The 56,865-nt window shown below is 62.2% G+C and carries 51 protein-coding genes and 1 pseudogene (1 of these 52 only partly in view); 28 read left to right on the top strand and 24 right to left on the bottom strand.

What is annotated here, in order from left to right; translation table 11 throughout:
- The 6 genes from VLK31_RS20815 to VLK31_RS20790 all read right to left on the bottom strand — a co-directional run.
- A protein-coding gene (locus VLK31_RS20815; RefSeq protein ID WP_409170336.1) for a YqaJ viral recombinase family protein crosses the window boundary here: on the bottom strand, positions 1-431 show its 5' portion. It extends 274 nt beyond the left edge of the window; only the first 431 of its 705 coding nucleotides appear in the window; the start codon lies at positions 429-431; its stop codon lies off the left edge, out of view.
- Between the two features lie 134 nt (positions 432-565).
- A complete protein-coding gene (locus tag VLK31_RS20810; protein ID WP_409170335.1) occupies positions 566-1,528 on the bottom strand; it encodes a DUF932 domain-containing protein in 963 nt (320 codons plus the stop codon).
- Positions 1,529-1,788: 260 nt separating this feature from the next.
- Positions 1,789-1,947: a hypothetical protein gene (locus tag VLK31_RS20805; protein WP_409170334.1), complete on the bottom strand. Its 159-nt coding sequence runs from the start codon at positions 1,945-1,947 to the stop codon at positions 1,789-1,791.
- Positions 1,948-2,136: 189 nt separating this feature from the next.
- On the bottom strand, positions 2,137-2,340 hold the full coding sequence (locus VLK31_RS20800) for a hypothetical protein (protein WP_409170333.1): 204 nt from the start codon (positions 2,338-2,340) through the stop codon (positions 2,137-2,139).
- A gap of 19 nt (positions 2,341-2,359) precedes the next feature.
- Positions 2,360-2,686: a hypothetical protein gene (locus tag VLK31_RS20795; RefSeq protein WP_409170332.1), complete on the bottom strand. Its 327-nt coding sequence runs from the start codon at positions 2,684-2,686 to the stop codon at positions 2,360-2,362.
- A gap of 631 nt (positions 2,687-3,317) precedes the next feature.
- The gene (locus VLK31_RS20790) at positions 3,318-4,301 is read right to left on the bottom strand and encodes a LysR substrate-binding domain-containing protein (RefSeq protein ID WP_409170331.1); all 984 of its coding nucleotides are present in this window, start codon (positions 4,299-4,301) and stop codon (positions 3,318-3,320) included.
- A 68-nt stretch (positions 4,302-4,369) separates the two neighbouring features.
- Between VLK31_RS20790 and VLK31_RS20785 the strand changes: the two genes are divergently transcribed.
- Genes VLK31_RS20785 through VLK31_RS20750 form a run of 8 tightly spaced genes read left to right on the top strand, consistent with a single transcriptional unit; the run spans position 4,370 to position 11,840 of the window.
- Positions 4,370-4,936, top strand: coding sequence for a GAF domain-containing protein (locus VLK31_RS20785; RefSeq protein ID WP_409170330.1), 567 nt, complete (start codon positions 4,370-4,372; stop codon positions 4,934-4,936).
- Positions 4,937-4,968: 32 nt separating this feature from the next.
- Positions 4,969-6,603, top strand: coding sequence for an FAD-dependent monooxygenase (locus VLK31_RS20780; protein WP_409170329.1), 1,635 nt, complete (start codon positions 4,969-4,971; stop codon positions 6,601-6,603).
- 15 nt (positions 6,604-6,618) lie between these two features.
- On the top strand, positions 6,619-7,044 hold the full coding sequence (locus VLK31_RS20775; protein ID WP_409170328.1) for a VOC family protein: 426 nt from the start codon (positions 6,619-6,621) through the stop codon (positions 7,042-7,044).
- The gene (locus VLK31_RS20770) at positions 7,041-7,826 is read left to right on the top strand and encodes an alpha/beta fold hydrolase (protein WP_409170327.1); all 786 of its coding nucleotides are present in this window, start codon (positions 7,041-7,043) and stop codon (positions 7,824-7,826) included. Before VLK31_RS20775 ends, VLK31_RS20770 begins: the two co-directional genes overlap by 4 nt.
- Entirely contained in the window at positions 7,823-8,593 is a 771-nt protein-coding gene (locus VLK31_RS20765) for an ABC transporter ATP-binding protein (protein WP_409170326.1), read from the top strand. The genes VLK31_RS20770 and VLK31_RS20765 overlap by 4 nt, the downstream gene beginning before the upstream one ends.
- 27 nt (positions 8,594-8,620) lie before the next feature.
- Positions 8,621-9,505 carry an ABC transporter permease gene (locus VLK31_RS20760; RefSeq protein WP_409170325.1) on the top strand — a complete coding sequence of 295 codons (885 nt, stop codon included), beginning with the start codon at positions 8,621-8,623 and terminating at the stop codon, positions 9,503-9,505.
- 45 nt (positions 9,506-9,550) lie between these two features.
- Positions 9,551-10,663 (top strand): ABC transporter substrate-binding protein, encoded by a 1,113-nt coding sequence (locus VLK31_RS20755; protein WP_409170324.1) that lies wholly within the window; start codon positions 9,551-9,553, stop codon positions 10,661-10,663.
- 1 nt (position 10,664) lies between these two features.
- On the top strand, positions 10,665-11,840 hold the full coding sequence (locus tag VLK31_RS20750; protein ID WP_409170323.1) for a PLP-dependent aminotransferase family protein: 1,176 nt from the start codon (positions 10,665-10,667) through the stop codon (positions 11,838-11,840).
- On the opposite strand, the gene VLK31_RS20745 is transcribed toward VLK31_RS20750, so the two are convergent.
- Positions 11,841-12,311, bottom strand: a complete 471-nt coding sequence (locus VLK31_RS20745) for an Lrp/AsnC family transcriptional regulator (protein ID WP_409170322.1) — start codon at positions 12,309-12,311, stop codon at positions 11,841-11,843. It abuts the gene before it with no gap.
- A 132-nt stretch (positions 12,312-12,443) separates the two neighbouring features.
- On the opposite strand from VLK31_RS20745, the gene VLK31_RS20740 reads away from it, so the two are divergent.
- From VLK31_RS20740 to VLK31_RS20725, 4 genes are read left to right on the top strand one after another with little or no spacing between them, the layout of a single operon-like run.
- Complete coding sequence (locus VLK31_RS20740; RefSeq protein WP_409170321.1) at positions 12,444-15,950, top strand: indolepyruvate ferredoxin oxidoreductase family protein; 3,507 nt, start codon at positions 12,444-12,446, stop codon at positions 15,948-15,950.
- A gap of 40 nt (positions 15,951-15,990) precedes the next feature.
- Positions 15,991-16,749 (top strand): 3-hydroxyacyl-CoA dehydrogenase, encoded by a 759-nt coding sequence (locus tag VLK31_RS20735; RefSeq protein ID WP_409170320.1) that lies wholly within the window; start codon positions 15,991-15,993, stop codon positions 16,747-16,749.
- 23 nt (positions 16,750-16,772) lie between these two features.
- Complete coding sequence (locus tag VLK31_RS20730; protein WP_409170319.1) at positions 16,773-17,957, top strand: acetyl-CoA C-acyltransferase; 1,185 nt, start codon at positions 16,773-16,775, stop codon at positions 17,955-17,957.
- A 10-nt stretch (positions 17,958-17,967) separates the two neighbouring features.
- Positions 17,968-19,098, top strand: coding sequence for an acyl-CoA dehydrogenase family protein (locus tag VLK31_RS20725; RefSeq protein ID WP_409170318.1), 1,131 nt, complete (start codon positions 17,968-17,970; stop codon positions 19,096-19,098).
- A 141-nt stretch (positions 19,099-19,239) separates the two neighbouring features.
- Here the strand turns inward: VLK31_RS20725 and VLK31_RS20720 are convergent, their stop codons facing one another.
- The 3 genes from VLK31_RS20720 to VLK31_RS20710 are packed head-to-tail and all read right to left on the bottom strand — an operon-like array spanning position 19,240 to position 25,095.
- Positions 19,240-20,172: an ornithine cyclodeaminase family protein gene (locus VLK31_RS20720; RefSeq protein ID WP_409170317.1), complete on the bottom strand. Its 933-nt coding sequence runs from the start codon at positions 20,170-20,172 to the stop codon at positions 19,240-19,242.
- Positions 20,173-20,207: 35 nt separating this feature from the next.
- Entirely contained in the window at positions 20,208-23,669 is a 3,462-nt protein-coding gene (locus VLK31_RS20715; RefSeq protein WP_409170316.1) for a molybdopterin-dependent oxidoreductase, read from the bottom strand.
- Between the two features lie 25 nt (positions 23,670-23,694).
- The gene (locus VLK31_RS20710) at positions 23,695-25,095 is read right to left on the bottom strand and encodes a short-chain fatty acid transporter (RefSeq protein WP_409170528.1); all 1,401 of its coding nucleotides are present in this window, start codon (positions 25,093-25,095) and stop codon (positions 23,695-23,697) included.
- Positions 25,096-25,312: 217 nt separating this feature from the next.
- Here VLK31_RS20710 and VLK31_RS20705 point away from each other — a divergent pair, with 217 nt between their 5' ends.
- Positions 25,313-26,254 carry a LysR family transcriptional regulator gene (locus VLK31_RS20705; RefSeq protein WP_409170315.1) on the top strand — a complete coding sequence of 314 codons (942 nt, stop codon included), beginning with the start codon at positions 25,313-25,315 and terminating at the stop codon, positions 26,252-26,254.
- Positions 26,255-26,430: 176 nt separating this feature from the next.
- On the opposite strand, the gene VLK31_RS20700 is transcribed toward VLK31_RS20705, so the two are convergent.
- The 3 genes from VLK31_RS20700 to VLK31_RS20690 form a co-directional block, all read right to left on the bottom strand.
- Complete coding sequence (locus VLK31_RS20700) at positions 26,431-27,198, bottom strand: class II aldolase/adducin family protein (protein ID WP_409170314.1); 768 nt, start codon at positions 27,196-27,198, stop codon at positions 26,431-26,433.
- Between the two features lie 198 nt (positions 27,199-27,396).
- Positions 27,397-29,061: a long-chain fatty acid--CoA ligase gene (locus VLK31_RS20695; RefSeq protein WP_409170313.1), complete on the bottom strand. Its 1,665-nt coding sequence runs from the start codon at positions 29,059-29,061 to the stop codon at positions 27,397-27,399.
- Between the two features lie 44 nt (positions 29,062-29,105).
- The gene (locus VLK31_RS20690; RefSeq protein ID WP_409170527.1) at positions 29,106-30,074 is read right to left on the bottom strand and encodes a 2-dehydropantoate 2-reductase; all 969 of its coding nucleotides are present in this window, start codon (positions 30,072-30,074) and stop codon (positions 29,106-29,108) included.
- Here VLK31_RS20690 and VLK31_RS20685 point away from each other — a divergent pair.
- Entirely contained in the window at positions 30,006-30,299 is a 294-nt protein-coding gene (locus tag VLK31_RS20685; protein WP_409170535.1) for a hypothetical protein, read from the top strand. The two genes, VLK31_RS20690 and VLK31_RS20685, sit on opposite strands and share 69 nt — an antisense overlap.
- Positions 30,300-30,364: 65 nt before the next feature.
- Complete coding sequence (locus VLK31_RS20680) at positions 30,365-31,549, top strand: aminotransferase class V-fold PLP-dependent enzyme (RefSeq protein WP_409170312.1); 1,185 nt, start codon at positions 30,365-30,367, stop codon at positions 31,547-31,549.
- A 9-nt stretch (positions 31,550-31,558) separates the two neighbouring features.
- Here the strand turns inward: VLK31_RS20680 and VLK31_RS20675 are convergent, their stop codons facing one another.
- Complete coding sequence (locus tag VLK31_RS20675) at positions 31,559-32,479, bottom strand: AraC family transcriptional regulator (RefSeq protein ID WP_409170311.1); 921 nt, start codon at positions 32,477-32,479, stop codon at positions 31,559-31,561.
- An 80-nt stretch (positions 32,480-32,559) separates the two neighbouring features.
- Between VLK31_RS20675 and VLK31_RS20670 the strand changes: the two genes are divergently transcribed.
- The 3 genes and pseudogenes from VLK31_RS20670 (at position 32,560) to VLK31_RS20660 (ending at position 35,592) form a co-directional block, all read left to right on the top strand.
- Entirely contained in the window at positions 32,560-33,396 is an 837-nt protein-coding gene (locus tag VLK31_RS20670; RefSeq protein WP_409170310.1) for a transporter substrate-binding domain-containing protein, read from the top strand.
- 3 nt (positions 33,397-33,399) lie between these two features.
- Positions 33,400-34,533: pseudogene (locus VLK31_RS20665) on the top strand (acyl-CoA dehydrogenase family protein); the annotation flags it as partial.
- Between the two features lie 51 nt (positions 34,534-34,584).
- Positions 34,585-35,592 carry an MDR family oxidoreductase gene (locus VLK31_RS20660; protein WP_409170526.1) on the top strand — a complete coding sequence of 336 codons (1,008 nt, stop codon included), beginning with the start codon at positions 34,585-34,587 and terminating at the stop codon, positions 35,590-35,592.
- 37 nt (positions 35,593-35,629) lie between these two features.
- On the opposite strand, the gene VLK31_RS20655 is transcribed toward VLK31_RS20660, so the two are convergent.
- The 6 genes from VLK31_RS20655 to VLK31_RS20630 form a co-directional block, all read right to left on the bottom strand.
- The gene (locus VLK31_RS20655) at positions 35,630-37,075 is read right to left on the bottom strand and encodes an NAD-dependent succinate-semialdehyde dehydrogenase (RefSeq protein WP_409170309.1); all 1,446 of its coding nucleotides are present in this window, start codon (positions 37,073-37,075) and stop codon (positions 35,630-35,632) included.
- Between the two features lie 17 nt (positions 37,076-37,092).
- Positions 37,093-38,214, bottom strand: coding sequence for a DSD1 family PLP-dependent enzyme (locus tag VLK31_RS20650; RefSeq protein ID WP_409170308.1), 1,122 nt, complete (start codon positions 38,212-38,214; stop codon positions 37,093-37,095).
- A gap of 83 nt (positions 38,215-38,297) precedes the next feature.
- Complete coding sequence (locus tag VLK31_RS20645) at positions 38,298-39,134, bottom strand: transporter substrate-binding domain-containing protein (protein WP_409170307.1); 837 nt, start codon at positions 39,132-39,134, stop codon at positions 38,298-38,300.
- Between the two features lie 61 nt (positions 39,135-39,195).
- A complete protein-coding gene (locus tag VLK31_RS20640) occupies positions 39,196-39,981 on the bottom strand; it encodes an amino acid ABC transporter ATP-binding protein (protein WP_409170306.1) in 786 nt (261 codons plus the stop codon).
- Between the two features lie 16 nt (positions 39,982-39,997).
- Complete coding sequence (locus VLK31_RS20635) at positions 39,998-40,654, bottom strand: amino acid ABC transporter permease (RefSeq protein ID WP_409170305.1); 657 nt, start codon at positions 40,652-40,654, stop codon at positions 39,998-40,000.
- Positions 40,655-40,660: 6 nt separating this feature from the next.
- Positions 40,661-41,314 carry an amino acid ABC transporter permease gene (locus VLK31_RS20630; protein ID WP_409170304.1) on the bottom strand — a complete coding sequence of 218 codons (654 nt, stop codon included), beginning with the start codon at positions 41,312-41,314 and terminating at the stop codon, positions 40,661-40,663.
- 178 nt (positions 41,315-41,492) lie between these two features.
- Here VLK31_RS20630 and VLK31_RS20625 point away from each other — a divergent pair, with 178 nt between their 5' ends.
- Positions 41,493-42,149 (top strand): TetR/AcrR family transcriptional regulator, encoded by a 657-nt coding sequence (locus tag VLK31_RS20625; protein ID WP_409170303.1) that lies wholly within the window; start codon positions 41,493-41,495, stop codon positions 42,147-42,149.
- A gap of 9 nt (positions 42,150-42,158) precedes the next feature.
- On the opposite strand, the gene VLK31_RS20620 is transcribed toward VLK31_RS20625, so the two are convergent.
- Positions 42,159-43,781: a phospholipase D family protein gene (locus VLK31_RS20620; RefSeq protein ID WP_409170302.1), complete on the bottom strand. Its 1,623-nt coding sequence runs from the start codon at positions 43,779-43,781 to the stop codon at positions 42,159-42,161.
- A gap of 210 nt (positions 43,782-43,991) precedes the next feature.
- Between VLK31_RS20620 and VLK31_RS20615 the strand changes: the two genes are divergently transcribed.
- From VLK31_RS20615 to VLK31_RS20595, 5 genes are read left to right on the top strand one after another with little or no spacing between them, the layout of a single operon-like run.
- On the top strand, positions 43,992-45,131 hold the full coding sequence (locus VLK31_RS20615) for an ABC transporter substrate-binding protein (RefSeq protein WP_409170301.1): 1,140 nt from the start codon (positions 43,992-43,994) through the stop codon (positions 45,129-45,131).
- Position 45,132: 1 nt separating this feature from the next.
- Positions 45,133-46,161 (top strand): adenosine deaminase, encoded by a 1,029-nt coding sequence (locus VLK31_RS20610; protein WP_409170300.1) that lies wholly within the window; start codon positions 45,133-45,135, stop codon positions 46,159-46,161.
- Positions 46,158-46,988 (top strand): ABC transporter ATP-binding protein, encoded by an 831-nt coding sequence (locus VLK31_RS20605; RefSeq protein ID WP_409170299.1) that lies wholly within the window; start codon positions 46,158-46,160, stop codon positions 46,986-46,988. Before VLK31_RS20610 ends, VLK31_RS20605 begins: the two co-directional genes overlap by 4 nt.
- Positions 46,988-47,809: an ABC transporter permease gene (locus VLK31_RS20600; RefSeq protein WP_409170298.1), complete on the top strand. Its 822-nt coding sequence runs from the start codon at positions 46,988-46,990 to the stop codon at positions 47,807-47,809. The genes VLK31_RS20605 and VLK31_RS20600 overlap by 1 nt, the downstream gene beginning before the upstream one ends.
- A gap of 33 nt (positions 47,810-47,842) precedes the next feature.
- Positions 47,843-48,847 carry an isopenicillin N synthase family dioxygenase gene (locus VLK31_RS20595; RefSeq protein ID WP_409170297.1) on the top strand — a complete coding sequence of 335 codons (1,005 nt, stop codon included), beginning with the start codon at positions 47,843-47,845 and terminating at the stop codon, positions 48,845-48,847.
- A 24-nt stretch (positions 48,848-48,871) separates the two neighbouring features.
- Here VLK31_RS20595 and VLK31_RS20590 read toward each other — a convergent pair whose 3' ends face one another.
- Both VLK31_RS20590 and VLK31_RS20585 read right to left on the bottom strand, forming a co-directional pair.
- Positions 48,872-49,825, bottom strand: a complete 954-nt coding sequence (locus VLK31_RS20590) for a LysR family transcriptional regulator (protein WP_409170296.1) — start codon at positions 49,823-49,825, stop codon at positions 48,872-48,874.
- Positions 49,826-50,057: 232 nt separating this feature from the next.
- The gene (locus VLK31_RS20585) at positions 50,058-50,792 is read right to left on the bottom strand and encodes a response regulator (RefSeq protein ID WP_409170295.1); all 735 of its coding nucleotides are present in this window, start codon (positions 50,790-50,792) and stop codon (positions 50,058-50,060) included.
- Positions 50,793-50,948: 156 nt separating this feature from the next.
- On the opposite strand from VLK31_RS20585, the gene VLK31_RS20580 reads away from it, so the two are divergent.
- The 4 genes from VLK31_RS20580 (at position 50,949) to VLK31_RS20565 (ending at position 55,144) form a co-directional block, all read left to right on the top strand.
- Entirely contained in the window at positions 50,949-51,317 is a 369-nt protein-coding gene (locus VLK31_RS20580; RefSeq protein ID WP_409170294.1) for a hypothetical protein, read from the top strand.
- Positions 51,314-53,413: an ATP-binding protein gene (locus VLK31_RS20575; protein ID WP_409170293.1), complete on the top strand. Its 2,100-nt coding sequence runs from the start codon at positions 51,314-51,316 to the stop codon at positions 53,411-53,413. The genes VLK31_RS20580 and VLK31_RS20575 overlap by 4 nt, the downstream gene beginning before the upstream one ends.
- A gap of 431 nt (positions 53,414-53,844) precedes the next feature.
- Positions 53,845-54,303, top strand: a complete 459-nt coding sequence (locus tag VLK31_RS20570) for a DUF4148 domain-containing protein (protein WP_409170292.1) — start codon at positions 53,845-53,847, stop codon at positions 54,301-54,303.
- A 25-nt stretch (positions 54,304-54,328) separates the two neighbouring features.
- Entirely contained in the window at positions 54,329-55,144 is an 816-nt protein-coding gene (locus VLK31_RS20565; protein ID WP_409170291.1) for an alpha/beta fold hydrolase, read from the top strand.
- A 304-nt stretch (positions 55,145-55,448) separates the two neighbouring features.
- Here VLK31_RS20565 and VLK31_RS20560 read toward each other — a convergent pair whose 3' ends face one another.
- Entirely contained in the window at positions 55,449-55,727 is a 279-nt protein-coding gene (locus VLK31_RS20560; RefSeq protein WP_409170290.1) for an IS3 family transposase, read from the bottom strand.
- Between the last annotated feature and the right edge of the window lie 1,138 nt (positions 55,728-56,865).

The raw sequence follows: 56,865 nt of genomic DNA, 5'->3' as shown, positions 1-56,865 counted from the left end.
AGCAATTGGATATCGGGTGACGCCACAACCTCGCGCGTGACCGTCGCGACCATCCAAGGGTACTGCGGATGCTGCAGCGTGGTGTGCGTTCGCCGCACCTGGCGCCCGGTCTTGAGGGTGTAATGCGCGGCCACGATCGGCTCGAGCAGCTGGCTCCAGTACGCGCCCCCCTCGTGCTGAATTTGCACAGGCTGTAGGAGGTCCCGCCGGCCGGTCCTCTCCATCCAGAGGCGGATCGGAGACTTGAAGGGATCCTGACCGAGGGCGGCGGCAGCATCGACGTTTCCGATGCCCGCTTCGGGCGGGGTGGGCCAACGATCGGCGATGGGCGCCGCCTCCGACCTGCTTGGGACCGGTACCAGGTGCAAGCCAGCGCGTCCTGTCGGTGAAGGGCGCATGGTCCGCAGGCACTCTGCGCGTGTGTAAATCATGGAGTTCTCCTTGAGAGGGGGATGCCCAACAGCCAGAAGCCCTGTCCTCCTGGTGGAGAGACGGGGCTTCCGGTGAATGGGTGTGGGCGTGGTTCAGGTGGCTCGGGTCGATCTGGTGGCTTCGCCACCGGGTATCAGGCAGTGAGCTGGAGTGCGTGGTCCAAAGCACGTTGTTTCAACGAAGCGCCCTGGCCAAACCAGGCACTGTCGAGGCGGTACTCACGATTTCGGGCACGCCGCTCGTGATCGACGAACTCGGTCATCGCGTTCAGCAAGCCCCAAACCGTTCCCTTGGCGGACGTGAGCTCCGCACCGCGGCCCTGGCCTTCGTAGAGGCTTTGCACCTTCTTGAGAGCACGCGCGTGAGGGATGTCTGCGGCGTGGCTGGCCTGCGGACCACACAGCACGCGAAGGAAGTAGTCGAGGGATTCCTTGCCCTTGACCTTGCGCTCGGACAGCGTCTTCATGCGGTGCATGAAGTGGTCCCACTGCGACACCGCGATGCCCAACTGGCTTTTGATGGCATCGGCATCGAAGCTGGTGTTGTGCGGCACCCGGATGGCGTTGCTCGCCCCGTTCAGTGCGATGGCCAGGGTGTTGTTGCACACCACACGCACAGTGGTGGGGGTCACAGTGGTAGCCAGCGTGCCGTCGCAGGACGTCGCGAACAGCAGGTAGCCGGTCACGAGGTCTCCGCCCTTGAGCACGGTCTCCTTGCCGGTACGCGCCAGCGCCCAGAGCTTGCGGCCAGCCTTGAGGACGCCGGCCGTTTCCATTTCGTAGCCCGAGATCTCGGTGAGGTCCCGGTAGAACTCGAGCACGGCCCGTGGCTGAACCACCTGGTAGCGGCTGCTGACGACAGACAGGGCGGCCCTGGTGTCGCTGCGGTAGAGCACTTTCTGCTCTTCGAAGGATTTCAGAGCCTCGAAGGTGCCGGCGGGTTCGCTCATGTAGCGCACGGGCGTCTCGCAGATGGTCCAGTCCATGCCGGACTTTTGCGCCCAGACTTCGATGGGCTGCTTTGGGGGAAGCTGGGTTCCCAGCAGATGCCAGGGGGTGTCGCCGGTGTAGGCCATGGTTTCGATGAGATGAGCCATGAGGTATCGATTTCCTTTTTGGGGTTGAGAAAGCACAAACGCCCACGCCGGAATGCTGCGGAGGGCGGCATCCGGACGTGGGCGACGAAGACTGGATTTGGGGTTGAGAAAGCACAAACGCCCACGCCGGAATGCTGCGGAGGGCGGCATCCGGACGTGGGCGACGAAGACTGGAAAGTGTTGAGGGAAAGAGTTGGGAAGCGAGCGCGTGAGTGAGTGAGGAGCAGAACTGCGAGGACTGTGGGGTGCGTGGCTAAGGCTCAGTGCTGGGTCGTTCCCCGGGCGAAGAACCGATCGACGAGGCGTTGGGCCTCGGCTCGTCGATCCTTGGGATTGCAGTGGAAGTTCTCGCGGCACCAGGCACCGAAGGGCTCGCTCACCTCGTAGTCCATGACGCCGGGGAAGTCCGGCATCACCACGTCGATCAGTCGCGCGTTGAAGGTCTGGTGCAGTTCAGTGACGCAGTCGGAAAGTTCGACGGCCGCGCCGATCTGCCCGCCGTACAGGTCTGCATTCGCGTCGCCCCCCCGGCCGGGCCTCCATGAAGCCCTGCCACACGAACATCGCCAGGAGGTGCGGATTGATGAAGGGGTGGTTGGGCTGCGTCGTCATGCGGGGTACTCCCTCAGGTCGACGCCGGCGCCGGTGGTCGCCGCGTACACGCTCTTCAATTCGCCCTCGATGTCGAGGCAATAGAAATCGTCGAACCGGTCGTCTCTCTGCCGGAGGTATTCGGCACGTGCCCGCTCGGATGGGAACTCTTGCGAGGCCGTGCCCGCAGCGGTCATCGACAGCACGTAGAAGCGCGTCATGGTGTTCCTTCCAGGAAGGTCATGGATTGGTCAGCCTATTGGCGAAGATGGGGTCGAACGTGTAGCCGCAGGCCAGGCACTGGTGGTTGTCCAAGACGCTGGCATCCAGGGCTTGGCCGATGGCGACTGCCCCGGCCAGGCCTGCGAGCGCGGCGTTGGCCACGAGGCTCAGCAGGGAACCAGTTGGACCTTTCATCGTGCCGACGAAGGCACCGGCCTGGGCACCGCGCATGACGCAAGCAATGCCCCAAGCCGCGCCGGTGATGGCGCCGAGGGCGCTGCCTACCTTCTTGGCGCGGTCACGGGAGACGACGCTGTCGGATTCACATCGGGGACAGATATGCATGGGGACGAAGATCCTTTCTTGCGGAGGTGAGTGAAGGCCGACGCCCGGCGAAGCCAGACGGCATAAAGCCCAGCGCGCTCATAGGACCGGGCTGGGCTTTGTTGGCAGGGATCGACATCTAGCGTCTAACCCATGCAGTCATATAGGGCTGAAAATTTCTGGAATCGTTCAGGATCAGTTCCCATCTGAGCAATTCAAAAAGGTGATCGATGGGTGGCGTGCCTGACCGGCAACTGACGACGACCAAGTGTCGGGCGAGGCGGTGGGCACCGAGCCGGCGCGCCTCTATGCAGTGCCGGGAGATCTGGTCGGCGTGAACAGCGGGCACGTCATGGCCTTCACAACCGAAGACCGTTGCGCATGAGCCAGACCTGGTACGAGGGCGCGCAGCCGGTACCGGCAGACGAGCCAGCTGTATCTAGTGAACTGGCTGGAAGGCTCGCGGGTCTACGGCGCCGGCGGCACGCCGCAGGACGCGCTTCTTCAATGCGCTGCCGCCAGAGCAGCAGCACAGCTCCCTGCGCGGCGTGTACTTCGCCGAAACTACCTCCTGGTAGTCCACGTTTTTTATCTGCATCCCCTGCAAATCACGACTGCACAGGCGCTAACACTGATGCTTGGTTGAAAGTCGTTAGGCTCCCAAACCCTGAGCAGCGGAGCGTAGCGACGCCGCAAGCGAGCGCACCGCCGCCGACTGAGCGATGCTCGGCGCTACAAAGAAACTGATCGGCGGGAGATTCCAGGAAAGATCGTAGGGCAGTGTCGCGCACCCGCCACCCGTTGCAAGTTCGGCCGCAACGTCGCGTGCCAAGATGGTTATCGCGTTGGCCTCGCGGCGCAGCACCGTGTCAATGCTTCGCAGCGACCACGTCTCAACGATGGGCGAGGGCGGCTGCACTCCTGCACCCAGGAAAATTGCATTGAAAGTGCGCCGCATCGGCGTGTTCGGCGGCGGCATTATCCAATCGAGAGTTGCCAGCTTTTGCCAATTGAGTGGCCCTTTTGAAAGCCGAGCACGGCTTTTTGCCGGTACCAGTAGGCAGGGCACTTGTTGGTATATCGCCTCTTGCGTGATCTCGACGTCGATGCTGCCGTGGAACGAGCGCCCAATCACGCAGTCGAGTTCGTGCGCGCCCATCAGTCCCACCAATTCGTCGGTTGTGCCTTCTCTGGCCAAGACCGCCACGCGCGGGGTTTGGCCGAGCAAGTGCATGAACGTCGCGTTCAGCAAGGCCTCTGGCACATGCGGCGTAACCCCGATGCGCACGCGTCCTCCCAACCCCGTGTCTATCGCGGTCAACACTTTCGTGGTCGAGTCCATGTCTGCCAGGGAGATCGTCGCGTAGTGCAACACTGCCTCGCCTGCCGCCGTGGGGTTCAGTCCGCGGCTGGTACGTTCAAAGAGAGGGGTCATGAAGATTTCTTCCACCTCCTTCAACGCCTTGGTAATGGCCGGCTGGCTCAGGCCCATCTCGAGCGCCACACTGCTGAGCCTGCGATGCTTGTGCACGCTCTGCAAAAGCGCCAGATGGCGAAGCTTCAAACGTGAAAGCAACGTATGCCGCAACTGCTTGGCGCGGTCGTGAGGAAGGGCGGAAACCAGGGGTCGAGCCATAAGGGTTTGGTTATAGCAGCATCACGAAATAGCGCAAATTGCCTGGATGCCGATCCTAGACTTCGGTCATGTACATGTCATCTGAAGCCATCAGCCCGCTGACTACAGCACTCTGCTCGAACCTGTTCGATGCCGCTGCGCAGGCAACCGACCTGAATAGCGCAATGCGGCAGATCGACTCGTTCATGCGCCTCATGGTCGGTCCGGTCACGTTCAGCATCAATCTGAATGTAACAACCGCGGACGACCCCGCCAACGAAGTCCAGCTGCAGCGCTTCTATTCTTCAAACGCCGGGGAATTTCCGGTCGCCGGGCGCAAGCGAAAGACGCTGACGCCCTGGACGGAAACCCTGTTCGCCCGCGGCCAGGTCTTCGTCGCGGAAGGCAGCCATGAGTTGGCCGAGATTTTCGACGACTACGACCGCATGGCACCGCTCGGTCTGAACGCGGTGATCAACGTCCCGATCTTGCAGGGAAACATCTGCTTTGCGACGTTCAATGTATTCGGTGTGCGCGGCCGTTGGCTGCCCCATGAGGTGGTCACCGTGCGTTTGCTTGCGCTGCTTGTTGCCCGCTGGGTAGTACCTGCACCGGGTCTTCACTACTCGCTCGGTGCGACGAAGGCCGGTAACTAGTTTTTTTGTCCTCCTCCTTAAAGGCCACAACCATGACCGCCATCCCGAAACCGCAGTCCGCCAGCGCTTCAAAGCGGACTGCCGTCTTCATCGTCGGAGGAGGCCCTGTCGGTCTTTCCATGGCGATCCTCATGAATCGTTTTGGGATCGACTTTGTCATGGTCGAGCGGGCGTCATCCACGACTGACCACCCGAAGGCTCGGGGCTGTTGGAGCCGAACCATGGAGATCTTTCGCCAGTGGGGCATCGAGGACCGCATGCGCGCGCGCGGCTTGCCTGACAACTCCGACATGTTCGCTTTCGTCGAGTCGATGACCGGTCATGAATACGGCCGCACCCTGCCTGAGGTGAACATCGGGCTTTCGCCAGCGTGGAAGTGCATCCTCTCCCAAGATGCAGTGGAAGAAGAATTGCTGAAGCATGCCCGCGAATCCGGCAGCGGGCGCATCCTTTATTCGACCGAATTCGTCGACTACAGCGAAACTCCACAGGGCGTGAAGGTCACTGTGCGCGACCTGATGACCGGCGAAACCTCGGAGTGGGACGCCAGCTATCTCATCGCGGCAGACGGCGCGGGCAGCAGCGTGCGCCGCGTGAGCGGCCTCGAAATGCGCGGTCCTTCCACCATGGCCGTGATGGCCAATGAATACTGGAAAGCGGACCTCTCGGCCATTCGCGGCGCCGCCAACACCGCCGCATTTCGCGTAGTGCCGAAGGATCCGAATGTGCCGATGGCCTCGGTGCTCAACACCAATGGTCGCGATCGCTGGCTCAGCCTGATCAAGATCGGTGTCGATAGAGACGAGCGTGCGGGAGAGCGGACCGACGAAGAAGTAGTGCGCCTGGCGCGCATTCACACCGGGCTACCGAACCTCGACGTGCAGGTTATCAACCGCTCTATCTGGCGCTTGAGTCGCCAGGTGGCTGCCGGATTCAGAAAGAACCGCGTGTTCCTGGTCGGTGACGCTGCGCACCGCTTTCCGCCCAGCGGCGGATATGGGATGAACTCTGGCATCCAGGACGCACACAACCTCGCATGGAAACTGGCTTTCGTTCTCCAGGGACGCGCGAGCGACCGCCTGCTCGATAGCTATGACCAAGGGCGTCGCCCTGTCGCAGAGTCGAACGCGGACTTCAGCTACGGCAATACACAGCGCTTCCTCAAGACCGACGATGCGTTTCGTCGCGGAAACATCGACGAGATCAACTTCTGGATCAAGGACACCGAGAACCATGTGCATAGCGTGGGCCAAAGCCTGGGCTTTGCCTATGACGAAGGTGCGCTCATTCCCGACGGCACCGCCAAGCCTGCCATGCGTACGCGAACCTACGAGCCCAGCGACCGGCCGGGCGGGCGCTTTCCGCACATCTGGCTTGACTTGGCGCGCAACAATTCGACGCTCGACTGGTTCGATAAGAACTTCGTGCTTGTTGTCGGCTTGAAGGGGGACGCGTGGCTTGACGCTGCAAAGGAAGTCTCGGCCCGCAAGGACCTGCAGATTGAAACCCGCCAGTTTGAGGAAGACCCGGAAAAGCACGGCCTTCTCGTCGGGTTGCGCGGCGCTGTGCTGGTCCGCCCCGATGGGCATGTGGCATGGCGCATGCCCTGGCTACCGTCGGACCCGGCCACTGAGTTGGCATCGGCGCTCGAGATGCTCATCGGCTGAAAAAGGAAGACCACCATGCCCGTCATCGCGCTCCACCACTACACGCTGGGCTGCACGCCCGATGAACTCGGCACGCTGCTGGCGTTCTATACGACCCACATCGGCTTGTCCGACGGTCCGCGTCCCGTCATTCCCTTTCCCGGCAACTGGCTTTACAGCCACGGTCAGCCGATCGTCCATCTGGCCGCTTTCCTTGAAGAACCGGCGCAGGGCGGCACCGGACCGCTCGACCACATCTCGTTTCGCGCGCGGGGGCTCGAACAGACACGTGCGCACTTCAGGGCGCATGGCATCCCCTATGACGAGGCACCGGTGCCCGGCTGGCCGCTGCACCAGGTCTTCGTGCGCGACCCGAAAGGGCTGAAGGTAGAGCTCACGTTCTTCCTGGAAGAAGAGCAGCCGCAGCAGGCAGAAATGTCGAAGACAGGCGAGCAGCCATGACCAATTTCGCTCACACAGGCGATGCAAGAACCGCATACACGATCTGCGGAGACGGGCCGCCCCTGCTCCTCGTTCATGGCGCAGAGGCGAATCGCCACATGTTCGATTCGATCACGCCACTGCTGGCGAATCGCTTCACCGTCATTGCCTACGACCAGCGCGACTGCGGCGACACCGAAAGCCCCGCCCACCCCGCCACCCTGGAGCAACTTGCGCTGGACGCCAAGACGCTGGTGCGTTCGCTCGGTTTGCCGCGCGTGAACGTGTTCGGCAGTTCGTTCGGGGGCCGCGTTGCGCAGGTGTTGGCCGCGGCGCATGGCGAGGTGGTCGACAGGCTGGTGCTCGGGAGCACCTGGGCGCTGCCGCATTCGCTAGCGGCCCTCAATCCCGAAGGCAGCCGGACCATCGCCGCGCTGCGCGCCGGCCTGCCGCACACATCACCTCAGCTGGCCGCCATGTTCTTTCCGGAAAGCTGCCTCGCCCAGCGGCCGGAACTGCTGGAATTGTTCCGGCAGGTGCTGCCATCGTCCGAGCGCTCGGTACGGCGATCGCTTGCTGTTGGTTCGACATCCGAGATTCGCATGAGCGACATTGCCGCACCCACGATGCTAATGGCCGGCGACAGCGACCGTGTCGTGCCTGCGCACCTCACCTTCGACCTTGGCATGTGGATAGAGAACGCCCGTCAACTCCTGCTGGCCGGGGTTGGCCATGCCACTTGCCTGCAGGCGCCGGTGCCGGTGGCTCAGGCACTGACCCGGTTTATCGAGGAAACGCTATGAGCCATATCGAAATCCGCGGCCTGTCGAAGTCGTTTGGTGCACCTGGCGCCGGCGGTGTCCTGGCCCTGAAGAACATCAACTGCACCATCGAGAACGGCAGCTTTGTCTCGGTAGTTGGCCCCAGCGGTTGCGGCAAGAGCACGTTGCTTCGCATCGTTGCTGGTCTGCTTGACTACTCGCAAGGCTCCATCACCATGGACGGGCAGCCCATTCGCGGCACGCGCAAGGACGTGGGCGTTGTGTTCCAGAGCGCCATCCTGCTGCCCTGGCGCACTATCCTGGAGAACGTGATGCTGCCCGCGGAGGTGCTGGGGCTGGACATGAAAGCAGCCCGCGAGCGCGCCATTCAGTTGCTGCACATGGTTCGACTCGACGGCTTCGAGCAAAAACTGCCGCGCCAGTTGAGTGGCGGCATGCAGCAGCGCGCCTCCATTGCGCGGGCTCTCTTGCACGACCCCAAGATCTTGCTGATGGACGAGCCTTTTGGCGCCCTCGATGCCATGACGCGCGAGCAGATGAACCTCGAGCTGCAACGCATCTGGCAGGAGAGCGGCAAGACCGTGATCCTCATCACGCATTCGATTCCCGAGGCTATTTTTCTTGGCGACGTGGTGTTCGTCATGACCGCTCGGCCGGGATCGCTCGAGCGCGTGATTCGCGTGGACGTGCCGCGCCCACGCACCATGGACGCCATGGGCACACCGGCTTTTGCCCAAGTGGCGCACGAGATCCGCGACATCTTCGACCACACCGGTTCCTTTGACTGATCGCTCTCATCACGCCAGGAGGCTCGCATGTCCAGTACCCAAGTTTCTAATCTCGATCAGGCTACCGAAGCATTTGTTTCAGACCGTTCCGCTCAACGCCCGTCCAACTTCAAGCGCGCGCTGAGGTCCAACAAAACTGCGTCGCTTCTGCTGCTCTTAGTGCTGCTAGCCGCATGGGAGGGTGGGACACGCTTCTTCAATGTGCCCAAGTTTCTGATTCCACCGTTCAGCGACGTTGTAGTGGCGCTCTGGCGTGGCTTGGCGACTGGGTTCATGGCAAAGGACGGGTTGTGGTTTCACACGGCGATCACGCTCGCAGAGATCCTGCTTGGCTTTTTCATTGGCAGCGGAATCGGGCTGGCACTGGGCGTGGCCATCTCGCAGATGGAGCGCGTGGAGGCTGTACTGCAGCCTTACGTGGCCGCCTTCCAGAGTCTGCCCAAGGTCGCAGTTGCGCCCATCATCGTGATGTGGCTGGGCTTTGGCATCAGCTCCAAGGTAGCAATCGTGTGCATGCTGACCTTCTTCCCGGTGCTGGTCACCAGCATCGCAGGCTTCAAGGCCATCGACACCGACCGCATCGACTTGCTGCGTTCGCTGTCAGCCACACCGTGGCAGATCTTTCGCAAGGCCAAGTTCCCTAGCGCGCTGCCTTACATCTTTGCTGGACTCGACATGGCCGCAGCGTTTGCAGTGGTCGGCGCAATCGTCGGCGAGTTCGTCGGCGCGCAGGCAGGACTTGGCGTGCTCATCCTGCAGATGGACGCGCAAATGGACACAGGCGGAAGTTTCTCGGTGTTCATCGTGCTGTCGGTCATCGGCATTGCGCTGACCAGCCTGCTGCGCGCCGTGCAGCGGCGGGTGCTCAGCTGGATGCCCGTGGAGGCGCACAAGCGCACGGTCAACGCATAGCCCAACGGCTGAGCGTTCAAGTCATTCACTCAACGGAGATGTTTCATGCTCGATAGACGCAGGTTCAACATGACGCTCGGCGCGTGCGGCACCGCGCTAGGTGCGGCTCCCGGCTTGGCGCTGGCGCAGAGCGCTTCGCCCAAGGTCCTCAAAGTTGCAAACTCCGCCGGCGTCAATGACGCGCAGCAGGCGTTCATCACTGCAGGTCGACACCCGAAGCTCGCCTACTACCAGTCGGAAGGCGTGGACGTCGAGTATGTGAACATGAACAGCATGACTCAGGCGATGCAGGCGCTGATGACGGATCAGGTCGCATTTGGACCAGTCTCGCCTGGCCTTTTTCTTCCAGCTGTTGCCAAAGACCCGAACCTGGGACTCGTGGCTGCCTACAAATGGCTGCCGCGCAACGCCAACGTCATCATCGTGAAGCCTGGCAGCTCGATCAAGACGGCCGCTGACCTGAAAGGCAAGCGCATCGGCGTTCGCAGTCAGGGCGACATCGGCATCGTCGTGACCAAATCAATCCTGTTGGAGTTGGGTCTGGACGACGCGACCAACCAGTACATTGCCGTGGGCGACGGCGGCCCGGCAGGACAGGCTTTGACGCAAGACCGTGTGGACGCCATCATCACCTACGATACCTTCGCCGCGCGCATCGAGATGGTGGGCGTGCCAGTGCGCTACGTGCCATTGCCACCAAAGTACTCGGAGGTCGGATCGGGCTGGATCTGCGTGCGAAAAAAGACATTGAAAGAAGACCGCAGGAGCCTGGTGGGGCTGTTTCGCGGCATGGCGAAGTCGACGTTGTTCGCTAACACCAACCTCGAGCAAGCCATCAACATTCATTGGGCCCTCTACCCTGAGAGCAGGCCTAAAAGCAAGACGGAAGACGAAGCACGCAAGGAGCTGCAATTCATCTTGAAGGACCGCAAGGAAAACTGGATGCGCCGCGCCGACGACCCCGACAAGCGCATTGGCGCCTCCAGCGTGGCCGAGTGGAAGTCGAACGTAGACACCGCCGCCGAAACCAGCAAGAACCCCAAACTGGCCGCCGAGATCGGCGATGTAAACAACGTGTTCACCAATGAGCTGATCGACGAGGTAAACGATTTCGACAAGGCTGCGGTGATCAAGCAAGCCAGGGAATTCAGGCTCTGACATGACGAACTGGACGTTGGCCGCACGCGCGGCAAAGATGAACCCTTCCGTGATCCGCGAGATTCTGAAGGTCACCGAGAAACCCGGCATCGTGAGCTTGGCAGGTGGCCTTCCGTCCCCCAAGACCTTTCCAGTCGAAGCTTTTGCGCGTGCGTGCGAGAAAGTGCTGGCTGAAGATGCGCAAGGCGCTCTTCAGTACGCCGCCAGCGAAGGCTATGGACCACTGCGCGAGGAGATCGCGGCCATGCTTCCGTGGCAGGTCGACCCGGCACAGGTATTGGTCACCACGGGCTCGCAGCAAGGACTGGACCTGCTGGCCAAGGTGCTGATTGACCCGGGCAGCAAAGTGCTGGTGGAAACGCCCACCTACCTCGGCGCGCTGCAGGCTTTCGCGCCCATGGAGCCCGAGGTGGTGAGCGTGGTCAGTGATGAAGCGGGTGCGCGCGCAGACGACCTCAGGGCCAAAGCCGACGGCGCACGCTTTGTTTACCTGCTTCCCAACTTCCAGAACCCGACCGGCCGATCCATGACCGAGGAGCGGCGCGCCGCGGTATCCGCCATCGCAGCGCGCGCGGGACTCCCGATCATCGAGGACAACCCGTATGGCGACCTGTGGTTCGACGACGCGCCTGCGCAGGCGCTAACGGCCCGCAACCCCGAGGGATGCATCTACCTCGGGTCGTTTTCAAAAGTGCTCGCTCCGGGGTTGCGGCTGGGGTTCCTGGTCGCGCCGAAGGCGATCTTCCCCAAGCTGCTGCAGGCCAAACAGGCTGCCGACCTGCACACGCCGGGCTTCAACCAGAGGCTGGTATTCGAGGTGATGAAGGATGGGTTTCTGCAGCGCCATGTCCCCACGATTCGCGCGCTGTACCGCGAACAGCGAGACGTTATGCACGCTGCGCTCATGCGCGAAATGAGCGGTCTGGGCGTGGAGTTCAACAGGCCGACGGGCGGAATGTTCATGTGGCTGCGGCTGCCCCCGGCTTTAGACGCCGTGAAATTGCTGCCGTATGCCGTCGCGCGCAACGTGGCCTTTGTGCCGGGAGCGCCGTTCTATGCAGGGGAGGGCGATCCGCGCACCTTGCGTTTGTCGTTCGTGACGGCGAGCGCCGAGCAGATCAACACCGCGGTTGCCGCGCTTGCCGAGGCTGTACGCGAGCAGGTCGCCCGCAGCTGACTAAAGCGGAGGGGCGTTGCGCATCAGCACCGCCTTCAGCGCAAAGCTGGACTTGATATGCGCGACGCCAGGTATTCGCGTCAGCGACCGGCGAAGAAATTGATGGTAAGCCTCCAGGTCTTTAACAACTACCCGCAAGTTGTAGTCGGAATCACCGGTCATGAGAAAGCAGCTCATGACTTCGGGTGCAAGAGCAATCTCGGTTTCAAAACGCTCTATCGCCTTTTCAGACTGCTTGTCGAGCGTCACTGACACGAAGACGCTCATCGACCCCGCCAAGCGCGCCTCGTCCAACTGCGCAAGGTAGCCCCGGATGAATCCTTCGTCTTCCAGACGCTTGACGCGTCTCGTCGTTGGCGTGAGGGAAAGGCCCACGCGCTGGGCCAGATCACGCCAACTCAGTCTGCCGTCTGCAGCTAGCTCGCGAAGAATTTGGACGTCGATCCTGTCAAGCTCAGTATCTTGGTGCATATGGCATTGAATTATGCATTTTATTGGAGCAAAAACACTATCAAAAGACGAATTGGCAGCCCGTTTTGGCGCCAAAAACCAAGAGTGATTGTTGATACTTGTTCGTTCTTCCCCACCTTCTGGAGCTAACCCGTGGCTGACGATCTCCTCTTAACCGGCGCACAAGACAAGTACGCGCTCAACGAAGGTCGGACCTTCCTCACTGGCATCCAAGCGCTGGTGCAGTTGCCGATGCTGCAACGCCAGCTTGATCGCAAGCGCGGGTTGAGCACGGCGGGGCTCATTTCTGGCTACCGTGGCTCACCGCTCGGTGCCTACGACCAGCAACTCTGGAAAGCCGCGAAACAATTGGAAGCGCATGACATCGTTTTCCAGCCTGGGCTGAACGAGGATCTGGCCGCCACTGCACTGTGGGGGGCGCAGATGCACCGCGCTTACGGTCAGACGCGCGCCGACGGTGTGTTTGGCATTTGGTATGGCAAGGGGCACGGCGTGGACCGCACGGGCGACGTGTTTCGAAGCGCCAACATTCTGGGTACATCGCCCCTGGGCGGTGTGCTGGCGGTGTCGGGCGACGACCATGCGGCGCAGTCGTCGATGTACCCGCATCACACCGACGGCATCTTCCAGTCGGCCTCCATTCCGGTGCTGCAACCCGCAAGTGTGGAAGAGGTGATCTCGCTCGGCCTTGCGGGCTTTGAGCTGTCGCGCTTTTCGGGCCTTTGGGTGAGCCTGAAGACCATTGCGGAAGTGGTGGAAACTGCGGCGTCGATCAATCTCGGACCGCTGCCTGAGTTTCGGCGCCCCACCGATTTCGAAGTGCCCGCGCATGGACTGAACTGGGATCCGCGCGTGACCTGGCCAGCCCAGCGCGCGGAGTTGGAGCGCCGCCTCATCAAAGAGCGGCTGCCCGCCGCACGGGCGTGGGCGCGCGCCAATCAAATCGATCGCGTGGTGGTTGCTGCACCGCAGCGCAGACTGGGCGTGATGAGTGTGGGCAAGGCGCATCAAGACCTGATGCAAGCGTTTGCCGACCTTGAGCTGGACACGGGCGCGCTGCAGGCGCTTGGCATCTCCATCTACAAAGTTGCGATGAGCTGGCCGCTGGAGACCGAAGGTGCGCTGGCATTTGCACAGGGCCACCAAGAGATTTTCGTGGTCGAGGAGAAGCGCTCCAACGTCGAAGCGCAACTGAAGGACGCGCTCTACCATCACCCTGGTTCGCTGCGACCGCGTGTCACCGGCAAGACCGACGAACACGGTGCGCCGGTAGTGTCCGAGGTGTCGGAGTTCAGCGCGTTGATCGTCGCCCGTGCACTGGTGGCGCGCGCGCGAGCCAACGGCATCACTGCGCCGATACTGTCGCAGCGGCTGTCGATGCTCGAGGCACGTGTGCAGCCGGTGTCCCCTGCCGTGATACCGATTCGCCGTCCGTACTTTTGTGCGGGCTGCCCGCACAACACGTCCACGCGCACGCCCGACGGTTCGGTGACCGGTGGCGGCATCGGGTGCCATGTCATGGCGCTGTCCCAGCCAGAGTTGCGCACCGGCACATTCAGCCAGATGGGAGGCGAGGGCGCGCAATGGATTGGCGCGGCGCCGTTCTCTAGCGTTGGCCACGTATTCCAGAACCTGGGAGATGGCACGTACCAGCACTCAGGGCTGCTTGCAATCCGCGCGGCGGTTGCGGCCAAGACGAACATCACTTACAAGATCCTCTACAACGACGCGGTCGCGATGACCGGCGGGCAGACGGCTGAAGGCTTGATCGAGCCTGCGCGGATCACGCGGCAATTGAGCGCTGAGGGAGTCGAGCGCATCGCGCTGGTATCTGATGACCCCGAGCGATGGACCGGTGACCCGGCGCTGGCCGCGGGCGTTGAGGTGCATCACCGCGACGCGCTCGACGCGGTTCAGCGCGTGTTGCGCGAAGTGCCGGGCGTGAGCGCCATCGTCTACGAGCAGACCTGTGCATCGGAGAAGCGCCGCCGTCGCAAGCGCGGCGCATTCCCGGACCCCGACCGCCGTTTATTCATCAATCCCGGGGTGTGCGAAGGTTGTGGCGACTGCTCCGTACAGTCGAACTGTATTGCCATAGAGCCGCTGGAAACGCCGCTGGGTCGCAAGCGTGCCATCAACCAGAGCAGCTGCAACAAGGACTTCTCGTGCGTGAAGGGCTTCTGCCCCAGCTTCGTCGAAATCGATGGCGTGGCTCTGCGCAAACCCGACGACAAGCGGCTGAAGGCCATCGAGGCCGAGTTGACAGCGCAACTGCGCGAGCCGGTGCTGCCGCAGTTGGAAGGGGCCTTCAACGTGTACGTGACCGGTATCGGTGGCACTGGCGTCCTGACCATGGGAGCCCTGATTGGCGGAGCGGCGCACCTCGAAGGTAAGGGCGCGTCGGTGCTCGACTTCACCGGGCTCGCGCAAAAGAACGGTGCGGTGGTGAGCCAGGTGCGCATCGCGCCTTCGCCGGGCGATCTGCATGCAGGGCGAATCGGTCATGCAGCGGTTGACCTGCTGCTGGGCGCCGACTTGGTTGTTTCCGCTGCAGAAGATACGCTTGCGCGACTCTCTGCGTCGCGCAGCGCCGCCATCGTCAATCTTGGCGAAACGCCGACTGCCGACTTCGTGCGTCAGCGCGACGCTACTCCGCCGAGCGCCCTGATGCGCAAGCGCGTGCAAATGCGCTGTCGTGACCAAGCCTTTCACGCGTTCAACGCCGCCGAACTCGCGCAACAACTGTTCGGAGACACCCTGACAACGCACACGCTGATGCTCGGCTACGCCTGGCAATTGGGGCTGGTGCCGCTGTCGGCCCAAGCCATCGAACGCACACTGGAACTTAACGGCGCGGCCGTGGCACTGAACAAGCGCGCGTTTGCGTGGGGCCGCATCGCCGCAGCCAGTCCCGATGCGCTGTCGCGCATTGTGGAGAGGGAGGTGCGTGCACCCGCGCAGGATGAAATGTCTTTCGAAGAACTGCTTGCACACCGGGAGAGGGAACTGACCGCGTACCAGGGCGCGGCGTATGCGCAGCGATACCGCGACATAGTCTTGCGAGCGCGCGTGGCAGAGGGCAGGGCTATGGTCGGCACTGAAGAGTTCTCGCGCGCCGTGGCCGTGAGCGCCTACCGCGTAATGGCATACAAGGACGAATACGAAGTCGCCCGTCTGTATGCCGCGCCAGAGTTCCGGGCTTCACTGGAAGCACAATTTTCGAAAGCGGAAAAGATCTCGCTGTGGCTCGCGCCGCCCCTGTTGACTGCGATTGATCCCTCCACGGGCCGTCCGAAAAAACGCAAGTTCGGCCCCTGGATCTTGAAGGCCATGGGCGCGCTCGCTGCGCTGCGTGGCCTTCGCGGCACCGCGGCCGACCCGTTCGGCTACACGCGCGAGCGCCGCGCCGAGCGTGCGTTGGCTGCCGAATTCATCGCAGACGCGGCGTCGCTCAGCGATGGACTTTCTGCGCGCAACCACGCGCGGGCAGTCGCGCTCGCCAAGCTGCCGCGAGAAGTGCGCGGCTTCGGACCAGTCAAGGAGGCGGCAATGAAAAGTTATGCCGTGCAGCGCGAGGCACTGCGCAACGCGCCGGTCGCTGGCGCAATGCATACAGGGCCGCAGTCGTTCGCGGCCTGACCCGCGCTCTTACAAACATCACATCTGGCGGGAACTTTCAATGCAGATCGACGGCAAGGTTTTTATCGTGACCGGTGGCGCTTCGGGCCTCGGCGAAGGCACGGCGCGCATGCTGGCCGCCAACGGCGCCAAGGTGGTGATCGCCGACATGCAGGCTGACAAGGGCGAGGCCGTTGCCAAGGACATCGGCGGCGTGTTCGTCAAGTGCGACGTGAGCCAGGAGGCCGACGGCCAGGCCGTGGTGGCTGCTGCGCAAAAGCTCGGCAAGCTGATGGGCCTTGTCAATTGCGCCGGCATCGCGCCGGCCGAGAAGACCGTGGGCAAGAACGGTCCGCACGCGCTGGCGGTGTTCAGCAAGACCGTCACGGTCAACCTGATCGGCAGCTTCAACATGATCCGCCTGGCGGCCGACGCCATGGGCAAGAACGAGCCCGAATCCACTGGCGAGCGCGGCGTGCTGATCTCGACCGCCTCGGTCGCGGCTTACGACGGCCAGATCGGCCAGGCCGCCTACAGCGCCTCCAAAGGCGGCGTGGTCGGCATGACGCTGCCCATCGCCCGCGACCTCGCGCGCAGCGGCATCCGCAACATGACCATCGCCCCCGGCATCTTCGGCACGCCCATGCTGTTCGGCATGCCGCAGGACGTGCAGGACGCGCTGGCCGCCAGCGTGCCCTTCCCTTCGCGCCTGGGCACGCCCGAGGACTACGCCAAGCTGGCCAAGCACATCATCGAGAACGACATGCTCAACGGCGAAGTGATTCGTCTGGACGGAGCGATTCGACTGGCTCCCCGCTGACCGACCGCCTCTCAGGAAAAAGAATGTCCGAATCCATCGTCATCGTCGGCCTGGCCCGCACCCCCATGGGCAGCTTCCAGGGCGACTTCTCTTCGCTTTCCGCGCACGACCTGGGCGGCGCCGCCATCAAGGCCGCCATGGAGCGCGCGGGCATTGCGCCCGACAGCGTGGGCGAGGTGCTGTTCGGCAACTGCCTGATGGCCGGCCAGGGCCAGGCCCCGGCGCGCCAGGCGGCCTACAAGGGCGGCCTGCCCGACAGCGCGGGGGCGGTCACGCTCAGCAAGATGTGCGGCTCGGCCATGAAGGCCGCGATGCTGTCGCACGACATGCTGCTGGCCGGCACGCACGACGTGATGGTGGCCGGCGGCATGGAAAGCATGACCAACGCGCCCTACCTCATGCTCAAGGGTCGCGGCGGCTACCGCATGGGCCACGACCGCATCTTCGACCACATGATGCTCGACGGTCTGGAAGACGCCTACCAGCCGGGCCGCTCGATGGGCACCTTCGGCGAAGACTGCGCGGCCAAGTACAAGTTCACGCGCGAGCAGCAGGACGCGTTTGCCATTGCCAGCGTGGAGCGCGCCAAGAAGGCGACCGACACGGGCCTGTTCAAGGACGAGATCGTGCCCGTCACGGTGAAGGGCCGCGGCGGCGACACGGTGATCTCCATCGACGAAGGCCCGGGCAAGGTCAAGCTCGACAAGATCCCCACGCTCAGGCCCGCGTTCAAGAAAGAGAACGGCACCATCACCGCCGCGTCGAGCTCGTCGATCAACGACGGCGCCGCCGCGCTGGTCATGATGACCGAGTCGCATGCGAAGAAGATCGGCGCCAAACCCATCGCCCGCATCGTCGGCCACGCCACGCACGCGCAGCAGCCCGAGTGGTTTTCCACCGCGCCCGTGGGCGCCGTCGCCAAGCTGTTCAAGAAGACCGGCTGGGCGGTGAAGGACGTCGACCTGTGGGAGGTGAACGAAGCCTTTGCCGTGGTGCCGATGGCGCTGATGCACGAGCTGGACGTGTCGCATGAGATCGTGAACGTGCACGGGGGCGCCTGCGCGCTGGGCCACCCGATCGGCGCAAGCGGCGCGCGCATCATGGTCACGCTGATCCATGCGCTGAAGGCGCGCGGCAAGAAGCGCGGCGTGGCCACGCTGTGCATCGGCGGGGGCGAAGGCACGGCGGTGGCGCTCGAGCTTTCCTGAAGGCGTTGCAATGTTGCTGAATGCAGACCAGGAAGCCATTCGCGACGCGGTGCGCGATTTTTCGCAGGCCGAACTCTGGCCCCATGCCCCCACGTGGGACCGCGAACACAGCTTCCCCAAGGAGGCCCACCAGGGTCTCGCCGCGCTGGGCGCCTACGGCATCTGCGTGCCGGAAGAGCATGGCGGCGCCGGCCTCGACTACCTCACGCTGGCGCTGGTGCTGGAAGAAATCGCGGCCGGCGACGGCGGCACCAGCACCGCCATCAGCGTGACCAACTGCCCGGTCAACGCCATCCTGATGCGCTATGGCAATGCCGCGCAGAAGAAGCAATGGCTGGAGCCGCTCGCGCAAGGGCAGATGCTCGGCGCCTTCTGCCTTACCGAGCCGCAGGCCGGCAGCGACGCATCGAGCCTGCGCACCACGGCGCGCAAGGACGGCGACGGCTACGTCATCGACGGCGTGAAGCAGTTCATCACCAGCGGCAAGAACGGCCAGGTGGCCATCGTCATCGCGGTGACCGACAAGGGCGCGGGCAAGCGCGGCATGAGCGCATTCATCGTGCCGACCGACGCACCGGGCTACCACGTGGCGCGGCTGGAAGACAAGCTGGGCCAGCACAGCAGCGACACCGCGCAGATCAACTTCGACGGCTGCCGCATCCCGCGCGAGAACCTGATCGGCGCGGAAGGCGAGGGCTACAAGATCGCGCTCGGCGCGCTCGAGGGCGGGCGCATCGGCATCGCCGCGCAGAGCGTGGGCATGGCGCGCAGCGCCTTCGACGTGGCGCTGGCCTATGCCAAGGAGCGCCAGGCCTTCGGCGGCGCGATCTTCGACCAGCAGGCCGTGGGCTTTCGCCTGGCCGACTGCGCGACGCAGATCGAGGCCGCGCGCCAGCTGATCTGGCACGCCGCCAGTCTGCGCGACGCTGGCCGGCCGTGTCTGAAGGAGGCTGCCATGGCCAAGCTCTTCGCCAGCGAGACGGCCGAGCGCGTGTGCAGCGCCGCCATCCAGACGCTGGGTGGCTATGGCTACGTGAACGACTTTCCGCTGGAGCGCATCTACCGCGACGTGCGCGTGTGCCAGATCTACGAAGGCACGTCGGACATCCAGAAACTGCTGATCCAGCGCGCGCTGGCTTGAGCTCGCTTCAACGAGTGAGGGGAAGGGCGCCTCGTCCTCCCTGCAAGACGAACGCCAGAACGGAGTGAGACGGCTCAGCGCACGCCTCAATCCTTGTCATGTGGAAGATGGACGCTCAGGACTGTTGAGAGAGCGAGTTGGTCAACTCTCGAACACCAGGATCGCAGCGGCCAGATCTTCAAGTGCAGTGCCGACCGCCTTGAATACGGTGCGCCCAGTCCCAGTGGATTGGGCCTTTGCTTTCCCTGAGGTGAGGTCGGCTAACGTGCCAGCAACGTCCTCTGCCGCGAACACGTTACGTGACATAGGTCCCAGCAAATCCCCGCTCTTCATCAAGGCTTCTTGGGTATCAACGAAAAGCTGAGCATCCCGGAAGCAGGCGTCGTCGCCCTCGCGCATTTGCGGCGTAAAACTGCCGATCAGGTCGAGGTGCCCGCCGGCGCGCAGCCATGCACCGTGCACGACAGGCTGCGTAGCAAGCGTCGCGCAGCTGACGATCTCGGCGTCGGACGCGGCGGTGGCGAGATCCTGCGCAACGTCGGCATCGATGTCCTGCGCACGCAGCCGTTCGGCGAGTGCAGCAGCAGCGGATAGATCGTGGTCCCACACCTTCACGCGGTCGATCGGCCGCACTGCGCGATAGGCCTCGGGCAGCAGGCTGCCAACACGTCCACAGCCGATCACAAGCAAGCTGCGCGCATCGGGAGGTGCGAGATAGGATGCCGCCAAAGCCGATGCGGCCGCCGTGCGGCGAGATGTAATCTCATTGCCGTCTATCTGCGCCAGCGGCTCGCCCGTACGCGCGTCATAGAGCACATACGTAGAAAACAGCCCAGGCAAACCCAACGTCGCATTGTGGGGAAAGATTGTCACGGTCTTGATGCCGAGATAGCGGTCTTGCTGCCACGCCGGCATGATCAGCACCGTTTGGGGTGGTGCGTTCGCATCGGGTTGGAGCGCGTGCGCATGCCGAAGCGGAACTTCGCAACCGGCCACAAACATGTCGCGCATGGCCGGAATCAGGCGGTCGAAGGGTAAAGCCCGTCGTGTGCTTTCGGCATCAATGATTTTCATGGGTGTTGATCAAAATGAAAGAAAGACGAAATCCGTTAAACGTCGAGCACGATGTCTTCAAGTGGCACCGCCTGGCATGTCAGGCATATGGTTGGATCTTCCGGCTCGCTGCCATGCAGATGCCGAACTTTCCCCGCCAGCAAGCGCACGGCGCAACTTTCGCATTGCCCCACACGGCAACCACTTGGAAGCTGCAGGCCGCGTGACTCGGCGAACTTCAGGAGCGTGCCCTCCTTGGGTGTCCAAATCTGGGGCCGTCCCCCGGCCTGTTCAAATTTGACGGTGAAGCGATCGTCGCCTTCGGTTGGATATGAAGCTGGCGAGCGGAAGACTTCGTTGAATATGTCGAAGCGAGGAACGCCTCTCGCGACAAGCCCGGCCGTCACGGCATCCATCATCGCGGGCGGCCCGCACAAGAAGAAGCGCGCACGTTGGGCGATCAGTGTGTCGTCCACGACGTTTGCATCAACGTAGGCGAACGACTGATAGTCAATGCCGAGACGGTCTTCCGGCAGCGGCGCGTTGTAGTGATCAACAACATGCAGCTGGGGTAGCCGGGCGCGATGCTGGGCAAGGCGCTCCCTGAAGGCGTGCGTCTTGTGGTTGAGGTTGGCGTAGTAAAGCCAGATGGTGGGCCCCTCTGCTGCGTCAGGCAGCGACTCGAGCAAGCTGAGGAAAGGCGTGATACCGATGCCTCCGGCGAAGAAGACGAGCGGCTGGGCCGAAAAGCGCGGCAAGACAAACGTACCCGACGGGGCACGCAATTCGAGCGTGTCGCCGACCTTCAGCGCGCGATGCAGATGGCTGGACACGAGACCTTCGAGGATCGCCTCTGCAGGACGCCCGCGCTGGTGGCGCACAGCCACGCTGTAGCTGCGCCGGCCAGGTACCTCCGCTTTCCCGGTGAGCGAGTAGGCGCGGGTGACCTGCGTACCGTCCGACAGTTCCACCTGCATCTCGATGTGCTGACCTGGGTGGTAGTCCGGAAGCTCTCCTCCGTCGGCTGCCCGCAAGCTGATGCCAAGTACGCCATCCGCCTCGGAGCGGAGCTCGCTGATCTCGAACTGGCGATAGCCTGCCCACTTGCGTTGGCGTTTCTCGGTGGCCGGGTCGCGCTCCACGTCGCACAGAAACGAGCGATGCGGCACAGAGCCGCTCACCGGGTCGCATCTGTCCGCCGAAATGAGCGCGTTGAAGTTGCTGTTGAAGGCGCCGTCTATCGGCAAACCATTCTTGTCGAGCTCGACGCAGCTTTGCCACCAGCCAAATTCCGCAACGACCAGATTGTCTGCAAGTCGCGGCGTGATCCGCGCAACAAAGCGCGCCTGTCCCATGCGTGTGTGAATGCGTATCCAGTCACCATCGACGATGTCCTTTGCCGACGCCAGCGAGGGGCTGAGTTCGGCAGTGGGATCCGGAGCGCGTTTGCGCAGCGAAGGCAAGCTACGGTGCTGACTGTGGCAGTAAAAGCCGTTCTTGGCCGAACTCAGGACGTATGGGTATCGGCCATTGCGCGTGGACCTCGCGTCCCGCGGCGTATCCGCAGGTTCTACGAACGTGGCGACCGGTGGCTGCCCATGGCGCAGGAGTGTCTCGGAATAGAGTTCGACGCGGCGCGTCGGCGTGTCAAATCCTCGTACCCCCGAAGGGGTGGTTCGGGCGTATTTTTCCTCGCTTGCATCAATCGCAACGCCGATTCCCTCGGGTCGCTCACGAAGCTGCGCGACGGTGATACCGAGCGGCTCAAGCATATGGTTCCAACCGTCTTCGAGACTGCCGCCGAAGAACTCGGCACCCATGCCGAGCCGTCGAGCCAGATCGAACACGACGTCATTGTCCGAGCGCGCCTCGCCGCGTGGAGAGACCATGCGCTGGCGCAGCTGGACCCAACTCGCTGCCCTGTCATCAATCTCGAATCCGACGCGAAGTCCCTCGCGCTCCCACGGCGTGTTGATTGGCAAGAGGATGTCTGCATATCGGGCCGCCGGTGTTTCGAAGAGGTCGCAATGCACATGGAACTCGAGCTGCGAGAGCGCCTGCTGAGCAAGCGCGGTGTCAGCTTGCGACACCGGCAGGTTGGTGCCGAAAGCCATCATCGCGCGCACTTTGTAGGGCTCGCCTTGCAAGATTGCGCGATAGGTGTCGCGTGCCGTTACCCAGCCGTGCGCGGGGGGGCCGATCGGGCGTTGCTTCAGCCCGAGCGCCTTGGCGCGTTGTGCGACGGGAAGAAGGGAGAGCGAGTTGACCTGGTTGATGCGAGGGCCCACGCGCACTCGATTCGCGCCGACTCGATCGAAGCTGCCACAGAGCGCGTAAAGAGTTGCGACTGCGCGCTCGGCTTGCGTGGCGTTCGTGTGCTGTCCGATGCCTGTCCAGGCGTGGTAGGCCACACGATGGCAGCTGCCAAAAAGCTCGGCGACTGCGCGCAGCGACGCTTCGTCGACGCCGGTAATGCCTTCAACTTTGGCGGGTGTGTATTCGGCGCAACCCTGGGCCAGGAACTCGAAAGCCGGCATGCACAAAATGGGATCGGTGGCGGTATGAACTTTCACGCCGCCGCGCAGTCGGAACCCCGAGGCGCCTTGACCGAGCGCGGCTTGCCCAGTGTCATAAGGTATCGCAGCGCCCGCCTCTTCACTCCACACCACAAAGCGATTTCCCTGAGCATTGGGCCAGACGTCCTGTTCCCTAACGAAGTGTCCGCTGTCGATGCGCACAAGCAGTGGCGCATTCGTCCACTCACGCACGAAACGCTCGTCGAATCGCGCATCGGCGATCAGCAAATGGACAAGGCCCAGCGCCAACGCCGCGTCCGTGCCCGGACGCACAGGGAGCCAGGTGTCCGCTTGCCTGGCCAACGCGGTGGGACGCGGGTCGATGACCACCATCTTCGCGCCTTTGGCACGACCCCGCCCAATGGCGCTTGCCTGGGCGAGCCAGGTGTTGGTGGGATTGTGGCCCCACAACACAATGAGATCTGCCTCCGCATAGTCAGCAGCAGGCATCCCGCAACCGAAAGTGAATGCATGCGCGAAGTCCTTGTGCCAGTTGCAGACTTCGGTCGCATAGCAAATATTCGGGCTGCCGAAAAGGCGCACGAAGCGTTCGATCCAGTCGATGCTGTCTGTCAAGGGCGTTCCACTCGGCGTGGTGACGGCGAAGACGACCGACTCCGCGCCACTCTGGGCCTTGATGGCAGAAAGGCGCCGTGCCGTTTCCGAGAGCGCCTCGTCCCATCCGATGCGTTCCCACCCCGGGTCCGAGTCCGTTTTCGGGCGCGTGCGGCGCATCGGGTAATGCAAACGATGCGGGCTATGGACCAGTTCGGGCGCGGACTTTCCCTTCATGCACATCGCCTGACCCGTTGGATGCGAAGGGTCGGGTCGCACCGACACGAGCATGTCGTCGCGCACTTCGTTCAGCGTGCCGCATCGGGAGCGGCAAAGCGTGCAAAAGCCCTGCTTGATTTCCGTTCCTTTGATAGGCGTCGATGTCACTTGCGTCTCGAGTTGGCTTGGACTGTCAAGGCATGACCGGTGCGATATACGTCAGCGTCCGGCCGAAGAACCAGAGCATGAAGAGAACCAGTGGCGCGTGGACCAGCAGTTGCAAGAACGTGAATCCAACGATGTCGCGCGCTTTCAATGAAAGCACGCCCAGTAGCGGCAGCATCCAGAACGGATTGACGAGGTTGGGCAAAGCCTCCGCTGCGTTGTAGACCTGCACAGCCCAGCCAAGATGCACCTTCAGGTCGTTGGCTGCCTGCATCACGTAGGGCGCTTCGATGATCCACTTGCCGCCGCCGGAAGGAATGAAGAAGCCCAGCACTGCGGAATAGGCCCCCATCACCACGGCGAAAGTGTCGACGTTGGAGATGCTCACGAAGAGGTGTGCGACCCGATCCGACAGCGTGATACCGCTTTCGCCCTTGGCACTGGTCAGCATGGCTGCGATCGCACCGTAGAGCGGAAACTGGATGATCACGCCGGCGGTGGATGGCACCGAGCGCGAGACAGCATCCAGAAAGTTTCGCGGGCGCCAGTGCAGCAGCATGCCGAGCATCAGGAACAGCAAGTTGTAGGTGTTCAATCCCGAAATCGCGATCAGAGGGCTCTTGGCCATGAACTCCTGCGCCAGCCACCCGAAACCCAGTGCGCAGAGCAGCAAAGTGAGCAGTGGGCTGCGTTCGAACCATTCGCCAGGACGACGGGGTGCGTTCGTTGCCGTCGCCGGCTTCGCGTCCGAGAGATCAACGCCGAGTTCTTGCGCTGTCACAGCCTCTGCAGCACCGGGCGCCGACAACAACGCAATTGCGACGGACACCACAATCAGCACCAGGGCCATGACCACCGACTGCCACAGAAGAATGGTCTGGCTGAATGGAATCACGCCGGTGATGTCGAGGATGCTTTTAGGCAGGCTGCTCGCGTTTGCCTGCAGTTGTGCGGCCGACGAACTGAGCCCAAGCGCCCAGGTTGCGCCCATGCCAAGGTAGGCCGCGGCGCCCGCTGCACGATAGTCCATGCGGAGATCCGGACGCCCGGCCAAAGCGCGCACGAAGAGCGCACTGAAGATCAGGGAGATGCCCCAGTTGAAGAGGGAAAGGATCATGCTGATCGCCGCAACATATGCGATCGCTTGACGTCCGGACACTGGCAGCGCAGCGAGTTTCCGGATCAGACGCGCAGCCGGTGGCGAGGTCGCGACGACATACCCGCCGATGGCCACCAGTGCCATCTGCATGGTGAAGACAATCAGGCTCCAAAAACCGTCGCCGAAGGACTTGGCCACTTCGCGCGGGCTCGACCCGTTGATCAGCGCCGCGGCAGCTACCACTACCACTGCGATGGCTGCGAAGACGAAGGCGTCGGGAAACCAGCGTTCGGCCCAGGCCGTGAATCGCAAACCCAGGCGGCTCAGCATCCCCGAATTGGCATCAGTGTCTCGGTGGGCGACAAGAGAAGGCTTGCCGGGTTCAAGACCGGGCTTTGGCTTTGAGATTGATGGCATGGCTTGTCCTTCTGCGATGGAACTATCGCGTCCTTGTCACACGCCTGACATGGCGTGCAGCGCGGATGTTACGAACTACGACGCATGATTCATAATTCCTATTTTCAATAGACGGATATTGAACAAAACTATGTCGGTCACCATCAAGCAACTGCAGTACTTTGTGGCGGCCGCAGAGACCCGGCAGGTCTCCCGGGCAGCTTTGCGCTGCTACGTGAGCCAGCCGTCGCTGACCACGTCGTTGAAGAATCTCGAGGCGACGCTGAAGGTGTCGCTTTTCACGCGCCATTCGGATGGGCTGCGCCTTACCGTTCAGGGAGAGGGCTTCTTGCGGCACGCCGAACACATCCTGCGCACCCTTGAGTCGGCGGTAGAAGAAACGCGAAATTCCACGTCTTCCGTGGAGGGACGCGTGCGAATCGCGATTACGGACACGGTCTCCGAATACATGCTTCCAAGGATCATCGGCGCGATGCGTACCCAACTGCCGTTGGTGGAACTCGAACCGGTGGAGCGCAACCGTTTGGAGATAGAGGAAGGGCTGAGAAGCGGCGAGTTCGACCTTGCCGTGGTGCTGGTCTCTAACCTTTCGCGGGCTCCGGACATTCGGCGAGAAAATTTGTTGAAATCGGAGCGACGACTCTGGACGTCGTTCGAACATCCGTTGGCGTCCCAAAAACTGGTGTCGCTTCGCCAGGTTGCTGGCCTGCCGTTCGTGCTTCTGGACATGGACGAGCACGTCGACACGGTCGGCCGGTACTGGAGCGCAAGCCATCTCAAGCCGAACGTCGTGTTTCGCACCAAATCGATCGAAGCAGTGCGCAGCCTGGTTGCCCAGAACATTGGCGTGACCATCCTTTCGGACCTGGTGTTTCGTCCGTGGTCGCACGACGGAGGAAAAATTCGCAGGACGGTACTGGCTGGCGCCGTGCCCTCGATGGATCTCGGAATTGCGTATCAGCGCGGGGCGGTACTGTCTCAAGCTGCAGAAGCGTCGGCAAATGCTCTGAGGCTGCTCGCAAAGACGCTGACCCGGGAGTCGCAGCCTCTTCTGGACGACGATCCGCAATAGATCTGATTCCTACCGCAGCCAAAAAAATCTGCGGGCCCATCGATCGACGCGTCAAAGCTCGCCGCTTCGACGGGGCCCGGTTCCTCCATGCATCGGCCGCGATTTTTATCGGGTCGCCGATCACGCGTCGCGCTCAGCGGATGGCAACCGCGTGGCGCGGAGAGCGACTGGGCGGTCTACAGCTTGTAGCTGTCGTCCAGGTGGTCAAGCTTACGGATCAGCGAGGGCCATACGAAGCGGCCGCCCAAGCCGCCGCTCTGCACCTTCATCGCCTGGCCCACGCCGTCGATGATCTTCGGGTTCACGTAGGTGAGCTCGCTGCCGCCCGACTGCGCCGCAATCTGGATCTGGCAGGTGTTCTCGAAGGTGTACATCGACAGAAAGGCGTCGGCGATGGACTTGCCGCAGGTCAAGAGGCCGTGGTTGCGCAGCATGAGGAAGTTGGCGTGGCCCATGTCGGCCTGCAGGCGCGGTTTCTCGTCGTCGCGGAAGGCCACGCCTTCGTAGTCGTGATAGGCCAGCGAGGCCAGCACGAAGGTCGACTGCTGGCTGATGGGCAGCACGCCGTTCTTCTGCGCGCTCACCGCGATGCCGGCCTTGGTGTGGGTGTGCAGCACGCACTGGATGTCTTCGCGCGCGGCATGCACCGCGCTGTGGATGACGAAGCCCGCCGGGTTCACGGGGTAGGGCGAGTCGATGACCTTGTTGCACTGCTGGTCGACCTTGACCAGGCTGGACGCGGTGATCTCGTCGAACATCAGGCCGTAGGGGTTGATCAGGAAGTGGTGCTCGGGGCCGGGCACGCGCGCGCTGATGTGCGTGAAGACCAGGTCGCTCCAGCCGTACAGCGCCACCAGGCGGTAGCAGGCGGCGAGGTCGACGCGAAGCTGCCACTCCTCGGCGGAGACGAGCTTCTGGATTTCGGGTTGGGAGAAAGCGTTCATGGGCGGGTCTTGGCTTGCAGGGATAAAAATCAGGCAGAAGAGGGCAACCTTGCGATCGTGACGGGTTGCTCTCCCAGCGCGGTGGATGTCGCCCGACAGCCCGCGTTGCGGGTTACTGCACTGCAAGAATCAATGCTGTCGGGGCACTGATCTTTGCAATCGTGCAGCTATATCGACGCGGTGCGCGATCAAAGCAGGCTAGCTGGTCCCGGCTTTCTCGGCATCTTGAAGCGCGCGCCAGTTCACCTTACCCGTTGCCGATTTGGGCAGTTGCATGACGAAGCTGATGATTCGCGGGCACTTATAGACCGCCATGTGCTCGCGGCTCCATTGGATCAGGTCGTCCTCCGTTACCTGACCAGCGAATGCTGGGCGCAGCACGACAAGCGCTTTGACTGTTTCGCCGCGACGCGCATCACCCGAAGCGATCACGCACGCTTCCTGAACGGCCGGATGTTGATAGAGCTTGCTCTCAACCTCCGCCGGCCATACCTTGAAGCCAGACGCGTTGATCATGCGCTTGAGCCGGTCGGCGAAGACGAAGAAGCCCTGTGCATCTGTCGAGGCCAGATCGCCGGTCCTAAAGAAGCGTTTGTCCCCAATTTGGACGAATGCCACGTCATCGGCCGCCGGATTGTTCCAGTATCCGCGCATCAACTGCGGCGCGTGGACCAGTATTTCTCCCACTGCTCCGGGCTCCACCGGCGCGCACGTATCAGGATCGACGACGCGCGCGTCCACGTCGAACAGCGGTATGCCCAGGCACTGCAGCTTGTCGCCCCCCGGGGGACAGAGGTGCGTGGCGCCCATGGTTTCAGACAGTCCGTAACCCTCTGCGTATCCAATGCCGAGCCGGTCCGACATTGCCTGTGCCACGGCCCTGGGCATCGAGGCGCCGCCGCCGCCGACGTGACGCAGACTGGAGAAGTCGTAAGTGCCAAGCTTTGGGTTCGCCATGAAGTCGATAGCCATGGTGCTGATCAAACCCAGGCTGGTCACGCGGTATCGCGCAATGCTCTCGGCCGCCGCCTCGCGGTCCCAACGCGGCAGGACGACCACTGTGGATCCAACATACAGCGGACCGTTGAGGCCGCTCTGCATGCCGGTCACATGGAACATCGGCAACACCGACAGCGTCACACTCGCGGCAGTGGTGTTGAACCACACAGACGCAGTGACTGCATTGACCATGGTCGTGCGATGCGTGTGCATGCATCCTTTGGGTTGACCTGTGGTGCCGGACGTGTATGGCAGCACGGCCAAATCGTCGGGGCCGGCGCAAAGAGGCCCCGGGACGCATCCTTGGGCCAGCGCATCGGTCCACGCTACCGAGCGCGGATGGTCCAACGTCGCTCGAGGCGCCATCACGAAATCGGGGATTTTCAGATCGGTAGGTTGCTCAAGGTAGTCGCTGTAGGTTGCAACGACCAGGCGGTCGATCGTGTCGCCGAGCAGCGGACGAATGCGTTCAAGAAGATCTTGTGCCGCGAACGCGACTCTTGCGCCACTGTCCTTGGCCAGATGCTCGAGTTCGGCGGTCACGTTCATCGGATTGATCGGCACCACGACAGCGTCGGCGCGCAGAATGGCATAGAACGCCAGCATGAACTGCGGGCTGTTCTGCATATAGAGAAGCACTCGGTCGCCTTTGCGCACGCCGCACTCGCTCTGCAGAAATCCGGCCATGTGCTCCGTCTCGTCCTTGAAGCGCTGAAACGTCAGTGGCGAGTCGTAGAAAAGCACGAACGGGCGCTCACCGTAGCGCAACGCGGCAATTTCGACGTTGCGATAGAGATGGGTTTGAGGAAGCGGCAGGCTGCGTGGCGCGTGGCCCGGCCATGCGTTGAGAGAAGTGCTGGACATTGGAGTGAAGTGGCGGCGAGAAGGGCGATGACGGAGCGCTCGGGTCAGGCATGCAGCGAGGGGCCGTGGAGAGCGAGGTGGTCAAGCAGGCTGCGTGCATCGATATGGCGTTCTCCGCCGCGCTCTGCAGCATGCACAAGGGCGCAGAGCTTGGCGTTCGCAGGCGCCTCGCGACCTTGGCCGAGAGCGAGTCGGACCACGGCACCGTTCAGCTCTTCGACCTCGGTGAAGCGTCCTGCCTCCAGGTCTTCCCACATCGAAGATCGGGCGCGGGCATCGATGTTCTCCATGACGCCCCCTTGTTGCGCAAACTCGGCATTTGGCAGTCGCAACAGCGCAGGCAAGCGTTCGGGCGGCAGATCGCCAAGCTGAGCGGGCTGAATTCCGGCAACTTCGAGTGCATCGAGTGCTTCTTCGACCACTGCGGCAAGCACGAGGCGGTACCCCCGGTCCGTCAATTGCGTTCGCAGCGGCTTGCCGGACAACGCATTGACCGCGTTGTTCAGGTTAAAGATCAGCTTTCCCCATTGGATCTCACGGAATGTCGAGCAAACGCGCAATGGCAGGTGCGCGGACCTGAAGATAGGCAACCATGGCTGCCACCGCGGATGGTCCTCGACCACGATGTCGCCCGTCGTCCCGCGATGAAGGCGGCCATCGGGGAGTTGCACCACGTTGAACGGAACCATTGCGCCCAGGACAACGTTGTATGGCAAGCGGCTGCGCAACTGCGACACGTTGTCCATGCCGTTTTGAAAGCTCACGACCAGGGCCCTTCTGGGCGCGAGGTCAAAGATTTGCTTCGCCGCAGCCGCCGTCGCCGCACTCTTGACCGCAACGATCACCAGGTCGGCATCGCACAGCGATTCCGGTGTTTCGGAGAAACGCACCATGCCATGGGGCACGCGGGCTTCCCAGCCACGAGCGCCGGACATGAGCAGTCCGTGACATTCGATGCGCCCACGCATGGCTGCGCGGCCGATGAGGCTGACATCCGCAAGCGCGGCGATCAAGCTGCCGCCGACGAAAGCGCCGATGGAGCCGGCGCCGAGAACGACAATGTTATTTCTTTGCATGACGGTTGCTCCTTGCGGCAGAATTTTCCGCTGCGGCCGGCAGCCCTGTCGTTTCGATTCTTGCGAGCGCAGGCCAGATTCAGCGAAAACGTGCGCAAGGAGCAGCGGCAAATTATTGAAGAATTGGCGGGCATGCGCAGGATTTGGAAAGACATGCGCTAGGTGAGTTCAGACAATCCTGAGAGGCGTTCCAGTGTCTGACGGCGTTTGATTGAAACGGAATTTAGGTGAACCACAAGGTCTTCAACCTCGAACTTTTGCGCCTGGACACGCCCGGCGTCGCCAACCGCATTCACCTGAACAACGCCGGCGCAGGCCTGCTGGCGCGCCCCGTGCTCGAGAAGATGGTGGCTTACCTGCGGCGCGAGGCCGACATCGGCGGCTACGAGGCTGCCTACGAAGCGTCGGGGGAACTCGCCGCGGTGTACGACAGCGTCGCGCACTTGGTGGGCGCATCGCCTTCGGAAATCGCGCTGACCGAGAACGCGACGGTGGCCTGGCAGATGGCGTTCTATGCACTGCGCTTCAAGCCGGGCGACCGCATCCTGACGGCCCGGGCCGAGTACGCCGCCAACTACGTGGCCTTCCTGCAGGTCGCGCAGCGCACCGGCGCGGTGATCGACGTGATTCCGGACGACGCGCAGGGCGTGCTGGACTCGGCTGCGCTCGAACGCATGATCGATGCCCGCGTGCGCCTTATCGCCATGACGTGGATGCCGACTAACAGCGGCCTCGTCAACCCGGCCGAGGAGGTCGGCAAGATTGCGCGCGCACACGGCATTCCCTACCTGCTGGACGCCTGCCAGGCTGTCGGGCAGACGCCGGTCGATGTCGAACGCCTGGGCTGCGACATGCTCTCTGCGACCGGCCGCAAGTTCTTGCGCGGGCCGCGGGGCACCGGCTTCCTGTACGTACGAAAGTCACTGCTGTGCGACTTGGAGCCGCCGATGATCGATCACTTCGGTGCGGTGTGGGTGGCGCCGGGGCGTTACGAGCTTCGCCCCGACGCGCGCCGCTTCGAGACTTGGGAGAACAACTACGCCGCACGCCTGGGCCTGGGCGCGGCCGTCGACTATGCGCTGGCGGTCGGGTTGGAAGAAGCCGAGTTGCGTTGCAGGCGCCTGTCGTCGGCGTTGCGCGACCTACTGCGAGACCTGCCGGGAATCGAGCTGCACGACCCCGGCCCCGTGTTGTCGGCCATCGTATCTTTCTCCGTGCGGGGCCGCGACGCGGCATCGGTCAACGTGCAGCTGTTGAAAGCGGGCATCAACGTCAGTCACTCCAAGCCGTCGAGTGCCTTGCTCGACCACCTGGCCAGGCAACTGCCCACGGTGTTGCGCGCCTCGCCGCACTACTACAACACACCGCAGGAGCTTGAAGCCCTCGCTGCCGCGCTGCGCACCGTTCGTTGATTGCGACAGTCAACGCTGGCTGGCCCGCCATTGCAATGGCGACTTGCCCATATGCCGTTTGAACTGAGTCGAGAAGTGGCTTGACGACCCGAAGCCGCAGGCCAGCGCGATGTCCAGGATGCGCTTGCCGCTCTTCTCTCCTTTTTCGCCGGCTGTCCACAGCAGCCGGCAAGCAGCCTGCACGCGGGCGTTCAAGATGTACTGGTGCGGCGACTTACCCGTGGCATCGCGAAACACGCGGCAGAAGTGAAACGGGCTCATGCCCGCGATGGTGGCCAGTTCGGCAAGGAGCAAGGGCGTGGTCAGATTTGCATCGATATGGCGCTGCACCGCAACGACCGGGTTGAGTTCACCGACGGGTTGTGCGGGCGGGTGCGCTTGGCGCGCGATGCGTGCGAGCAATGCTTTGGCCAGAAATTCGGTCTCGGCGGCCCCGTCGGGGCTGCCTTCGCTGAGGTCCGCCAGCAGCGCCTGCGCAAGGGAGAGCAGCACACTGTTCGGCAGGATCGCCTGGTGCGCGAGCACGAACTCACCGTGCCGGATGCCGCGCTCTACACAGCACGCCGCCAGCAACTCCAGCGAGATGACGAACACCACCAGCCGTGCTGGCGGCGGTGCCTTGCCGGCCTCTCGCACATGGGTCGAACGGTGGCGCAGTGCGAGGTCGGGCGGTGTGATCAGCAGGCCGTTCCTGTCACAGAACAGCACGTCGTTCAGGCCAGGGCCGATGGTCTCGGTCTTGAACGCCGGCCCGATGTTGAGGCTGATGCGCAGGCAATCCGAGCGCGCCATGGCGTAGTCGGGTCCGTTCACGTGGAGGATGGACAGTCGCACGTGCGCCGAGGCCGAGGGCACCCTGTGCGCGGCGTCCAGCAGAGCGGGGCGCGCATTCATGGCCACACGCTCGCGCACGATTGTGAACGCTTGCACCGTCCGCAGCAGGATCGCAGAAGACAGCACGACTGATGAATCGAACAATTCATTTTCCAATTCCTCACTTGAAGTTCCCCATGAAATTCATGCAACTGCTTCGCGCCTTCGGCGCAATGGCCGCGGTGCTCAGCAGCGCCGCGCCCGTCCTGGCCTATGCAGACAAGCTTGACGACGTGCTCAAGCGCGGCTACCTCATCGTGGGCACCACGAGCGCCACGCCGCCCTTCGGCTGGAAGGACGAGAAAGGCGAGCTGCGCGGCTTCGACGTGGATCTGAGCCGGCTCATTGCCAAGGCGCTGTTCGGCGACCCGAACAAGATCAAGTTCGAGCTGGTGAGCAACGACACGCGTTGGCCCGCGCTGCAGAACGACCAGGTCGACATGCTTGCGCACTCGGCCACCATCACGCCGTCGCGGCTGGTGCGCGTGGGCTTCACGCCGCGCTACTTCGACACCGGCATCACAGTGGTCATCAAGAGCGACTCGAAGATCAAGACGCTGGCCGACCTGAACAACCCGGCCGTGACCATTGCGACGCTGACGGTTCCAGAGCAGATCGACCTGGTCAAGCGCATGGCGCCCAAGGCCACGGTGTCGAGCTTCGGCTCGGTCGACCAACAGTCGCTGGCGCTGCGTTCGGGCCGCGTGCAGGCACTGTTCGTCGACCTGCCCATCGGCATGTGGTACGCGGCCACCAACCCCGACCTGAAGGTGGTGCCCGAGGTCTACGGCGGTTACCAGAACTATGGTTTGGCCTACAAGCTTGGCGAATTGCGCTGGAAGCAATTTCTTGACGGCTTCGTGACCGACCTGACCACGGGCTATTCGTACATCGAGTACTCGGCCATCTACAAGAAGTATTTCAAGATGGACCCGCCGCCGCAGCGCAGCTACAAGATTCCGGGTGCGCTCTGAGTCATGAACATCATCGAGGAATTCGACCAATCGCTCGCACCGGTCGAGCAGGACTTCCAGGCGCGCGTGGCCGCGTTCGCCGCCACCCGCGCAGCGCAGATCGCGAGTGCGACGCACGCCCAAATTTGGATGGGTGAGCTCATTCGTGACGCTTGCAGGCAAGGACTCGCCGGCATCGAGGTGCCCGCGTCCCTGGGCGGCTTGGGGTTGAGCTTCGGCTCGCGCATACGCACAGCCATGACACTTGGAAAAGCGGATTTTTCGCTGGCCTTCGCGTTCATCAATCACCACAGCGCCGCCCTGCGCATTGCGCTCGGCGCTTCTGATGAAGCGCGCGAGAAGTGGCTGGCGGGCTTGCTCAGCGGCGATCTGATCGGATGCACGGCCATGTCGGAGGGCGAGGCGGGCAGCGATTTTGGGGCCATCCGCACCAGGGCTCGCAAGGTGAACGGCGGTTGGGTGCTTGACGGTGAAAAGCGCTGGGTGGCGAATGCGCGAGGTTGCGAAGTAGCGTTGGTGTTCGCGCAGACAGATCGCACTATCGGCACTGCGGGCATCGCGTGCTTCATCGTCGACCTGCGCAAGGCGGGTTGCACGCGCATTCCCGAAGATCCAGTGCACGGACTGGCGCCAGCCGGAATTGGTGGCTTTGCGCTGAACGAGTACCGGGTGCAGGACAGCGATGTGCTTTACGCGCCCGGGGCAGCCTTTCGAATGGCGATGGCTAGCGTCAACAAAGCGCGCACGCACGTGGCGGCCGTGGCATGTGGCCTGCTGTCCACCGCCTTGCACGACGCGGTGGCCTATGCATCGTCCCGCATGGCGTTCGGGCGACCAGTGCTTGAACAGCAAGGCCTGCGCTGGAATCTCGTGGACGTCAGTCTGACGCTCGAGAACATGGAGTTGCTCACTCTGCGGGCGACACGTCTTGCGGACAACGAAGGCATCGGGGCTGTCGTTGCGGCTGCAATGGCCAAGAAGTTTGCGGGTGAGCAATGCCTCAACGGTGTTGCGGTGTGCATTCAGTCGATGGGCGCCACGGGCATGGGCGAGGCGCGCGGCCTTGTGGCCAAACTGATCGCCGCCAAGGCACTCTGCATGGCCGACGGCACGACGGAAATGATGAACGAACGCATCGGGGCTTCGTTGGGTGCCCGACAAGTGGAGCGTGCAGTGACGACTCGGCGCATTCAGGTTGCGCCTGTCGAGCGATTTCGAGCGATCCGGCTTCGCAAAGACGAAACGGGGGCAACACTGGCTGACGTGGCTACCTTGGGCGACGACGAGCTGCCACCCGGCAACGTTGTAGTTCGAATTGCGTACTCCACACTCAACTACAAGGACGCCTTGGCCATCACTGGCCAGTCGCCGGTCGTGCGAAAGTTTCCGATGGTGCCGGGCATCGACTTCGCCGGTACCGTCGAACACAGCGCGGATGCGCGCTACCAACCTGGCGATCGGGTGCTTCTCAATGGCTGGGGCGTGGGCGAAACGCATTGGGGCGGGCTGGCGCAACGCGCCTGCGCGCGCGCCGACTGGCTGGTACCGCTGCCGCCTACGATGTCGCCGCGCATGGCCATGTGCATCGGCACCGCCGGGTACACCGCCATGCTGTCGGTGATGGCATTGGAAGCGCGCGGGATTGGGCCAGAGGCAGGCGTCATTCTGGTCACCGGTGCGAATGGTGGGGTAGGAACCGTCGCCATTGCGCTGCTGTCGAGGCTTGGCTATTCCGTGACGGCCTCGACCGGACGTCTGGAGGAGGCACCCCGGCTCAAGGAACTTGGCGCCACCTGCGTGATGGACAGGCGAGGGCTGAGCGAGCCCGGCAAGCCTTTGCAGAAGGAGTCCTGGGCCGGTGCGGTCGACTGTGTTGGAAGTCATACGTTGGCGAACGTTCTGGCGGGCATCCGCTACGGTGGCGCTGTGGCCGCTTGCGGGCTGGCCCAAGGGATGGAGCTTCCGGCCAGCGTGGCGCCTTTCATCCTGCGCGGCGTAGCGCTGGAAGGCGTAGACAGTGTTCACGCGTCTTTCGAGCGAAGAATGGTTGCGTGGACGCGCCTGTCGCACGAGCTGCCTGGTGACGTGATCGAAGGGAACACGCGTGAGATCGGACTGGCGCAGGCGCTGGAAGTCGCGCCGGAACTGCTGCGCGGGGAGGTTCGCGGTCGGGTGGTGGTGGACGTCAATCGCTGAACCGCGGTGGGGGCCCGGCCCTCGCCCAGGTCCCGGATCAAAGCGACATGATGGACACGGCCTTGGTGACCAGGTAGGCCTCGAGCGCTTCGGGGCCGCCTTCGCTGCCGTAGCCCGAGTCTTTCACGCCGCCGAAGGGCATCTCGGGGAAAGGCGTGGGCGGCTGGTTGATCCACACCATCCCCGCCTCGAGTGCCTGCGAGATGCGGCGCGCGTGGGAGATCGACTGTGTGAACGCATAGGCGCCCAGTCCGTAGGGCAGCCGGTTGGCTTCGGCGACGGCCTCTTCGATGTCGTCGAAACCGCGAATGGCTGCGACTGGGCCGAACGGCTCGTTGTTGAACACGTCTGCCTGCAGCGGCACGTCCGTCAGCACGGTGGGCTCGAAGAAGTTGCCTTGCATGTCGAGCCGCCTGCCGCCCGCGGCGAGCGTGGCGCCACAGCGCACTGCATCCTCGACCACGCGTTCCATCGCAGCGACGCGGCGCGCGTTGGCCAGCGGGCCGAGTGTGGTGCCTTCGGTGAGCCCGTCGCCGGGCTTGAGACTCTTCGCATACGCCACCATCGCGCCTTCGAATGCGTCGCGCAGGCTGTTGTGCACCAGAAAGCGTGTGGGCGATACGCAGGCCTGGCCGGCGTTGTGGAACTTGGTGGGTCCCATGAAGTGGGCAGCGAGCGCCACGTTGGCGTCGCTGGCCACGATGACGGGCGCATGGCCGCCGAGCTCCATGCTGACACGCTTCATGTGCTGCCCCGCCATTGCCGCAAGCTGCTTGCCAACCCCGGTCGAACCGGTGAATGTGATCTTGCGAATGAGCGGATGCGCGATAAGGTAGTCGCTGATCTGCGCCGGGTCGCCGAACACCACCCCGACAGCGCCAGCGGGCACGCCTGCATCGACAAAGGCCTGCAGGAGCGCGGCGGCGGATGCCGGCGTTTCTTCGGGCGCCTTTACCAGCATCGAGCAGCCGCTGGCGAGCGCGGCCGACAGCTTGCGCACGATCTGGTTGATCGGGTAGTTCCACGGCGTGAAGGCCGCGACTGGGCCCACGGGCTCCTTGGTTACGAACTGCTGCATGGCGGGGTTGCGCGGGGGCACGATGCGCCCGTAAATGCGCAAGCCCTCGTCGGCGAACCAGTCGATGACGTCAGCCGACGACTGCACTTCCATCGTCGATTCAGACAGCGGCTTGCCTTGTTCGGTGGTCAAGACGTGGGCGATGGACGCGGCGCGTTCGCGCAGCAGCGACGCAGCCTTGCGCAGCGTTGCCGCGCGCTGTATCGCGGGCACGGCGCGCCAGAGCCCGAAGCCCCGGTGCGCGGCCTGCACGGCACGCTCGAGGTCGGCAATGCCGGCGCAAGCGACGTGGCCAATCACTTGGCCGGTGGCCGGGTTTAGCACCGGCATGGTGTTTCCGTCAGCGGCCGGTTGCCACTCGCCGTCGATCATCAGCAGCGTGTCGGGGTAGTCAGGGGAGGTCATGTGAGTTGCCTTGTTCTTCAATGGCTCGCGCCACGCGCGGAGACAGGCCAGATTGCTTCGACGCGGCCGTTGCGCACGCAGATGTACTGGTCGTGCAAATTCACGGTCGGATCGCAGTGCGATGGAATCAGCTTGATTCTGGTACCCAGCGAGATCTTGGTGTCTGGCGTAAGGAGTGCGATCGTGCCGTGTTCATCGGAGGCTGCGACGAGGCGGGCGTCGGGGTGGCCTTCGATGGTTGGCAAGCCCTTTTCCAGCGTGTAAGACTTCAGGCCCGCGTCGACGATGACGCGGCCCTTGCCGGCCGTGCTCATTACGGTAGACAGTACGAACAGGCTGTGCTCGAATTCTGCGTAGGGGTGCCCATCGTTTCCTTCGATGGCGGCGTATTCGCCGTCCATGAAGATGTACGAGCCGCATTGGAGCTCGGTCCAAAGCCTGGAGGCGCCTTCGAACATGAAGGTGCCGGTACCGCCTCCGCCGATCACTTTGCATTCCAGGCCCACCCCGCGAATGGCGTCGATGCTCTGCTGCACAGCTTCCGACGCCACGTGGATCGCTGCGGCGCGCTCCGCGTAGGTCTTCAGGTGCTGCGCCTTCCCTTCGTATGCCTGCAGGCCTTCGAAGCGCAGGCCCGGGGATGCGGCGATGCGTTGGGCCAATGCTGCGGCGGGCTCACCAGGGGGCACGCCACAGCGCCACATGCCCATGTCGATCTCGACCAATGCGCCGAGCTCGACACCGAACTCCTGTGCGGCGCGTGAGGCGGCGTCCACCTGCTCGATGGCGTCGAAGCACAGCGAAATCCTGGCCTCCTTGGCGAGCCCGGCTAGGCGGCGCAACTTCTGCATGTCGAGCACCTGGTTGCTGACGAGAACGTCGCGCACGCCGCCGCGCACCAGCGCCTCGGCCTCGCCCACCTTCTGGCAGCACTGTCCCACGGCACCCAGGGCAATCTGATGGCCAGCGATGGTGGCGCTGCGGTGTGTCTTGGCATGCGGGCGCAGGCGGATGCTTGCGTCGCGCGCGAAATCAGCCATCTTTTGCAGGTTGCGTTCAAACACATCCAGGTCGAGGATGAGGGCGGGCGTGTCGATCGCGCCCAGGAGATCGCCGACGCGAGTCGCGACTGTATTCATGGAAATTCCGAAAGGGGATGAAGCGGCCTCGCCAATGCCGCGGAGATAAGAGCGCGCACCAGACGCGCCCGGCGATCAGTCGATCAGCTCGATGTCTGGATCTTGTAGCTGCGCTGCGGCGGCGGAGCGATCTTGAAATACTTCTTGTAGATGGCCGTGTACTCGATGTACGAATAGCCCGTGGTCAGGTCGGTGACGAAGCCGTCGAGAAACTGGCTCCATGGCAGCTCGCCCATCTTGTAGGCAATGCCGTAGTTCTGGAAACCGCCGAACACTTCTGGAATGACTTTCATCTCGGCGTTGGTCGCGCCGTACCACATGCCGATGGGCAGGTCGACGAGAAAGGCCTGAGCCCGGCCCGAGCGCAGCGCCAGCGCCTGCTGGTCGACCGAGCCGAAGCTGACGATCTGCGCCTTGGGCGCCATGCGCTTGGCAAGGTCGATCTGCTCGGGCACGGTGAGCGTGGCCAGTGTGACGCTGGGGTCGTTCAGGTCGGCAAGCGTCTTGATCTTCGAGTCCTTGCGGATCGCGGCGGTCATACCGGTGTCGAAATAGCGCGGCGTGAACGCCACGCGCACCAGCCGCGACGGCGAGATGGTGGCGAACTGGGCCACCATGTCGACCTGGTCATTCTGCAACGCGGGCCAGCGGGCTTCGTTGGTGAGCAGTTCAAATTTGATCTTGTTCGGGTCGCCAAACAACGCCTTCGCCACAAGGCGACTCATGTCGATGTCAAAACCTTGCAGTTCACCCTTGTCGTCCTTGAAGCCGAAAGGCGGCGTCGAGCTTGTCGTACCCACGATCAGGTACCCACGCTTCAAGATGTCCTGTAGTTTGTCTGCATGGGCGGCCGGGGCGGCACACGCCGCAAGCACGGTCGCTGCGATTGCGAGCCATTGACGAATTGCACTGAACTTCATGATGAACCTTTGGTGATCGATGGAAGAAACGAGCGAGGGAAACGGAATGCCGCCTTTGCCTTCAGGCCACTGTCCTGGTGCTGCGGCTTTGCGCGTGAAAGCGCGTGAGGAACTTTTGCAAGCGCTCAGTGCGCGGGCTCGCAAGGATTACGTCGGGTGGGCCTTCCTCTACGACCAGGCCTTCCTCCATGAAGATGACCTGGTCGGCCACGTCTTCGGCAAAGTGGATTTCGTGCGTTACGCAGACCATCGTCAGGCCGCGGCGCTTCAGGTCGCGCACCACCTCCAGCACCTCACCGACCAGTTCGGGGTCCAGCGCGGAGGTGATCTCGTCGAGAAGCAGCACCGTCGGTTCCATGGCCAGTGCGCGCGCAATGGCCACTCGCTGCTGCTGGCCGCCCGATAGGAAAGCGGGGTATGCGCCCTGTTTTTCCGCGAGCCCCACTTGGTCGAGCAGGGCAAGCGCGATCTTTTTCGAAGTGGGTTCGTCCTTGCCCAAGATGCGCTTGGGCCCGCACATCACGTTCTGCAGCACCGTCATGTGCGGGAATAGGTTGAATTGCTGGAACACCATGCCGATGCGCTGGCGGGCCTCCGCCTCTTCGCGGGCGTTCCATCGACGCCAGTCGCCGCCGGAATGCTTGCTACGGCCCAGCGCCGCGCCGTCGATTTCGACGTGCCCGCTGTCCCAGCGTTCGAGCATGTTCAAGCAGCGCAGCATGGTGCTTTTGCCCGATCCGCTCTTGCCGAGCAGGACCGCGGTCTTGCCTTTGGCGACGTCGAACGAAATGTCTTTCAGTACCGCGTTGGTACCGAAGGACTTGGAGAGATTGCGAACGGAGATCATGGTGTTCAGGGGTGGGTCAGGACCGTTGGGATCTGTTCAGGCGCTTTGACAGGTACGCCGCCGAGCGCACCGTGCCGTAGCAAAGGACAAAGTACATGCCCAGGGCGGCAATGAAGAAGGTGAACGGCGCCAGCGTGCGCATCACGGCTTCGTTGGTAGCGAGCGTGAGCTCCCACACGCCGATGATCGACACCACCGAGGTGGCCTTGATCACGATGGCCGCGAGATTCATGAGCGCGGGCAGCGCAATGCGAACGGCCTGCGGCAGCACCACGACGAGCTGGATCTTCCAGTGCCTCATCCCCAAGGCCTTGCCCGCTTCGATCTGCACCCTGGGAATGGTGCGCAGCGCGCCCCGCAGGATCTCGGCGACATAAGTAGCGAAGAAAAGCGCCAGCGCCACGCAACCCGAATAGAACGTGTCGATGAAGATGCCCAGACGGGGAAGCAGGTAATAGATGAGGAAGACAAACACCAGGAGCGGTATTCCCCGAATGCCTTCAATCACGCAGCGCAGGACGAAGGCCACGACGCGCCCGCCGAGCATGCTTGCTTCAGCAATGAGAAAGCCGAGCACAAGCGCAAGAAACGTGGTGATCAGCGCCAGCACCAGCGTCTGCCCGAGCGCCTGCAGCAGCAGTGGCGCTGCATTCGCAAGAAGTGTCAGTTCCATGGCTGTCTACCTCGCGATGCCACTACGGCGTTCAAAGAAGCTGCCCGCGCGGCTCAATAGCCACGACAAGAGCGAGTAGCAAACTGCGATGGCAACGAAGGGCTCGAAACTCGCAGCCGTGCGTTGCGAGATAACCTTTGCAGCCATCGTCAAGTCGACCAGCGAGATTGCAGCGCCCAGCGAGGTGTCATGAATGAGGAGAACAAGCACCGACATCAACGCCGGTACTGAAGCTGACCAAGCCTGCGGCAACTGCACGATGCGGAAGATCGCAAGTGGGCGCATTCCGATGGCGCGCCCCGCTTCGATCTGTGCCAGCGGCACTGACAGGAATCCGCCTCGCAATACTTCGGATACGAACACACTGTGCTGCATAACCAGGACCACCACTACGCAAGTGAATGTTGGTATCTGAAAACCTACCATCGGCAGGCCAAAGTAGATGAGATACAGCGTGATGAGCAGCGGCGTGTTGCGCATGAGCTCGATATAGGCGGTCAGCACCCAGGCGACCGGCCCGCGTGCTTTGAGCCGGGCCGCGCACAACAGCAGCCCGCCCATGAGGCTCAAGCCACCGGCCAGACACGCGAGCAACACAGTAAGCTGGAAGCCGTTCAGCAGTTCTTCGCGACTGCGGACGATGACGCTCCAGTCAAACACAATGTCCCCTTCCCACGCGAATAGTTCGTGACAACGGCTGCGAGCCGTTCAAGGAGTTCAAGGGCCATCGATTCACTGTGGGCTCGCTCTCTGTGACAACTGAATTACTGTACCGTCTGGACTGTACGGTAAACTAAATCCGAAGTAAACAACCGCGAAATTTTCTTAAGGCATGGCGATGGACGAGAGCAACAAACCTAGGCGAGGACGGCCGAGCGCGCGCGAGAAAATTCTTGAAGCTGCGCTAGCTCTGGTCCAGGAAATCGGCGCGACTGAGCTGACGCTCGATGCCGTCGCCGAACGTGCGGGAGTCAGCAAGGGTGGCCTGCTGTACCACTTCCCCTTCAAAGAGGAGTTGCTGACGGCGGCGAATGAAGCCATTGCACGCAAGCTCGCTGATGCGCGCAACGCCGAGGCCTTGAAGCTGCCGGAGTCGCCAAGCCGCGCTTTGAAAGCCTATGTACTTGCCTCGGTCTACAACAGCGGTGACAACGACAAGATCACGACGAAGATGTTGGCGGCAGGGTCAATGCTGAAAGAGTCCGCAGATCCTATCCGCCGCTACTGGCAGCAGCGGTTCCCCGAGATCTCGGAAGGGTCTGGCTTTGACCGAGGAGCGTTAGTTCACGCGGCCACCGAAGGACTGTGGTTCATGGAAATGCTCAAGCTGTCGCCGTTCTCGTCGGAGCAGCGTGCCAGGCTGATTGAGCTCATATTGGAGATCGCCGACGATACGTCTCCGGCGCCGCCTGCAAACGCACTGCGAGCAAATGTCGCGGCTGGCATACAAGGAAAGAAGGGGCCAGCTGGCGCCCGCAAGAAGGGCGCGCACTGACCGTCGCGCTCAAAGCTCTCGTTCTGGAACGAATGGTCCCTGGATCCGCAGCCAGAAGCGCTGCCAAGCCGTGGTCTCAGGCGGCACGCTGTACACGATTTCCGCACCGTTCTCAGCTTGCTCTACCCACTCGATGCTATTCGTCGTCGTGCTCAGGCGAACGCGGTAAGAGCTTCCGTCATCCGACAGGGAGGCCAACTGCTGAGCCATCTCTGAGCTTTCGATGATGACGCCGAGTTCTGTATTGAGCTTGGCCGAGCGCTGATCGAGGTTCATCGAACCGAGAAATACCTGCCGGCCATCAACGATGGCGCACTTCATATGGAGGGCCGCCGTGCGTTTTCCGAAGATGCCCAAGCGGCGGCGCTTCACCGCCAGCGATGGACTGATCTCTTCCACGTCGACGCCCGCAGCGATCAGCTTACGCAGATGCGCCGAGTATCCGACATTGACCCAAGGCTCATCTGTTGAAGCCAAGGAATTCGTGACCAAGCGCACGCGGATCCCCTCTTGGCGTGCCTCCACCAAACTTTTAACAGCAGCGTCGCTTGGGACAAAGTAGGGAGAGACCATTGTGATGCTCTGGTGCGAGGAGTGGAACCAATCGATGATTCCCTTGGTCACCGTTCCATCGAGCGTGTTGTTTCCATCATTCACGCCCTCTGCCTTGATTGGGGAGTCCGACAGCACTCTCGCATGTGCCAGAAGCAACCGACCCACCGTGTGTCGGCGCAGATCGAAGGGCAGGTTGATCATTGGAATGACGTCCTGCATTGCGCTGCCGGGCTCGCCGGGCCCCTGATGCAGCGGGATCCCATCACTGGGAATCTCGCCGATCTCGGGCGGCCTCGCACTGGCCGTCTGACGCTCAAAGTCCCGCCGCAGCTGCGCGGGCGAAAGTCCGCTGCGTGCGATTTGGCCCAAGGGGTAAACCACCTCGCTGTTCCAGTAGGTATCGAATTGCGCTGAGAGCGCGCGCACCACTGGCCCTGCGGCGAAGGTATCCATGTCGATGAAATTGAGTCCCCCAGCGTTTTGCACGTACGCGTCAGACATGTTTCGCCCGCCAAACACGGCCGCCGAGTTGTCCGCGACGAAGAGCTTGTTGTGCATGCGTCGGTTGACACGGCTGAAATCAAGCCCCGAGGCGATAAAGCGAGAGATGTCGCCGTTGCGTCCGCCGGGAAACGGGTTGAACAGACGTATTTCGACATTGGGATAGCTCGCTAATCCCAACAGAAGCTGGTCTTCTCCGGCTGTGTAGAGATCGTCTAGCAAAACTCTTACATGGACACCGCGCGCCGCAGCGTCCCGCAGCGCTCGCATCAGTGAGCGGCCGGTGTTGTCGTTCGCAAGCAGGTAGTACTGAACGTCAAGGCTCTTGGTCGCAAGCCTTGTTAGCTCGAGCCTCGTGGCAAAGGAATTGGGGCCGTAAGGCTGTAGAAGAAAACCAGAACGACCGTCGCTGGGGAGGACCGATTTCAGCATGACTGCCAGCGGCGTCTGTTCGTATCCGTCTAGCCTCTGAGTTGGAATTTGCGGCTCTTGGACCGGTATCGTCGAACAGGCGGCCAGGCAGGCAGCCAACAACACCAGGAGCAAGGAGCGAAACGGCAGGTGAGATTTCGGCACCGGCGGATCTTAAGTGAAGTTATGGAGAAACATGCTTGATCTTCGATGCGAGCACCTACGTCATAGACCGAGACCACGCCGAACACACTCGGTGCGCCAGCAGTGCGGGGAAATGTGCGATAAATTAGAACAAAGACGTCGGAATATTGATCCAAAGAGATTCAATTCCACGGCTAACCTCGCAGCGATCTGAGCCACATAGGATCGTTCATGTTCCCCTCTTCGAAAGTCGCCTTCGTCGGTTTGATCGCCTGCGCTCGTTCTGCAAGACGCGCCGCAGCCGCACTTGTCGCCTTGACGTGTTTGCTTTCGCTCACAGAGGTGCCGGCTCAGACAAAGCCGCTGAAACCAGTGACGATTGCGCTCGGCACGCAAGTCATCAACGTAACCTACCCTTGGCTGACGCTTCCCATTTCGCTGGGGTACTGGAAGGCGGAGGGCTACGACGTAAAGATCGTTACAACGGGTGGTTCGCTCCAGGGCATCCAGCAGATGGTGGGGGGCGCCGTCGATTTCGCACAGGTCAATTCCACCGGCCTCATTCAGGCCAACACCGAGAATCAGGTTGCGGTTCGTGGACTGATGGCTACTGGTGTGATCGACTGGGGCGTTGGTGTGCTTCAGGACAGCCCGGTGAATACAGTGGCCGACCTCAAAGGCAAGAAGATCGGTATCTTCAGCTTGGGTACTGGGGGCATGCCGCTGCTGAAAGGTTATTTGCGCGCCAACGGCGTGAACCCCGACACCGACGTACAGATCATCGCAACCGGTGCAGGTGCGCCGGCTTTGGAAGCGCTGCGTGCGGGCCGTGTACAGGCCTTGATGTTCTGGGGCTCCGCGCTCACGGGCTTCCAGAACGCGGGCGTGAAGATGCGCATTCTTTTCGACCCGACGTGGCGATCACTGCCGGACTTTACTTTGGCCACCATGCAGAAGACGATCGACGCTGATCCGGCAATGGTGGAGGCAATTGCACGCGGCGCAGCAAAGGCGACGTTGTTTGCCCAGACCAATCCCGACTGCGCGCGCCAGATCCACTGGAAGAACTATCCCAGTACCAAGCCCACGGGTGCAGAAGAAGCGACGCTGGCGAAGTGGGACATGGCGTTGCTGCAAACGCAGCTCGAGACGATGTCCGGTGCTGGAGCGATGACCGATAGCAAACTGATCGGCGCCATGAGTCCTGCCGCCTACGGGCGCATGCAGGAGCTGATGCTCAAGGACGGTGTCATCAAGCGCACGCTGCCGCCCGAGTCGATGCTGTACCTGAAACCCGGTTTCGTAGAGGCCATCAACCGCTTCGACCATAACGCGGTCGTCGAGGCCGCCAAGGCCTGCAAGGGGCTGTGATATGACACCCGAGCAATTCGTAGCGGGCCTGCCCAAGGCCGAACTGCACATGCACATCGAAGGCTCCATCGAGCCCGCGCAGTTCCTGCGGCTGGCCCAGCGCAACGGCGTGGCCATCCGCTGGCAGACCCAGGAAGAACTGCGCGCGGCCTACAGCTTCACCAACCTGCAGGACTTTCTGGACCTGTACTACGACGGCTGCCGCGTGCTGGTGCAGCCGCAAGATTTTCATGACGTGACGCGCGACTACCTGCGCCGCGCGCTGGCCGACCACGTGCTGCATGCGGAGATGTTCCTCGGCGTGCAAGGCCACACTAGCCGCGGAGTGCCGCTGACCGCGGTGATGGAAGGCGTGCTGAGTGCGATGGAGGCCGCGCGCGTCGAAGACGCCATCAGCTCGGGCGTAATCGTCGTGGTGCAGCGCCACCGCAGCGAGCACGAGGCGCTCGCCTTGCTCGACGCGCTGCGTCCCTGGTACGACCGGCTGCTGGGTTTCGGCCTCGGCGGAGCAGAGATGGGCAACCCGCCGTCGAAGTTCTCAGTGTTCTTCCGCCGTTGCCGCGAACGCGGTTTCAATGTGGTGGCGCATGCGGGCGAGGAAGGTCCGGCCGCATACGTGCGCGAGGCGGTCGAGCTGCTGCAGGTGCAGCGGCTGGACCATGGCAACGCCTGCCTCGACGACCCCGCGCTGGTCGCGCAGCTGGCGCAGGCGCGCATTCCGCTCACGGTGTGTCCGCTGTCCAATCTCAAGCTGCGCCTGGTGCCTTCGCTGGCGGCGCACCCGCTGCGCAAGCTGATGGACGCGGGCCTGTGCGTGACCGTCAACTCCGACGACCCCTCGTACTTCGGTGGCTACGTCAACGAAAACTACCTCGCGTGCCAGCGTGCACTCGGGCTGGAGCGCGACGATATGGTGAGCCTTGCACTGAACAGTTTCGAGGCCGCTTTCATTACGCGCGAGCAGCGTTTGGCCGCGTTCCGCGCCATCGATGCGTGGGTCGCCCACAGCGAACAAGAGGCAGTTGCATGAGCGCGCTTGTCAAGTTTCCTGGCAGTCGAGCGTTGACGCACGAGGCCTCGGGTGCTGTCCCGGCGTTTCGCTTCGAGGGCCTGCACAAGACATTCCGCTCGAAGGATGGGGCCGACGTGGTAGCGCTGCACGACGTAAGCTTCAGCGTCCAGCGCGGCGAGTTCGTTACCGTCGTCGGGCCGAGCGGCTGCGGCAAGAGCACGCTGCTGCGCATCCTTGCCGGGCTGGAGCGCGCGAGCCGCGGCACTGTCGAGCTGGGCGGGCGGCGCCACACCGGACCGAGCCGCGATGTCGGCGTGGTGTTCCAGGCGCCAGTTCTGCTGCCTTGGCGCAATATCCTCGACAACGTCCTGGTGCCAGCGCAGATCCAGCGGCGCGACCCCAAGGTCGCGCGCGAGCGGGCCCAGCACTACCTGCATCTGGTGGGGTTGGCAGGTTTCGAGACCAAATACCCCCGAGAGCTGTCAGGCGGCATGCAACAGCGCGTGGGCATTGCACGCGCACTGGTGAACGACCCGATGTTGCTGCTGATGGACGAACCCTTTGGCGCACTCGATGCCATGACGCGCGCGACCATGAACGGCGAGTTGTTGAAGCTGCGCGAACGCACGGGCGCCACCATCATGCTCGTGACGCACAGCATTCCGGAGGCCGTGTTCCTCGGCGACCGCGTGATCGTCATGTCGCCCCGGCCCGGGCGTGTCACGCAGGTGATCGACGTCGACCTTCCTTCGGTTCGAACGCTGGAGCTGATCAACACCGAGAGATTCGGCAGTCATGTGCGCGAAATCCGAACCAACCTGAACGCGAGTGGAGGACTCGACTGATGAGCACCGCACCAACTGACTTTGATCGGCCAACCTCTTGGCTCACCCCCTTGCGCCGCAAGGCGCTGATTGCAGCCGTCTTTGTTGCCGTGGTGGCCACATGGCAGCTGGTAGTGAGTGGGCTGAATGTCTCGCACCTTATTTTCCCGGGACCTGCAGGCGTTGCCCGTTCTGTCTACGAGATCTTCCGGTCGGGCGAGGTCTGGCCGCACCTTTGGGTGACGCTCTACGAGATTCTTGCGGGCTTCGCACTCGGCGCGCTCGCGGGCTTTGTACTGGGCGCACTGATCGGGCAGAGCGCTTTGCTCGAGCTGGTTCTCTACCCATATGTGGTCGCTTTCCAGACTGTGCCCAAGGTGGCTGTGGCGCCGCTCTTCGTGCTGTGGTTCGGCTTTGACACCACGTCGAAGGTGGTGATCACCGCCACCATCGTCTTCTTCCCGGTTCTTGCCAACACGATCGTAGGTCTTCGCTCGGCGCCTCGGGAGCAGGTCGACCTGATGCATGCCTTCACTGCGTCGGGCTGGCATGTGTTCCGCATGGTGCGGCTGCCGCACGCGCTGCCATATGTGTTCGCGGGGCTGGACATCGGCATCGTGCTGGCCGTGATCGGTGCGATCGTCGGCGAGTTCGTCGGCGCGCAGGCCGGCTTGGGCTACTTGATATTGCAGCGCAACTTCTCGATGGATGCGGCGGGCATGTTCGCCATCCTCATCGTTCTTTCAGCCATCGGCATCGTGCTGCACGGCGTGATGAAGGCGATCGCGCGGCGCGTGGTGTTCTGGGCAGAGGCATTCACCGACCTGTCCCGTGGCACATGAAGCATTTACCCAACCCGACGAAGGAGCAACCAAATGACCCTCAGTGAATACGCGGTGGACGCGCCCCGCAGGGCGTCCGCAGACGAGATGCCGATCCTCGATCTCGGCCCCTGGCTGGATGGTGCTCCCATCGCGCCAGTGGTCGAGCAATTCCAGGCAGCGTGCACCAACACCGGCTTCTTCTACGTGAAAAATCACGGTGTGTCGCAGCCTGTAATCGACGCCGTGTTCGATGCGACACGCCGTTACATGTCGCTGCCGATGGAAGAGCGGATGAAAGACCAGTTCGACGAGCGCTTTCGCCGCGGCTTCATGCCCATGGGCATTACGCAGCACCCCGGCCACAAGCCGGACCTCAAGGAGAGTTATGAGCTGGGCATGGACTTGCCGCTCACTGACCCCGACGTGGCCAACGGCTTGCCGCTGCACGGGCCCAATCGCTGGCCAGCGGACAAGCCCTGGCTGGAGCCGGCGGCAATGGCCTATTTCCATGCCACTCTCGAGCTTGGGAGGAACTTGCTGAAAATATTCGCCTGCGCTGTTGGCAAGGAAGAAAGCTTCTTCCTTCAGTACGCCAAAAAGCCGATGGTGCAGGCAAGGCTCTTTCACTATCCGCCGCAGGCGTCGTTCACCAACCTCGAGCTGGGTGCTGCCGCACATACCGACTACGGCATGTTCACGATGCTTGCGCAAGATCCTATTGGCGGGCTCGAGCTGCGAACGCGCAGCGGAGAGTGGGTGGCTGCGCCTTATGTCGACGGAACGCTGGTGGTCAACCTAGGCGACCTCGTGAAGATCTGGACCAATGACGTCTATGTATCGAATGCGCACCGCGTGGCGAACCGCACGGGCAAGGAGCGATATTCGATTCCGACCTTCTTCAACCTCGACTTCGAGACACCCGTTGCATGTCTGCCTGAGTTCTTGCCGAGTGTTGGTGAGCCCCTTCACGCACCAATCAAGTCCGGTGACTATTTGGTGCGCAGGTTCGCTTCGGTGCAGAAGTACAAAACTCCTGCAGAACTCGCAGTGCAATAGGCTCTCGTCTGGCGCAGCCAAGGCTCATGAGGGAGCCTTGTTCGTGTTGGCGCGCTTCTCCGCTTGTCGAAGCGCTGCCGTCAGGTCGGAAAGGAAGGCTTCGACTGGGATCGGTAGGCTCCTGCCCTTGTGCACGCTCAACGCCAGTCGCTGCGGCTTGGCCCGTGGGTCATTGAGCGGTACATATGAGCCTGCCCTAGGGGGAGCTAAAGGGTCTTCCAGCGGCCTGGTTGTGAAAGTGAGGCACATGCCTTCGCCTGCCACGTTTCGCATCAGTTCATATGAGTTGGTTTCAAGTGCAATGCGCGGGCGTATCTTGGCTTTTGCAAGCATCTCATCGGACTGCTGCTTGGCCCAGAGGGACGAGTCGAGCGACGAAAAACTGTACTCGGCGCAGTCCGACAGACGAAGGAATCGACGGCCCACAAGCGGGTGTCCCATAGGAACAAGCACGAAAAGCGGCAGTAGCCTCGTATAGACAACCGAGAGATCTTGAAATGCGATTTCCCCGAAGGTAAAGCAAGCGTCGAGGTCGTCCTGCAACAGCATCTCAGCCAATGTCGGGCTGCCGCCAACCTTGACGCTGAATGAAATCCCTGGGAAGCGCTTCGCGAAGCCTGAAAAAAACTGCGGCATGAAATCACGTGTCAACGATTCGGGCATCCCGAAATTTACGTGACCCCGTTTCAGCCCTTGAAGCGCCTCTATCTCGGAGTGCAAGCGTCCGGACTCTTTGACGATGTTCTTGTGATACCGCATCAGAATTTCTCCTGCTGCGGTGAGCTTGACCGTGCCGCGCCCCTGGCGTCGCTCTAGTAGTGGAGCGCCAAGAGATTCTTCGAGCATCGCGAGTTGTCGACTTATGGCGGATGCCGCGACATACAGATTTTCCGATGCAGCTCTGAGCGAACCGGTACGGACAATTTCCGCAAAGTATCGAAGCGAGGTCGTAGAGACAAGACTCAAAAGCAACTCCATGTGCTCGCGCGAAGTGCGGGTGACGAAATCATTCTTGCACGCACGTCGTCACTGCTGAACCAAGTTCGAAAGAGCGGCACCATTTCGATGTGTCTCAAGTCTGCAGAGATGGCAAGAAATTCGCGCACGAACCAGCTTCGAACAACCCAAGAACGAGCGGCTCGTCAATCAGTTTTTGTATCGACTTGTCGCTGTGCAGGCGGCCAAGTCAAGAGCCGTCCTGCGCGCACGCTCAGTGCAACACATCCACTCGCGGTTCAAACACGTAGCCGGCGCCGCGCTCAGTTCGAATCATCTTCGGCGTCGACGCGTCAACCTCGATCTTACGGCGCAGTCGAAGGATCTGAACGTCGATAGAACGGTCATAAACCTCGGCACCGTGCAGGCGGGACAGCTCAAGCAATTGGTCTCGCGATAGCACGCGTTGGGGTTGCTCGCACAGCGCCAGCAGCAGATTGAACTCGCCGTTGCTGATCTCCACGCGTGTGCCGTCGGGCGAGATAAGTCGGCGTGCGAGCAGGTTCAGCTCCCAGCCCGCGAAGCGATAAGCGCGACGCTTTACGTTGTGGCCTGAGGGCGAGGCCTCGGCCCGCGATTGGTAACGGCGTAGCACTGCGCGAATACGCGCCAACATCTCTCGGTTGCTGAAAGGCTTGGTCACGTAATCGTCGGCGGCAATTTCCAGTCCCATGACGCGGTCTGCCTCATCCTGTTTGCCAGTCATTATGATGACCGGCAGTTCGCTAACGTCACGAAGGCGTCGGGCAAGTTGCATTCCGTCCTCGCCACCCAAGCGAAGATCGAGCAGCACCAGGTCGATCACGGTCTCCTGAAGCACCGCGTTCATCTCGGTCCCGGTGGCTACGGCAGTGACCTGAAATTGGTTTTCCAACAGGTAGTCGGACATCAACTCGCGCAGCGCAGGGTCATCGTCGACCACAAGGATATGGGGTGAAGCAGTGTTCATGACGTTCGAAGCGTAGTCGAATGGACCCTTGAACAGTTTACCGGTGTATTACAAACGAAACGATGGCTGCCCCATCTGAAATCGGACCGGCACCTGCGTCGGCGGTAATTGCTACGCAGAGTGCATTTGAGCGCTCGCAGCAACAGGAACCGATTCATGTCGAAGATCGTCGTTATCGAGGAAGATGGCGCCATGCGCGTTCTGATTTCTGAATGGTTGGTAAGCGAGGGGCATCTTGTCCGGTCTTTGCCACTGATTGGCGGTGGGTTTACCACTGCGGCCGACGCCACAGTCGATCTTGTCGTGCTGGACCTGCCGCATCCGCGCTCACGTAGTAGTGGTTCCGCCCGTGCCGTGCACGTCGCGTACCCGCATGCGGCAATCATCGGCATCTCTACACAAGTAACTCGCAGCTTGGACAACGGCTCTGAGGCGGCGCGGTCGCTCGGCGTAAAGCGTCTGCTCGCTAAACCCTTCACGCGTGAAGAACTGCTCGGCGCTGTGACTGCCATGCTCGCGGTATGACCTCGCGTGAGCGTCTTCGTCAGCGCATCATCGCGGCCGGCGTTGTGCTTGTCGCGGCGTTTGCTGGCTCGGCAATCCACGAGAGCTGGCGGCTGCACGAACAGGTTATGCGGGCAACCGAGCGCGAGCTAGGCAACTTGGCCAAGGCTCTGGCCGAACAAGGTTCGCGCAATTTGCAATCCGTGAACCTCCTTTTACGGGATACCGGCGAATGGTGGGAAAGCACAGGCCGGGGCTTGCCGCCGGATGCGATTGCGGATGCGCTGTCGGCACGCGTGGTGGGCGTGTCTCAGGTCAGCATCCTGACAGTGGTAGATGCTCAAGGGCGGCAACGCTACCGCTCCCGCGTCACAGGCGAACCACTGTCGGATGTGTCCGACCGACCCTATTTTCAGAGACAGCGTGAGGGCCCCGCAGGCGGCCTATTCATCAACGATCCAATCATCACGCGTACCGACGGACGCTCAGCGCTTGTGGTATCCCGCCGTCTGACCACGCGGGACGGCCGTTTCGACGGCGTTGTCACCGCCATCGTTACTTTGCAAGAGCTACAGGCAGCATATTCGGCCATCGAACTGGACACAGGCAGCGCGCTGCTGCTCACTCTGGACGACGGCACGTTGGTGGTGCGGCAGCCAGAACACCCCGGCATGCCAAGCGGCCAGCGATTTCCGGAGGTCACGGCTCTCAAAGGCGGCCCACCAATTAACCGCTTGGTCAGCCCGGTGGACGGCCGGACCAAGCTGCTTGCTGTGGCAGGCTTGGGCCAACAGCCGCTCACACTGACCCTCACGCGCGACGAAGACCGCGCGCTTCGCCCGTGGTACGACGAGATGCGGAATGCCGCCGTTCGTACGATGCTGCTTGCAGCGTTGGTGGTGCTCACCATTGCCGGCTTACTGCGTCAGTTGCGCCGACTGGAGGAGGGTGAGGCTGAGAAAAAGGCTCTTGAGGCGAGACTGCAGAAAGCGCAGCGCTTGGAGTCGCTTGGCACATTGGCAGGTGGCATCGCGCACGACTTCAACAACATCTTGGGAGCGATCCTAGGCTTCGGAGAAATGGCACAGCAGCACGCTGCGCCGGGCAGCGATATGCGGCGCTACATCGACCGAGTCATGCAGGCCGGCGCACGTGCTCGGGTGCTGGTGCGCCGTATTCTCGATTTCAGCCGCAGTGGTGTGGCGGAGCGCGTGCCTGTACGCATCGAGGCAGTGGTTGAAGAGGCTCTTGGAATGCTGCGGCCCACTCTGCCAGAAACTATCCGCATTGAAACGCAACTCGATGCCGGCCAGGCCGCCGTGCTTGGCGACAGTACGCAACTGCACCAGGTCGTGATGAATTTGTGTACCAACGCTGCGCAGGCATTGGGCGGTGCAGGTGCAATCAAGGTGCTGCTCGAACGCGTGACCATCGCCACTTCGCAGCCGCTCCTTCACGGCGAGTTGACTCCAGGGGCTTACGTACGGCTTGTTGTCGCCGACACCGGCATGGGCATGTCGCCTGAGATATTGCAGCGCGCATTCGATCCATTCTTCACCACCAAGAAGTTGGGCGAGGGCACCGGGCTGGGGCTTTCAATGGTGCACGGCATCGTCACTGACCTGAACGGCCTGATCGACATCGCGACTGAGTCGGGCCAAGGCACCTGTGTGACGGTCTGGCTGCCGGAGTGTCCCGAGACCGAAGCGCCGCCCGTATGCCTTGAGCCAACTTGGCCGCGGGGTAACGGACAGGTCGTGATGGTGGTGGACGATGAACAGCCGCTGGTCGAGCTTGCAGAGGAATTGCTGGCCGAGTTGGGCTACGAGCCGGTCGGGTTTGATTCCAGCGAGAAAGCGCTCGAAGCGTTCAGGGCTGACCCGTTACGTTTCGATTCGGTTCTGACCGATGAGATGCAGCCTGGGCTCTTGGGTAGCGAACTCGCGGTTGCGCTGATCGCGATTCGACCTGATCTTCCTGTACTGCTAGTGAGCGGCAATGTCGGCACGGGTCTTGAGCAACGCGCGCGCGAAGCCGGGGTGGCGGAGTTGCTTCGCAAACCTCTCGGTCTGCAGGAACTGGCGGAAAGCATGGCCCGCACATTTCGCATCCCGTAAGTTGAGGCCAGACGTGACGGTTTGAGTGAAGCTCGAGAAGTTGAGTCCAGTGTCGCTATTGTTCCGGCGAAGCTTCACTTCGCAGGTGCAATGCGGGAATTTCTTGGCACCGGGAGCAATCGCCGTCGATGCGCACAGTACGGTAATCAAGCGCGAACGGGCCGCACGAAGTTTTGTACCCAAAACTTCGGTGGCGGCCGCGTTGAAGGCTGACTTTCGCTTGTTGCGCAGAGAAAGCTTCGGCGTCCTCGAAGTTTCAGCTGTAACGCAGCACATTGCAGGCGTAGCGCTCCTCCGGGCACGGTAATGTCTGCGGAACTCAGCGCGGCGACAGTAGAGACATGGGCAAGCGAAGGCTCATTACTTCAGGATAGCGCCGGAGCATCTGCTGGCGCGAACCTTTACTGTTTCAGGTGCGCAAAGGATTTTTTGTGATTAAGCTCAATGCAACGATGTTCATCGGTTCTTCTGTGTTGGCACTTCTGGCTTCCGCAGCATCCGCGCAAGGACTCACTCGTGATCAGGTGAAGGCGCAACTCGCCGCCGCTGAGGCCAGTGGCCAGATGAATGCTCTTTATGGCGAAGACAGTGGCTCCGCCTACTTGTCTTCCCACTTCCATTCGACTGAGCCGCGAAGCGAGGTGAAGGCTGAAGTGCAGACCGCGCGCGCGAATGGAACGCTCGCAGCCCTCGACGGTGCCGACAGTGGATCGGCCTACCTGTCGAGTCATCTGAAGCTCACAGAGCCCCGTTCGGAAGTGAAAGCGCAGCTTGCCGCGGCCGAGAAGAACGGCACGCTTGACGCGCTGTACGGCGAAGACAGTGGCTCCTTCGAGTTGGCCGCCGGCAAAGCCGCGCAGTCCCAAAAGCCGGTGGTCGCTGCCCGCTGAAACCGACAACCTACGAAATAATCCAATGATCAACAGACGAAACTTCTCGGCGACGATGGTGGGAGGTGCGGCCGCGCTGATGGCTGCATCGACCATGGCACAGACGACGCGGCTTGAACAGCCTGAGCGCGCAGAACTCCGGTCGCGCCGAGCCCGAGGCCCGTCCGCGCGCAATGTGGTGCTCGTACACGGTGCCTACGCAGACGGATCCTGCTGGAGCGAAGTCATCGGGCGGCTGCAGGCGGCAGGCCTGAAGGCGACGGCTGTACAGAATCCACTGACGACGCTGGCCGATGACGTCGAGGCCACGCGCCGCATTCTCGCGCTGCAGGACGGACCGACCGTGCTCGTAGGTCACTCGTGGGCGGGCATGGTCATCAGCGAAGCAGGCATCGCACCGGAAGTGTCTGCGTTGGTTTACGTCTCGGCGCGAGCACCTGACGCGGGTGAGGATTTCGGGGCGTTAGCTGCCAAGTTCCCCAAGCCGCCGGCCAGCAGTGGTCTAGTCACCTCCGGCGGGTTCGCGCAGTTGAGCGAAGAGGCTTTTCTGCGCGACTTTGCCGGAGACATCGACCCCGCGCAGGCAAAGGTGCTCTACGCCGTGCAAGGTCGGATTTCCACAAGTCTTTTCAGTGGGCGTACCACTGTAGCTGCGTGGCGCAGCAAGCCGAGTTGGTATCAAGTGTCCACGAACGACCGTACGATAAATCCAGATCTCGAGCGCTTCCTCGCCAAGCGCATGAAGGCGAAGACCATTGAGCTTGCTGCAAGCCATTTGGCGCTCATATCGCATCCGAACGAGATAGCGGAGCTGATTTTGGATGCAGCGGCGAACAGCTGACTTAATTTGGAAATTTCGGCTGTTGGGTCCTGCGTGACCCCAGGCGTTACGTCACACAACTTTTCTGCATTGCAGTAAGCGCGCGGTGATCCCGTCTTGAGTTGCCGCCTTGTGTTCATGACGATGGTGTCAGCAAAGTATCGAACCGACCCCCAAACCTTGGACAGTTATGGTTTCATACGGGCGCCGCGGCGGTCTGCATCCTGTACGCCAATGGACTTAGGCCTCCGAGCCCGAGCTTAATGCGATTCACGTTGTAGTTTGGGCGGACCAGCGACTTCAGCTGCATCTCGACCATCAGCTTCTAGACGGTCTTGTGGTTGACGATGAGACCTTGCTGGCGCAGCTCAGCGGTTACCCGACGATAGCCATATCGGCCCTTGTGACGATTAAAGCCGTCGCGGATCTTCGCTTTCAGATCGTAGTGTTTGTCACCTTTGCGGAGAGCCCCCAGCTGGTAGTAAAAGCTGCTGCGCGCCATCTCAGCCGCGCGCAGCAGATTGGCAAGAGGGAAGTGCGGCCTCAACTCGAGCACGAGCAACGTCTTTTCACGGGCGCCGAGCGCGACTTGGTTCGAGCTCAAGCCTGCACTTTTTCTAGGTAAGCATTCTCCGCGCGTAGCAACTCTTCGCGGCTGCGTTGGTCACTTTCCACCGCCTCGCGGTCATCGCCACTGCTCGGCGGCTTGCTCATCCTCGTCCGTTCCCATTTCCAGCCAGGCTGCAAAGCGGCCGCGCCATCAGCGGTGTACAACCGGCTCCACTCCGCTACTAGGTCGAGGCGCCGGATGTTGAAGAGGGCGCAGCCTGCCTGCACGACAGTCCCTCATCCTGCATCCGGCGCAGAACGTCGAGCTTGAAGTCGAAATCGTAGTTGACGCGCCTTTTCGCCACAGACCTGCCTTCCCATTGGCCTCGTACGCGGCTATCCATGCCCTCAGCGAATCAGCGCCGACACCGTGCGCGCTGGCCGTGTGGCGCGCAAGCCGCCGGCGCCCTTCTTGTAGGCCGCGACGGCAGCAAGCTTCCGTTTCTCTGTGTACCTGGTCATTCGATTCCTCGAATTCGTCCAGGTTTCGGGGGGCAGTTCGGATTGGATTGAACCCCTGCGGCTGGACAACCGGATAAATCTCAACTGATGCGCTGACCGATCCTTCAACCAGGAGGAGGTCATGTCGTCATGCGTTTGCCGACCTTGACGCACAGATCGACCGCCCGAACCCTGTCTTTATACGAATACATGAACTACTTTTTGGTAGTCCAATTTTTTGTCCACATCCCCATTTGCCCAACACCAGACCATGCCGATCTTCAAACATCGCCCGATGCATGTCGACGTAATCGGCTGCCGTCCAGTGTGTGTAGATCGATGCATCGCTTGGCCAGTTTGCAGCTCGCGTTCTTTGTCGCATGACCTCGGCATTCAGTGACTCGGTCACGCCGACGCGTACGGCAGACATCGTTTCACGACTCAGCATCAGGCTTGTGCTGTTGAGAGAGGCCAAGCGCTCAACCAGGTGCATCAGAGGCTTGTGGTCGTTCAACCGGGGCCTGGTCTGGATCAAAATCCCCCATCGGGCCTTGCCTTCATGCCCTGTCGGCGCCGGTTGAATCTTGACCCACCCTGCCGGTTGAACTTTGACCCGGGGATGGAAGCCGGCATCGTGGAAGCCGGCTGTGCATAACTCTAGCGTCTTCCTCCTTTCTTGACTTCTTTATTGA

The organism is Variovorax sp. H27-G14 (assembly GCF_046156345.1).
Taxonomy (GTDB): domain Bacteria; phylum Pseudomonadota; class Gammaproteobacteria; order Burkholderiales; family Burkholderiaceae_C; genus Variovorax.
This window is presented reverse-complemented; position numbering and strand designations above follow the sequence as displayed.

Excerpts from the sequence above, each read along its gene's own strand:
- VLK31_RS20725 (WP_409170318.1), top strand. The coding sequence starts at position 17,968 with ATGTTGCTGAATGCAGACCAGGAAGCCATTCGCGACGCGGTGCGCGAT.
- VLK31_RS20585 (WP_409170295.1), bottom strand. The coding sequence starts at position 50,792 with ATGAACACTGCTTCACCCCATATCCTTGTGGTCGACGATGACCCTGCG.
- VLK31_RS20720 (WP_409170317.1), bottom strand. The coding sequence starts at position 20,172 with ATGAAAATCATTGATGCCGAAAGCACACGACGGGCTTTACCCTTCGAC.
- VLK31_RS20650 (WP_409170308.1), bottom strand. The coding sequence starts at position 38,214 with ATGAATACAGTCGCGACTCGCGTCGGCGATCTCCTGGGCGCGATCGAC.
- VLK31_RS20735 (WP_409170320.1), top strand. The coding sequence starts at position 15,991 with ATGCAGATCGACGGCAAGGTTTTTATCGTGACCGGTGGCGCTTCGGGC.
- VLK31_RS20790 (WP_409170331.1), bottom strand. The coding sequence starts at position 4,301 with ATGGCTCGACCCCTGGTTTCCGCCCTTCCTCACGACCGCGCCAAGCAG.
- VLK31_RS20755 (WP_409170324.1), top strand. The coding sequence starts at position 9,551 with ATGCTCGATAGACGCAGGTTCAACATGACGCTCGGCGCGTGCGGCACC.
- VLK31_RS20730 (WP_409170319.1), top strand. The coding sequence starts at position 16,773 with ATGTCCGAATCCATCGTCATCGTCGGCCTGGCCCGCACCCCCATGGGC.
- VLK31_RS20635 (WP_409170305.1), bottom strand. The coding sequence starts at position 40,654 with ATGGAACTGACACTTCTTGCGAATGCAGCGCCACTGCTGCTGCAGGCG.
- VLK31_RS20745 (WP_409170322.1), bottom strand. The coding sequence starts at position 12,311 with ATGCACCAAGATACTGAGCTTGACAGGATCGACGTCCAAATTCTTCGC.
- VLK31_RS20695 (WP_409170313.1), bottom strand. The coding sequence starts at position 29,061 with ATGTCCAGCACTTCTCTCAACGCATGGCCGGGCCACGCGCCACGCAGC.
- VLK31_RS20810 (WP_409170335.1), bottom strand. The coding sequence starts at position 1,528 with ATGGCTCATCTCATCGAAACCATGGCCTACACCGGCGACACCCCCTGG.
- VLK31_RS20770 (WP_409170327.1), top strand. The coding sequence starts at position 7,041 with ATGACCAATTTCGCTCACACAGGCGATGCAAGAACCGCATACACGATC.
- VLK31_RS20765 (WP_409170326.1), top strand. The coding sequence starts at position 7,823 with ATGAGCCATATCGAAATCCGCGGCCTGTCGAAGTCGTTTGGTGCACCT.
- VLK31_RS20795 (WP_409170332.1), bottom strand. The coding sequence starts at position 2,686 with ATGCATATCTGTCCCCGATGTGAATCCGACAGCGTCGTCTCCCGTGAC.
- VLK31_RS20590 (WP_409170296.1), bottom strand. The coding sequence starts at position 49,825 with ATGGAGTTGCTTTTGAGTCTTGTCTCTACGACCTCGCTTCGATACTTT.
- VLK31_RS20655 (WP_409170309.1), bottom strand. The coding sequence starts at position 37,075 with ATGACCTCCCCTGACTACCCCGACACGCTGCTGATGATCGACGGCGAG.
- VLK31_RS20625 (WP_409170303.1), top strand. The coding sequence starts at position 41,493 with ATGGACGAGAGCAACAAACCTAGGCGAGGACGGCCGAGCGCGCGCGAG.
- VLK31_RS20705 (WP_409170315.1), top strand. The coding sequence starts at position 25,313 with ATGTCGGTCACCATCAAGCAACTGCAGTACTTTGTGGCGGCCGCAGAG.
- VLK31_RS20565 (WP_409170291.1), top strand. The coding sequence starts at position 54,329 with ATGATCAACAGACGAAACTTCTCGGCGACGATGGTGGGAGGTGCGGCC.
- VLK31_RS20670 (WP_409170310.1), top strand. The coding sequence starts at position 32,560 with ATGAAATTCATGCAACTGCTTCGCGCCTTCGGCGCAATGGCCGCGGTG.
- VLK31_RS20610 (WP_409170300.1), top strand. The coding sequence starts at position 45,133 with ATGACACCCGAGCAATTCGTAGCGGGCCTGCCCAAGGCCGAACTGCAC.
- VLK31_RS20645 (WP_409170307.1), bottom strand. The coding sequence starts at position 39,134 with ATGAAGTTCAGTGCAATTCGTCAATGGCTCGCAATCGCAGCGACCGTG.
- VLK31_RS20600 (WP_409170298.1), top strand. The coding sequence starts at position 46,988 with ATGAGCACCGCACCAACTGACTTTGATCGGCCAACCTCTTGGCTCACC.
- VLK31_RS20780 (WP_409170329.1), top strand. The coding sequence starts at position 4,969 with ATGACCGCCATCCCGAAACCGCAGTCCGCCAGCGCTTCAAAGCGGACT.
- VLK31_RS20700 (WP_409170314.1), bottom strand. The coding sequence starts at position 27,198 with ATGAACGCTTTCTCCCAACCCGAAATCCAGAAGCTCGTCTCCGCCGAG.
- VLK31_RS20775 (WP_409170328.1), top strand. The coding sequence starts at position 6,619 with ATGCCCGTCATCGCGCTCCACCACTACACGCTGGGCTGCACGCCCGAT.
- VLK31_RS20800 (WP_409170333.1), bottom strand. The coding sequence starts at position 2,340 with ATGACGCGCTTCTACGTGCTGTCGATGACCGCTGCGGGCACGGCCTCG.
- VLK31_RS20580 (WP_409170294.1), top strand. The coding sequence starts at position 50,949 with ATGTCGAAGATCGTCGTTATCGAGGAAGATGGCGCCATGCGCGTTCTG.
- VLK31_RS20640 (WP_409170306.1), bottom strand. The coding sequence starts at position 39,981 with ATGATCTCCGTTCGCAATCTCTCCAAGTCCTTCGGTACCAACGCGGTA.
- VLK31_RS20710 (WP_409170528.1), bottom strand. The coding sequence starts at position 25,095 with ATGCTGAGCCGCCTGGGTTTGCGATTCACGGCCTGGGCCGAACGCTGG.
- VLK31_RS20595 (WP_409170297.1), top strand. The coding sequence starts at position 47,843 with ATGACCCTCAGTGAATACGCGGTGGACGCGCCCCGCAGGGCGTCCGCA.
- VLK31_RS20615 (WP_409170301.1), top strand. The coding sequence starts at position 43,992 with ATGTTCCCCTCTTCGAAAGTCGCCTTCGTCGGTTTGATCGCCTGCGCT.
- VLK31_RS20605 (WP_409170299.1), top strand. The coding sequence starts at position 46,158 with ATGAGCGCGCTTGTCAAGTTTCCTGGCAGTCGAGCGTTGACGCACGAG.
- VLK31_RS20575 (WP_409170293.1), top strand. The coding sequence starts at position 51,314 with ATGACCTCGCGTGAGCGTCTTCGTCAGCGCATCATCGCGGCCGGCGTT.
- VLK31_RS20750 (WP_409170323.1), top strand. The coding sequence starts at position 10,665 with ATGACGAACTGGACGTTGGCCGCACGCGCGGCAAAGATGAACCCTTCC.
- VLK31_RS20785 (WP_409170330.1), top strand. The coding sequence starts at position 4,370 with ATGTACATGTCATCTGAAGCCATCAGCCCGCTGACTACAGCACTCTGC.
- VLK31_RS20760 (WP_409170325.1), top strand. The coding sequence starts at position 8,621 with ATGTCCAGTACCCAAGTTTCTAATCTCGATCAGGCTACCGAAGCATTT.